Consider the following 57,671-nt stretch of genomic DNA (forward strand, 5'->3'; position numbering starts at 1 on the left):
ATCGCTGCCTCATAATAAGAGCGGTCGATACCCGCGATTGCTGCCAGATAAACTACGCTGCCATAACCTGCACCTTTCCACAGGCCGAGCAGAATGAGAAAATACGGCCAATACCCTGTCTCGCTGTACCAACTGACCGGATCTCCTCCGAAATAGGTAATGATCTGGTTGAACACACCCTTTTCCACACTCAGAAACGAAAAGACGAAATAACTGATAATAACCCAGGACAGGAAATAAGGCATAAACATCGCGGTCTGGTAGATCTTCGCCAGCCGTTTATTCAGCAGTTCGTTCATAATGATCGCAAGCGTCACCGCGAGCACCAACCCGAGAAAGATCAGACCCAGGTTATACAGAATGGTATTACGTGTGATGATATAGGCGTCACTGGTTGAGAACAGAAACTCAAAGTTTTTAAACCCGACCCATTCGCTTTTTAGAACGCTTTCAAGAAATCCGCCCGGATGAATCCGAAAGTCCTTAAAAGCAATAATCGTTCCGAACATTGGCAAATAGGCAAAAATGATAAACCACGCTGCTCCCGGCAGTACCAGCAGAAGAAACGCCTTGTTCTTCATCAGACTTTTGAAGATGCCCAGCACGGCTGTCCCTCCTTATAAAATCGCATTCACTGTCACTTAGCTGCACCCCGTATTAATCCCCTATGACCAACAATGGCAGACCTAAGCCCTTTTGGTGCTTTGGATTCCTCGTTCACTCCTTCCTCCATTATGCAAGCGCTACCAATTTGGGGATAGTTGAAAAACCCAATAAATTGATGGATTAATTAAAGATCGTGCATGTATTCCATGGCAAAAAAAACACACCCGAACGGGGTGTGTCTTCACTCAGCCGGCAAGCCCGGCTTATTTTTTCATGTAGATGGAGCGCAGCTCCGTGGGAGAAACCCCCGCATATTTCTTGAATTGTCTGTAAAAATAAGTGGAGTCCCAGTAGCCCACCTCGCCCGCGATTTCGGCCGTCTTTTTGTCCGAATATAACAGCAAATGAGTGGCGCGCTCAATTCGGTACTGGTTCACATAATCGGAAAAGGTGGTGCCGACTTCTTGCTGAAATAATTGGCCGAGGTAGTTCGGATGGAGCTCCAGCCGCTGACTGAGCGTCTTAAGTGAAAGCTCATCCTGGTAGTGATTCTTCACCACCTCCAGCACAGCCATGATATGCGGACTGTACGTTTTCTCGGCGGTATGATATGTATTCAGCGTACGATGAACAGTTTTCCTCACAAGCTGCTTCAGTTTGCTGAGCGTATGAATTCTGGACAATGGTCCGAAGATTTCCCCATAGTCAGGTGTTTTCTCCAATTCCTTGGCAGCCAGCATCAGCTGGATGGCCGAATTAAAGAACGGTGTTCTTGGAAAACAGCGTTCCTCACCCTCAACCATGAAGAATTCGTCGATGAACCGGTCCACTTCTGTACCTTCCCCATCCCGCAGCAGCTTGTGGAACTGCTCCATCGCTGGCCCTGGCTTCTCCTGATGCAGATTGGCGTCTTCTTCGCTCTCCACATGCATGATGAAGGTATCACCATCCATAAACAAATGGTTCTGAAGCCACAGCTTTACGGATTTGCAGCTCTTCGGAAAACCCAGATAGGTCGACTCGGATTGACCGATGATCCCCCATACACGTGCACCTGTGTCCTCGGCAACCGCTTGCTTCATCCTGCTGAATGCCTGAAGCTGCCATTCATCACGATCTTCCGTACTGGCTGAAACGAACAGCAGGATGATATCTCCTTCCTGATCGGGAAAGCAGATTACCCCGCAGCCATCCGGAAGGCCTTGGTTTCCGAGCAGTTCGCACTTCTCAGCGATTCCTGCAAGGTGTATCTGCGGATCATTCCCTTCGTCATCCCCTACAATCCGCAGAGCGGCTGCACAATAACCGGACTTGTTCATGGGAATCTCCAGCAGTTGCGCACGCTCCCGAAATTCTTTGGCGTCAATGGTCTCGTTCGCCCACCGCTGCAAAATATTGTTGCGCAGAATCCTCCAGCTCTGATCCATCTGAATCTGGCGGATTTCCTCCTGCTCCCAGTCGCGCTGCATATGCTTGATGGTTGCTTCCAATTCGTCCATATTGACTGGCTTGAGCAGGTAGTTCTCTACCCCCAGCGAGATGCCTTCCCGCACATATTTAAATTCTTCGTATCCGCTCAAAATAATGAATTTGGTATACGGACTGCGCTCTTTGATCTCCCGGATCAGCTCAAGTCCGGTCATTTGCGGCATCATGATATCCGTAATAATCAGATCGACAGGTCCCTCGTCCATTATTGCTAGCGCTTCCAACCCATTGCAGGCCGTACCCGCAATCTGCATATTATTCTGATCCCAATCAATGATGGCTTGCATTCCTTTTACAATCAGCGGCTCATCATCGACCAACATTACACTTCTCATCCCGCTTCCTCCCTTGTGACTGGAATATTGAGCGTCACCTCACATCCTTCGCCTTCCACACTGTTCAGATGGAGGCCATAATCGCTGCCATAATTCAGGCGTATGCGGTCGTGGACATTCTTAAGACCCAAAGATTGATCGGATGTCTTCGTAGTTTCATCGCCCGTGTGCAACGCGTTTTGCAGTTCAAGCAACCTCTCCGCGGAAATCCCTTTTCCGTTATCCTTTACACGAATACGGATTACGCCATCTGCTTCTGCGGCTGTGATGGAAATCCGGTTATCATCATCATTCGTGCGAAAACCATGTACAATGTAATTTTCAATGATTGGCTGGATCAACAACTTGACGATCATGCTCCCCGCCGCTGCATTCTCGATATGAGTCTCCACGTCCAATTTGTCCTCATACCTGTACTGAACCAAAGCCAGGTACATGCCGCACAGCTCGATTTCCTCTGCCAAGGTTACATGCGTCTGCTTTTTGATCAAATGCCGGAACATCGTGGCAAGAATATAAATCATCTGTCCAACATCCCTGGCTCCCATGCTGATGGCTTTCATACGGATGCTTTCCAACGTGTTGTACAGAAAATGGGGGTTGATCTGGGCTTGCAAAGCCACGAGCTGCGCATTCTTTTGCTTGATCTCCGACACATATACCGTCTCTATGTAAGACTCCAGCCGATCACACATATGGTTAAATCTCTGCGAAATCTGCTGTAATTCATCTTCACCCTCCATCTCGATCCGCTTACTCAGATCCCCCTCCTGCCAGCGCCGCATGTAAAGGACGAGCCTGTGAATTTTTTTGGAATATCGGCGAATGATGGTGAATGTTACCGCAAAACTAACAATGATGCACAGGATGACTATACCGATAAGACTGAGACGAATCGTCTGGAGGCTCTGTTTGATGTGTGACTCCGGAATAATGGCAGCCACGACCATGCCTGTATTCCCGATATTCAGCAGCTGCACTTTGGAGGGTTCCTCCAGATTGACCCAATCCTCCTGTAAATTCATCTGCCCCCAATAAGGGTAGACGGTGTTATCATACTTGCCCTGCGAATCGAAAATCACCTGACCTTCCCCGGTCATCAGCATGATCCTGTTGTCTTTGCCGTCGAGTCTGTCTCGCAATAACCCTTTGATGCGATCTGTATTTAGCTCAAACATAATTGCACCGTACTGCTTCAATGTCACGGAGTCCTTGAGCACATTGGCGTAGCTGTACGGGGTAGGAACATCATCCATTTTCCCTTCAAAAAGCGGCTCGCTGCCCATGTACTGCCACGGTGCACTCCGCAGCCGTTGGAACCAGTCCTTATGGCCTGCTGACAGCTTGGGTTGATAGTAAAAGTGCTGGGTCTCCCGATTGAGTACATAGAAGAAATCCTGATCCATGCTGTATAACACGACATTTGCAATTGAGGCTTCATCCTTTAGCAGCAGACGCAGTTGATAATCAAAGTTCCCACGCTCCGTACGGTAGCTGTAAGCATATTGATTCAGGCGCCAATTGAGAAAATCCTCATATTCATGCGTCAGAAAATACTTCAAATCGTCGCCGATCATGGCGTCGGTATAAATCTGCTGCACGGCGTTATACAGTCGTTCGTACTGCTGATTCAGATTGATACTGACAATATCCAGTTCCTGCAGACTGGCATCCATCTGTTCCTGTACGACTCGTTGCTCATAGTAACGGTAGGCCAGCACCGAGACACTGATGAACAACAGGACCATGACCATGGAATAAAACAACAGAATTTTGTTGAACATTTTTTTCTTCAGGTAATTTCTATACATGGTTCGTATCCTGGACATTCGTGCCTGAACACCTCCTTCAGACCCATTTCCAACTCAGTGTATCACCGTTTGGTTAAATTCGACAATCACCTGCCCCCAGGATACGTAATCCATATTTTGGTTTGTCAAAAACGAATGGAAGCGCTATAATGGGCGCATTCCCCTATGAATTTATGTAATACATACTCGCTTTGGATGCTCTCTACATATGGATCACTCCCCGATAAAATGACTGGGGGTTCTTAACGATGTTTCTTACTGAAAACAAACTTCAAGCACGTATCCATGAATTATCCGAGCTCCGTTACCGGGATCGTTTACCTTTACATGCTTTTCTTGCCTGCGAAGACCGCAGGGAAGAGATTAACCCTGCCCTGCCAGGGGACGATAGTGATTGGAAGCCTATGCATACAGGAGAGAACTGGTCCGGTCGTGATCTCTATTTGTGGCTGCGTACAAAAGCCGAGTTCCCTTCCTCCTGGGAGGATAAACGGATTGTCGGCCTGTTTGATTTTGGCGATACCGGCGGTGGTAACAATTCCGGCTTTGAGTCGCTGTTCTACTGGGATGGCAAACCTTATCAAGGCGTGGATTCGAACCACAAGGAAGTGTTCTTTCCAGCCTCTGCCGCAGGCAGCACCAACGAGTTGGTCTTCCGCTTATGGTCCGGTCTGGAAGGTGGCGGCCAGCCCCGCAACCAAACGCATACGTTCAGACAAGCAGAACTGTGCTGGCTGGATGAAGCTGTTGATGATCTTGTATTTACAGGGTCAGCAATTCTGGAAACGGTCAACATTCTGGATGCCCATGCACCGGAACGCACAAAGCTGCTTCATGCACTCCAGCAGTCCTTCCGCCTGATTGACTGGTCGCAGCCTAAGTCTGATATTTTCTATTCCTCTGTGCATGACGCAAGGGATGACTTGAGCTCCCGATTGAATGCGATGGACAAAGCCTCTGATGTGACCGTTACTTGTATCGGCCATACTCATATTGACGTTGCCTGGCTGTGGCGGTTGAAGCACACGCGAGAGAAATGCGCCCGCTCCTTCTCTACGGTCATGCGCCTGATGGAGATGTTCCCGGAGTATGTTTTCCTTCAGACACAGCCGCAATTGTACGAATATGTGAAAGAGGACTACCCGGAACTGTACGAGTCCATCAAGGAACGTGTCGCTGAAGGTCGCTGGGAAGCGGGCGGTGGCATGTGGCTGGAGGCTGACTGCAACCTGACCTCGGGTGAATCCCTGGTCCGACAATTGCTGATTGGCACTCGTTTTCTCAAAGAAGAATTCGGGACGGATTGCCGATATCTATGGTTGCCCGATGTTTTCGGCTACAGCTGGTCCTTGCCGCAAATTCTGAAAAAATCCGGCATTCATACGTTCATGACAACCAAAATTAGCTGGAACCAATACAACCGCATGCCATTCGATACATTCCACTGGCGCGGCATTGACGGCTCAGAGGTGCTGACCCACTTCATTACTACACCCGAGCCTTGGTCCGAGCCGGGTTCATGGTTCTATACCTATAACGGGAAAATCATTCCGAAGACGGTCAAGGGCATCTGGGATGCCTACCGTGATAAGGAGATGAACCAGGATCTGCTGCTGTCGTACGGATACGGAGACGGTGGAGGCGGAGTTAACCGCGAAATGCTGGAGATGAGACGACGGCTGGATCAACTGCCCGGATTGCCCAAAGTCAAGACTGGGCGCGCAGATGATTATTTTGAAAAGCTGCAGGAGACGGTGGAGAAAACCGATTCGTACATCCATACATGGGATGGCGAACTTTATCTGGAGTATCACCGCGGAACGTATACCAGTCAGGCGTACAACAAACGGATGAACCGCAAGCTTGAGCTGGCTTACCGTGAAGCGGAATGGCTGAATGCATGGCAAAGTATTGTGCACAATGACTGGAATCTGTATCAAGCGAAGTCCCTGACCGAGGGATGGAAAATCATTTTGCGCAACCAGTTCCATGACATCATTCCCGGTTCCTCCATCACAGAGGTGTATGAGGACAGCAGAATTGAATATGCAGAAGCTGAGCAGATTGGCAGTCACGTAGACTCGCAGGCTCGGATGGCTATCGCTGGCAGCGGAGAATCTCCTTATACGTACACCATCTGGAATGCTTCCCCATGGGTCGTTACAGAGATCGTGAGCATTCCTGCGGCTTCAGGCGAACTGGAATCAGGAACTTGGCTGAGCGATTCTGGCGAGCTCCTGAACGCTCAATACCAGGATGCACGTTGGTCCATCGAGGTGAAGGATATTCCTTCGCTGGGGTATACCACCATTTACTTCCAGAGCAGTACGGTAAACGAAATCCCTGATGATCATTCGCCATTTATCCACACAGCCAATGGGATCGAGACACCGTTCTATCTGCTCGAGTGGAACAAGGATGGACAGTTGACCCGCCTTTACGATAAAGAGTCTCAACGCGAGGTGCTTGCCAAAGGGGCGAGAGGCAATGTGCTTCAGGTGTTCGAGGATAAACCGCTGGCCCATGAGGCCTGGGATATTGATATCTTCTATCAGGAAAATATGCGAGAGATTACGACATGCACCAGCATTGAAGTCGTAGAGACTGGGCCGCTTCAGGCCGTGATCCGCTTCGCTTGGGAATACCTTGGCTCCACCATTACACAGAACATGACTGTATATACCGGGCATCGACGAGTCGATTACGCCACTGAGGTGGATTGGCATGAACAGCAGCAACTGCTGAAGGTTGCCTTCCCAGTCGCCATCCGATCTACTGAAGCCACCTATGACATTCAGTTCGGCAACGTTAAACGGCCGACGCACTGGAATACAAGCTGGGACTGGGCACGTTTCGAATCCGTTGGCCATCAATGGGCCGATCTGTCCGACAGAGGTTATGGCGTCAGCTTTCTGAATGATTCCAAATACGGTTATGACATCAAAGATAACGTGATGAGGTTAACCCTGATCAAGAGCGCGACTCATCCTGATCCACATGCAGATCAAGGGCTGCACCACTTCACCTATGCTCTTCTTCCGCACCAGGGGGATTGGCTGGTGGGTGGAACCGTGCAGCAGGCCTGGCTTCTGAATGCTCCACTTCGATATACACAAGGACAATCAGAGCAGCCAAGTCGCTCCATGTTCACCTTGTCCGGCAGCACAGCCATGATCTCGGCGGTCAAGAAGGCCGAGGACTCCAATTGTGTCATCGTACGCGTTCATGATTATTCCGGCAGCATGAATACGCTGGAACTGACAAGTGATCTGCGGATTCACGCGTGGAGAGAATGCAATCTAATGGAAGTACCGGATGGTGAACTTCTGCATGATACGCCGGTAACTTTTACACTTGAGCCGTATGAGATCAAGACGTTTGAGATTGATCTGAGAGTATAATTGTATAATTGCAACAGATCAACTAAAGAAACCAGCAAGTCCCCAGATGATGGGCGAATTGCTGGTTTCTTCGTGTTGTGGTTAATCGATCAATATGCTAGAGGCTCTATGGATTGCCTTTAAAGCATTCTGAACTGGAAGCAAGTTCGATGAGCCATGATTGATTTATTTTGCCGTCTCCAATGAATAACGATTGCGTGGAATCTCAAGACCCAGATTACCCCGCAGTGTCTCATGCTCATACTCGGTACGGAACAGCCCGCGATCTTGTAAGACAGGTACGACTAGATCCACGAAGTCCGCCAGTCCGTTCGGTACGACCGTGCGAATGTTGAAACCATCCGCAGCTTCGCCTTCGAACCACTCCTCAATCTGATCTGCGATCTGATCCGGTGTACCGATAAAGGATGTGCGAGGCGTCGATGCAAGCAATGCCACTTGGCGGAGGGTCAGTCCCTGTTCTCGTGCCTGCTGCTTGATCTTGTCCGTTGTACTGCGGAAGCTGTTGCTGCCCAAATCACCGATCTCGGGGAAAGGCTCATCCAATGGGAACTGGGCGAAGTCATAGTGATCGAAGTAACGTCCCAAATAATTCAATGCATGGTCAATATCGACCAACTCCGCGATTTCCTGATACTTGCGCTCCGCTTCTTCCTCCGTTCTGCCCACGATGGGACCGATGCCAGGGAAAATCAAGATATCTTCTGGCTTACGCCCATAGGCCACCGCTCTTGCTTTCACGTCCAAATAGAACTCCCGAGCCTCCTCCAGCGTCTCATGCCCCGTGTACACAGCATCCGCCGACCGGGCCGCCAGATCCTTACCGGATGCAGAAGAACCTGCCTGGAAAACGACCGGATGTCCCTGCTTCGAGCGCGCTACATTGAGTGGACCTTGGACGGAAAAGTGATCTCCCTTGTGGTTCAGCGTATGTAACTTGGATGGGTCGAAGAAAACGCCGTTCTCTTTATCTCCAATAAACGCGTCATCCTCCCAGGAGTCCCACAGCCCTTTGACCACATTCAAATGTTCTTCTGCAATTTCGTAACGCAGCGCGTGGTTCGGATGTTCGCCTTTGCCAAAATTCAGTGCCGAGCCTTCCAGTGGTGAAGTCACTACATTCCATCCGGCTCGTCCTCCACTAATCTGATCCAGAGAGGCAAATTGTCTTGCCACCGTGAACGGTTCACTATATGAGGTGGACAACGTCGCAACCAACCCGATGTGTGAGGTTGCCCCCGCGAGAACGGAGAGCAGGGTTAAGGGCTCAAAACGATTCAGGAAATGCGGATTGGATTTCTCATTAATAAAGAGACCGTCCGCAATAAAGAGCAGATCGAACTTCCCTTCCTCCGCCTTCATCGCCTGCTTCTTGTAGAAATCCAGATTTACGCTGGCATTGATCGGAATATCCGGGTGTCGCCAAAAAGAGATGCTATTGCCCACGCCATTCAGGTTTGCTCCCAATCTCAAACGCCGTTGTGTCATATTAATTCCTCCCTGTGTTGTGGTGATGACCCTTTCAGCCGAGTATCCTTTTTTCTCTCTTAAAGCCGCTTCATCATTTCTTTATGCTGTTTCCACTCACTTCTGCTGCTGTCATCCCCAATCCCGGTTTATTCGCCTGGTTCCTTTCGCTTACCCGGACTGTCCAGGCTGCTCCCAGAAGGACAATGCCTGTTAGGAGAAAAACAAAAGGAATCCCCGTCCATCCGCCCAGAAAACCGCCGAGTAACGGGCCGAGTACAATACCGAATTGATTCGCGGTCTGACTCAGACTGACAGCCCTCCCCCGGAAATCACGGTCCGCATATTTGATGATCAACGCATTTAAGGCCGGATACACTGCAGCGAAGAACAGGCCATAGACAAATCGCAGACTTCCAAAATAAATGAGGTTATGCGCCGTCAGTTGCAGCAAACTGCCAATGCCGCCGCCCAGCAGACCGATAAACAGCGTTTTCTCGTATCCGATCTTCCCGCCAATCCGTCCCCAACGAGGCCCCATAATGACCGTTGCCACGCCGATGGCCGAGAAGACGATTCCTGCACTAAGTGTTGCACTACTGACGTCTCCACCAATCTGGACCACATAAAGCGTCAGCACAGGTTCAATGATGAGCACGGAAGTCGAAACGAGTAAAATCAAACCATAGATCCCCATTAATCCCGGAGTAGCGGCAGCTTTTTTCAAATCACCCAGAATGCTTGTGCGAACCACAGTGCGGGGACCACGGGCTTCTTTGACCCATATCACCATCACAGCCGAGAGCAGCGTAATGATCCCCGAGGCGATAAAGCATCCGCGCAGCCCGATCCAATGGCTTAGCACGCCACCGACAAGCGGCCCCAGAATTCCCCCGGTAGCTGTGGATGTGGAGATGACACCAAGCGCATAACCTACATGCTTCTCCGGAGTATTGGTGCCGACCAATGTAATCGATGCAGGATTGAAGCCGGCCATGAGTCCCTGAAATATCCGCACAGCAATAAACGAGTAAGGATCATAAACGAAATAGTTAGCCAGATGAGCAATGGCGAGCCCAACGCCCGAACGAATCAGCATCAGTTTGCTGCCGTATCTGTCAGCCAGCGATCCCCAGAAGGGAGCACATAGTCCACTGATCAGAAAGCTGATTGAGATCGAGACGCCGGACCAGACTTCCAGTCCACTCTGGATACCAAGATCCTTTTGCAAAAACAGCGGAAAGAATGGAACGGACAAGGTGTATGCCATATGATTGAAAAACAGACCAAACCACAGAATATACAGATTTCGCTTCCAATGCGGCATCTTGGCATTCTCCATACTATATAATTCCTATATAAAAAGTAGGTTATTAACCATATTAGGGTACCGTTACTGGAAAGTATAATAGAAAAGTTCAATAGACCCATTCAACAATTAAATGAATGGATCTGTTATATAATTTGAACTAAAAATTTTACACTGAACACGCCTATGACAGAATAACCTTCCAATCGCTGTTATCCCCAGATTTTTTTGATTCCCTTTTCTCAAGGGAAAAATCCGCTGATAAAGGCGAAGCATATGCTTCCGATGCAGCTTTCTTTCAGAAAGCTTTTAGCTTCGCTTTTCCAGGTTTTTTCTGTCCTCTCCGTTTCTGTGTAAAAGAATAGTTCAACTTATATAGATGTACAGTAAAAATTACTGCACTTGAACGGACATAAACACATCCACCTCGTCTTCACTGTCCAAGACAAACCCAAAGCGTTCATACAAACGCCGAGCCGGGCTGCCCTGCAATACATTTAAAATGACACGCCTTCCCTGAACTTCATCCCTTTGCAGCAGTGTGTTTAACACCTGAGTTCCTATTTTCTGTCCCTGAACATCGGGATGGATATAGAAATGTTCCAATAGCATCTCTTCCAACTTGGGCTTCAACGCTACACACCCCACCGCTGCACCTTCGACCTCAATTATCCATGTATACTCCGGGTCAAATGTATTACGGAAACGTTCACGAACCTTCACCTCATCGTACCTTCCCAGCCTGTTTAAATCATCATACAGAGCCAAGGCCCGCAAATCAGCAAGTTGCTCTTGGTCTGCCTGTATAGCTTGACGCATTGTTATCTGGATCATTGGATGAACTCCTTTCCCGGATTTAATACTCTGGATATGAGCCGCCTACGTTTCATCGTCCTCATCCTCTTCTTCCATACACTTCTGAATAAATTCAAATAATCCCGCAGCCTCAACCGACCGATGTCCCCAATCATGCCAAAAGTACAACACCTGTCCCACAGTTCCCGTACTTGATGGGTCTGTGTCCAGACACAGATAATCTCCGCCACCATTGGCAGCAATCGGAATCCATTTGCAATTCCACAGTACCGGCTTAACGGCATCATCTTCAATCTCGGGCTCCATCTCGTCGGGGTCGAATTCTTCCTGCAAAAACGCCCAGTTCTCCTTCACCTGATCCAGTGGTGACAATGTCAGATTACGAATAAAGGATGGTACGCCAATACTCCAGACTTGTCCGTTATGCACTCGATACAGAGCCTTCATCTCTTCAGGCAATATTACCCCGAGTTCATTTTCCACGGATCGAAAATCTTCGTTTGTCGCACCTTGCTGAAGATTGAGCGAAGCCTCAAAATCCGCATTTGCCCTCGCGCCTTTTGCAATAATACGTTGCCATAACAGTTCTGCTTGCTTGATCATTCTAAATCCTCCTCCTTGTGTGCTTTATTGGTTATTTCAACTGGTACGGAAAGTCTACACTTCTCGCTTCTCCTCAGGAGTATAGATGATGCGCTGATAATCCATATCCTTGGTATCCATATCGCCCAGGTACATTCGTTGATGTTCAGGCACCTGCTCATATTTTCCCTTCAGTTGGGTTCGATTGTACTCACTGGGGTCCTCCAAATACATATGGTAGGCGTGGCGACATTCTTCCAACGTCGTTTGTTCTCCACTCAGTTTCTTATACATATCCAGCAACTCCAGATACTTGTCACCGACATTTTCCGCATAACTTTCTTCCGAGAACGTCACTTCCCCCAGATCCAATATCGTGATCACTACCGGGCGTTCGATGGTTGTAAAAAAGGTTCCGTCTCTGAACCAGACCGCCAGGTCATCGATTGAAACCTTTACGGGATGTGGCAAGTTATAGATGGCCACCTGACCATCCTCATACACAACCAGATGGACCAGGTAGTGCTGACCTTCGTACCTCATGAAAATGGAGAATCCATCACCTTGTATCGTTTCATAGAACAATTCGCTTACAACGGCAAAATCAATCGCTGTAGGCGAATGTGAAATTCTTCTTGCCTCCATCAGCTTCTGCTGACGCGGTGTGATTTCAGTTATATTTTGGAATTCGGGATTGAGCGTTCTGACCTTACGCTGAATATGTTCGTAGTAACTGCTGTCGTTATACACCCAGTTCGCTTGGTCGACTTGGTAGGCACCCAACCCATGGATGGAAAGCACCTCTCCACTCGGTACATGAGAACCTATCCAATCATCGTTGATCTTCTGCTTCAATCCCTTCAAATCAACCAGTTCCCAGCAATTGATCATCCCATCTTCATAGATCTGCACCGGAATGAGAAAATGTTGGCCGCCATTATGTATGATTCCAGGGGTTGTTGTGCCCTCAATCTGTTTCGTTCTTCTAATCTTTTGCATCCATGGCACCTCTCTTTCACGTAATCCACACTTCCATATCTTTCAACAGTACGATAACAGACCTGAAAAATACAAGGGAGCTTGTGCCCATCTTCCTATACAGCTTGTTCTACAAAGCAAAAAGCACTGCCCCACGGAAATGTTCCGTCAGAGGCAATGCTTCATACACAAGTACTTTGAAAGGCGAGGAGAGATCCCTCTCCGAATACAGATTACATCTCTTTCAGAATACCTTTGACCAGTCCGATGAAGGTTGTTTTCACTTTCGCCGCAACTTCAATCACTTCATCATGACTTAACGGCTGGTCCAGAATGCCGCAGGCCATATTAGTCAGACAAGAAATGCCCAGCACTTTCATGCCGCCATGAATGGCTACAATCGCTTCAGGTACCGTGGACATGCCCACAGCATCCGCTCCCATCGTACGAATCATGCGAATCTCCGCTGGAGTTTCATACGCCGGACCGCTCCACCATGCATATACCCCTTGCTGCAAACTAACCTTCTGCTCCTCCGCTACCTGCATGGCAATACTGCGCAGTTCACGGTTGTACACCTGTGACACATCCGGGAAACGCACACCCAGTTCGGGATTATTCGGCCCCATCAGCGGATTATTGCCTACCAGATTGATATGATCGGTAATCAACATAAGCTGTCCCGGTTCGAAGCTGGTATTGATCGCTCCACATGCATTGGTGATAATCAACTGCTCGACGCCCAGTGCTTTCATTATCCGAACCGGGAAAGTGACTTCACCCAGCGTAAACCCTTCATAATAATGAAGGCGTCCTTTCATCGCAACGACGGTCTTGCCCATCAGCTCTCCGATGACCAATTCATTCGCATGCCCGATAGCTTCGGATTGAGCAAAATATGGAATGTCCGTATAGGGAATGACTGTAGCATTCTCGATCTCGTCCGCGAGCGCCCCCAGCCCTGATCCCAGAATCATGCCCACGACAGGCTTGGCGTTAATCCGGTTTAATATGTAATCTCTGGCTTCCTGAATATGTGCGGAATGATGCATGAATATATTCCCCCTGATAATCCGAGTTTGGATTTAAGTAGTTGCTATAAACCAAGTGTAATGAACAATAGACATGATGTAAACGGGAGCCGGATAAAGGAGGACTCTGGCTCACCACCACAAGCCGATTAAGCTTTGAGTCCGGACTGTAACACCTCGAAATATTCGCTCAACATTTCATTAAAATCAGGTTCGTCACTCTCAATCCTTTCAACATATTTCCATAAAATCTCAGACTTGACCATCCTTTAAGTCATCCATGCTTCAACTGTACACAAAAAACCGATCCTCTGTCGAGAATCGGTTCCATTCATTAAATGGACAAGGTATTTCGCACCAAGATGCAGTGACAAGCTGGCTCACTGCCGCTCCAGCGAATGCTGATTTTTGCTTTTCACCAGATCCATCCCCATGCTCAGCAACAGCATCAGTACAGCGAACATCATGGATTTGGCAATCGTTTTTTCAGGAAAAATCATATAGGCAGCTGCAAAATTGCCTGCGAAAACAAACAGGTTATTGCGGATGTGACCCATTTTCTCATCTCATTTCGGAATCCAATTTAGAACTCACTGTAACCTACTGCTCTACATTATCATATTTTTCCATATTAATCCATAATGCAAGTTATCTCTTTCGCCCAATCCCCTCATAGACAGCCTCGCACAGTTCAGTCGTAAACCTGCCTGACATGCCCTCAAGAGCTGTATTCGTGAACGCAACAACGCTCAGCTCTTCTGCTGGATCAACAAACCACGAGTGACCATAGGTTCCTCCCATACGCCACGTTCCAGCAGACTCCGAGGTGCCCGCCTTTACCGGATCTTTCAGCAAGGTGAATCCCAGACCAAATCCCCTGCCCGGCCAATAAGGCATGACAAGATCGCCAATCTGATTGGTCGTCATCTCGCTAACCAGCGCCTCTGGAAGAAGGGAGCCCCCACCTTGACGCAGTGTTTCAAGTAAAAGAAGAAAGTCTCCTGCACTTCCCACCATCCCCGCGCCACCTGAGAGATAGGCCGATGGATCAAGGTATCTTTCGGGTGCGAGTTGGAAGCCTGCCGTTCCGTCAATAAAAGGAACATGCTCCTCTGCACCCAAGCGACGAGGATGCCCAGAACTGTTGGAACTGTCCGCATAGGCAGCAGTCATTCTCTCCGGATCCACAACAACAAAATCCGTGTCCTTCATGCCCAGTGGATGAGTCACGAGCCGTTGTACTGCCTCTCGCAGTGTCATCCCGGTCACTTTCTCAATGACTGCACCAAGCACATCTGTTGCAATCGAATATCTCCACATCTTCCCGGGCTCATACAGCAGTGGAGCAGAAGCAATCCTGAGCAAATTTTCTTCCAGCGTAATGCCAGCAATATCCATCCCATCCGATACTCCGGCAAGTTCGTACGTTCCCCCGTTTTCCTGAAAAAAGCGGTACGTTAAACCCGCCGTATGTGTCATCAGATGATGAACCTTCATGGAGGCCATTTCCCCATTTGGCTGTTTGGGACGGAATTCAGGAAGCCATTTCACAACCAGGTCATCCAACTTCAATTTACCCTGGGATATCAATACCATGGCGGCGGTGGATACAATTGGCTTGGTTACAGAAGCATACCTGAACAGTGCGTTTTCTTGCATCCGTCTGTCCTGCTCCCGATCGGCGAATCCAGCAGCGCTTTTATAAACGAGCTCCCCTTTCCAGGCAATCTGCACAACGGAACCCACGATTCTTTTTTCTGCCAACGTACGGTTAATTACTTCTTCTACAGATGCAAGATTAAACTTCATATCTCTGTCTCCCATTTCGCTCTTCCTCTCCATGTGTACCTTGATTATTTAAAGTAAGTGTGCTTATTATATAAATGATCTCATCTGCATTACATAAGACAACAAAGTTATCCATATTGATCCGCCATAAATATAAAGGTATTTACAAAGTATTTCCTATAATTTAAAAGGGGGCCATCTCATGGACCAAATCGATACCAATATCCTCTTTCATTTGCAAAACCAAGCGAGGCTATCCATGACCGAGTTGGGCAAGCTGGTAGGTTTATCTCAACCCGCCGTAACGGAACGTGTGAAGCGATTGGAAGAAAGCGGTGTAATCGAGGAGTACCGCACCATCATTTCTCCACAGAAAATAGGGAAGTCGAGCACATCCTATCTTCTTTTTCGCACACGGGATTGTCATGCCTTTCTTGATTTCTGCTGCTCGTCACCGGAAGTGGTCGAATGTCATCGTGTGAGCGGAGAGCATAACTACCTGTTAAAGATCATGACGGATTCCATTGCTGATCTCGAAGCATTTGGGGACCGATGTGATCAATACGGTACCTACACCACCCTCATCGCGATATCTTCACCTATTGCAACCAAAAATCTCATCGAAGGAACGAATGTAGTGTAAATGATTCATTTCGTTTTTATCCTGTCTTGGGAAAACCATGTTTTCTGGCGGACCAGGTGACAATCAAAGCCATAACGATCAACAGGATCAGAGAAATCGGCAGGAAACGTGCCCCCATCTGTTCCAGAAGGATGGCTCCGACGATCCCCCCTCCCCCGATTCCCAGATTCCATGCTGTCACCAGCATGGATTGGGCGATATCGGCACTCTTGCCCCCGGCTTGCGCAATTGCAGTCTGCAACAACGTTGCTGCTCCTCCAAATGTAAGTCCCCAGGCGCCTACTCCCATAATGATCATCATCGGTTGATGGATAAAGACCCCCATGGCCAGCGAAGCTAGCGCAAATATCACTAGACTGATCAGAATTAACAGCCTCATGTAGCGATCAATCAATAACCCAATAATCCATATACCGATCACCGAAGTCACTCCAAAGATCAGCAGAACCAGATCAACCCGTCTGGACAGCACGGTCTCGCCGAGATAAGGTGATATATACGTGTACAGAATGTTATGGGCGAGTACCCAGGCCAGAACAACAAACAATATGGGACGTACCCCGGGAATAACAAAAATCCGATAAAGCGCAAGCTGATGACGAGCAGGCTCCCCCTTATAATCAGGTACTTTCCATAGCACCCAAAATACAAGCGCAACCGTCAATAATGAGATTGTTCCAAAAATAAGGCGCCATCCTGCGAAATTGCCCAAAAAGGTACCCAACGGAACGCCCAGTGCAAGCGCCAAAGGTGTGCCCACCATGGCCACTGCCATCGCTTTTCCCTTTAACGAGCTTGAAACCATCCGGCGTGCGTAACCCGCAGTCATACCCCACAATACACCAGCAGATACACCCGCCATAAAACGGGCAGCAAGGGTCACTCCGTACACCGAAGATACAGCCGTAATGGTGTTAAATACCAGAAAACCAAGGATGCAGAGTAATAACAGCGGCCTGCGTCTCCATCCACGTGTAGCCGTTGTTAAGGGGATCGCTGCCAGAAGAGATCCCACCGCATATAATGTGACGAGTTGTCCCGCCATACCTTCCCCGATCTCCAGATCCTGTGCTATTTGCGGCAGCAGTCCCGCCGGCAGGCTTTCGGTAAGAATGCATATAAATCCAGCCATAGCCAAAGCAAGCAAACCTGACCATGGAAGACGTTCTCTTGCCACTTTGTTCGCGTTCACGAAGCCTCTCCTTTATCCTTTATTTTTTTAGGTCCAATAGCCTTTGGCCTACAAGAATAAGCTTATAAAATCGGGTCCATATTGGGCATACTTAATTAACGGAAAACCGATCGTTTTAGGAGGATAATCCGGTTTATTTCGGTGTTTCACTTCGGATTTCAATGTAAACGCTAATAAGCGGCATCCACGGATGCCGCCTTCATGTTTACTATCCTTATATGACCGCATTCGAACTCGGCTTCACAAAGGGGCATCAAGGGGAAAGCGACCTCCAAGGTGAAGGCTTGCCTGTTTTCGTTTAATTTTTTTCATTTTAATGTACAACAAAAAATCGGCCACCTTGTGACCGATTTTCTTCTTATCTGATTTATACTCCACACTCTGCACTTCCTTGTGGATTACTCCTTCACACTACCCAGTTGCAAACCGTGGACGAAGTATTTTTGCAGAAACGGATAGACAATCAGTATTGGCAGAGCCGCCACAATCGTAATAGCTGCCCGAATGGACACTGGCGTAACCATGTTACGCGCCGCCCCAATATCTGCACCGTTGGCGACTGCCGCGCTGCTGTTGGAATTCATGGACGAAGACAACAGCTTCATCAATTCGTATTGCAACGTGCTCAAATTTTGCTTGGAGGAAGCGTACAAGAACGTATCAAACCATGAATTCCACTGCCCCACAGCGACGAACAGCGCCACGGTTGCCAGCACAGGCTGACACAGCGGCAGAATGATGGATATGAACGTTCTGAAATCGCCTGCCCCGTCAATTTTGGCCGATTCAATCAGACCCTCGGGGAGCGTCTGGATATACGTACGGATAACAATCATGTTAAACGCACTAATCAGGCCAGGAATAATGTAGACGAGGAAGTTGTTAAGCAAATGCAGATCCTTCATCAAGAAATAGGTCGGAATCAGACCTGCACTGAAATACATCGTGAGCACAACGACAATCGTAATCGGCTTACGAAGGATATAGTCCTTACGGCTTAGCGTATAGGCCAGCATCGAAGTCAGGAACAGGCTAAGGATTGTACCCAGCACCGTTCTCGCCACAGAGATTCCAAAGGCCTGGAAAATGGTTCCTCCGGCAAATACGGCTCTGTAGTTCTGGTCCGTCCATTCCCGCGGCCATAGATAGATGCCTCCTCGAATGGTGTCATTGCCCGCATTAAAAGATATGGCAAGAGTATTCAGAAACGGATACAGGGTCACGACCGCAATAAAGATCATCAGTGCGCCGTTTAATGTATGGAAGACAATCGGCTCAAGCCGAGACTTGTTCATTCCCATCGATGTGTCCTCCTCATATTAATCGGTCCTCACCGAAACGTTTGGAAATCGAGTTGGCTGCAAATATTAGCGTAATACTAACGACCGTTTTGAAAATACCTGCAGCAGTAGCAAGAGAATAGTTACCAATCTGCAATCCGTATTTCAAGACAAAGATGTCAATGGTCTGAGACCAGTCAACGACAACCCCGTTACCCAGCAGGTACTGAACTTCAAATCCTGCCTCCAGAATCCATCCCATGTTCATGATCAACAGGATAATGACAATGGACTTGATTCCAGGCAGTGTCACATACAGCATTTTCTTATACCTGTTGGCTCCATCAATCTCAGCTGCTTCATAGAGCGAGGGGTCGATAGAAGTAATGGCGGCCAGATAAATAATGGCATTCCAGCCTACCTCTTTCCACACATGCGATGCACCAACAATTCCCCAGAAGTATTCCGGGACACTAAGCCACATGATGGGTTCCTGAATCAGTCCCAGCTTCATCAAGACCACGTTGACAATCCCGCCGTCTACGGATAACGAACTAGCCACTATCCCCGTTACGATGATCCATGACAAGAAGTGGGGTAAATACGAAATCGTTTGAACCGTCCGTTTATAGAACTTGTTTTTGATCTCATTAAGGAGAATCGCAAAAACAATAGCCGTTACAAATCCAAGCACCATGTTAATGACACTCATGGCAATCGTGTTGCGAAGCACGTTCAGAAACGCGTCGTCCGTAAGCAGAAACTTGAAGTGCTTAAGTCCGACCCATTCCTGCTGCGCGAAACTCTTCGCCGGACTGTAATTCTGAAAGGCCATAACCCAGCCCCAGATTGGATAATACGAAAATACCAAAATGTACGCAACAATGGGCAGAGACATGAACATCAATTGCTTCTGACTGCGTAAACGCTTTAATAAAGGCGTCTTGGCAACGATGGTTGGAGCGGATTGATCTTGTATGGCTCCTGGCGTGTTTGCCATCCTTCACTCCTCCTATTAACATACAGCGGCCGTTTGCATGGAAGCCTCGGAAGGCTACGAATGGCATTCATTCCATTCGTGCCTCCCAGGGGAATATCCACTGCCACTTTTTTTATTTTTCTACAGTCCAGTTCTGAATCCGCCATTGCAGTTGCTCGTTAATCCGTTCTTCATAAGCCTTCACGTTAATTTTCTTGTAAGCGTCCACATATTCGTTCCAGATCGAATCGAACTCATTCGCTTTTGACATGATTGCTCTAGGCAAGAACTTCAGGGAAGTATCTGTCATTTGTTTGTTCGCTACCGAAGCATCCGAACCTTCCTTCAGGTCCACCTGCCATGCTGGATAGTACACTGGATTCTCTGGAGCAGGAGAGAAGAAGTCACTCCATGTTTTGTATCCATAAGCATCCAGCAATTCTTTATCCTCCGGCTTCAAGCTGTCATAGAATTCTTCAGGCTGATTCGTTGCTCCGATCGCATTGCCATCTTCGAAAGTTCCTTCCATTTTCGGTGCTGCACCGTAGAAGCCTTCTGCCTTGTTAGCCAGCTTCCATGCCGGATCTTCCTGCTGTGTACGCTGCTCTGGTGTACGATAAAATCTTCCTTCATCATTTACCATGTAATCCACGCCTTCTTCACCCCAGGACAGAAGCTTCTGATACTTCTCATCCATAAGCTTATCCAGGAACTTGATGATTGCTACCGGGTCTTCGGCATCTTTACTGATACCAAAGCCGTTATTCAGGTTGATGACCGGTCGGTCAAGGTAGTGATCTTTGATACTTGTATCATAAACAAGCGGGAATCCTACATAGGTTTGACTGATTTTACCTTGGGCTACGAGCGGGTCCTCACCTTGCTGGAAATTCCAGTGCTGGTCGAACATGCCGACGACGCGCCCCGAGGAGATTTTAGCCAGATACTGATCATAGTTTTGAACAAAAGCTTCCTTATCCAGCAAACCTTCATTATAGAGATTATTCAGTTCCTTATAGTACTGTTTGGAGATATCCTTATCGGCAAATACGGTTGCTACGCCTTTGTCATCTACCACGACGCCGCCATCATTCGGATGACCTGTCAGATGCTCCGGTGGATTAAGCAATGGGAACGTTCTCCAGTCGGAAGCAAGTGTAGTGAATCCAATGGTTGGTTGACCATCTTCCGTGGTTGGATGCTTCGCGGCATAATCACGAATCAGCTTCATATAGTCATCCAGAGTCTTAGGTGTTGGATAGCCTGCTTCTTTCAGAACTGACTTCTGAATCCAGAACGCAGGACCAGAGTAATAGTTGCTGATAAACTCTCCAGTGTATACGCCGTAGTTCGGCAACCAGTAGATATGTCCATCACTGGAATCTTTCATCCGTTCCCAGTCTTTTGCAAAATGCTTCTTCAGGTTAGGTGCATGCTGCTCGATCAGATCTTCCAGCGGAATAACCGCTCCGGCCGAGACAAGCTTCGTATCGGCTGTGATCAGATCCGGAAAATCTCCACCAGCGATCATAACACCCAGCTTCTGTTGCAGGTCTCCTACCAGGAACTCCATGTTCAACTTGACACCCAGTTCCTCCTCAATCTTTTTGTAAATCCGGTTGTCTTGAGTAGGTGCCTGATTCGGTGTACCAATAAAAGCTGAGATGTTTAATACTTCTTTGCCGTCGGGTGTAGTCGTTTTGGCGCTGTCTCCGCTACATCCGGCCAATGCTAAACTAAAGGCCAGAACGAGTGAAACGGAACCCCAAAGTTTCTTTTTCTTCAATCCCCCCATGTATTGCCCCTCCTTGGAAGTGGTTTGCCTTACTGCTCTTATTATGAAGAAATGTATGCGGTTACAAAATAAACAGATTTAAGCTCCTCCCCCCCTTTTTTTCAGAATATGGAAACGTAAAAATCGAACAACGAAGTCATTGTTCCTTTACCTGACAGACTGTTGTCGGTATTCTGCCGGTTTCATGCCCAACCTCTTCTCAAATTGTTTCAGGAAATACTGATAACTTCTGTAACCCACTTCTTCTGCAATGGCGCAGGAAGTCTGCTCTGTCTCCCGGAGGAGCTGCTTCGCTTCTTCCATTCGCAGATCGTGTACAACATCCAATACACCCTTGCCATATTTGCGCGTGAAAGACTGCCCCAGATGCACTGGATTGATATAAAATTGCTCGGCAAGCTCCCTGATCGTAAACGTCTCTTTATAATGACTGCGCAGATATTCGGCCACCATCGCCTGGGTTCCTCCAACCTGCTTTTGCCGAAGTGTCATCACTTCCGATTGACATGTCAGACAGAATTCCTCCAGCATACTGGCCGATTCTTCAATATTTCGATGATGCCGTCGACTCATCTGAAGTGCGGATTCCTGAATCAGAGTATTGGGCTCGCCCCCTAGCTCCTTGCAAAGAGCGAGACCCCGAAACAGAATTTGGGTCGAAAAAATATGGATTAGTTCCGGTGCAGCCATGTCCTGCTTGAACCTGTCGAACGCTCTCCGAACAGATACCAAGAGCTCTTCAGTCGAACCATTCTCCAACTGCTCCATAATATCGTCGGCCTCAATCAGTGTTCCAGGATCAAACAGCAATGGCTGCTCCCGTATATCTTCAGCGAACATGACACTACTCTCACTAAAAAACAGGAAACGACCAGCCTCTAAAGAGGAACTGTAGGATACGGGCAATTCCTCCAGTTCATGGACGGGCAGACCTACAGCCATCTTCACCTCAGCAGAGCCCTCATTCTGCACACTCGCCAGAGCCCTCTCAGCGAAAGCTCGAAGTGAACTTGTCACCCCGGTTGCTTTGGAATGAGCCTCACCCCATACGATGCCACAGGTCATCTGTCCACTATCGATCAGATAACAGCAGCTTTCTTTCTCTGCTATTTGCTGCAGGACAGAACGGGCATGACTTGTAACTTCCCCTTCAAACATGACCTGCGCATATGTCCACTGATTCGCTCTTTCTGACATCTCGGATATGAGCCATGTTTCCTCCTGACCATCAGCCAGTTCCGCCCCCGTAACCAGCTCCGTTAAAACCCGCCTGATTCGCTGTTCTTTCGCCTGTTCACGAATCCGTTCGAGCGTTTCCCGTTCCTGTAGTTCTTGTCTTAATCGCTCCAGCATGTCATCAGCTTCCGGTCCAACAACCGGTTTGGTCAAATAATTGGATACGCCCAAACGGATCGCCTGTCTGGCATAATTAAAGTCGCTGTACCCACTTGTAATGACAAATAACGTGGAATCATGTCCCCGACGACGTGCTTCTTCAATCAATTCCAGCCCACTCATGGCTGGCATCCGAATGTCCGTAACGACCAGATCAGGTTGCGCTGTGCAAATGGCATCCATGGCTTCTTCACCATTGGCACATATGCCTCCGATCTCGAACCCGTGCTTTTCCCAATCAATCAATAATTGGAGCCCTTCGATGGCAAATGGCTCATCGTCAACCAGCAATACTTTGTACATGTCTGCACCTCCTATTCTTTCAATGCAAGTCTGGCGTAAGGAATATGGTACCCTGCATCTGTGCCAGTCCCGGCTTCACTATTAATCGTAAAGTTCACATCCCCTGCATAAAAAAGCTCCAATCGCCGATAAACATTACGTAGTCCCACATGCCCTCCATCCAATGGTCGGTCGGAACGCATGTCTCTTAGCAGCTGACTCAGCTTGCCTTCATCCATGCCAATGCCATTGTCAATCACACGAACATCCAACCCAGACTCGCTTAGTTTGGCAGTCACTTTAATCAGTCGCCCGGCTTTACGGGCCTGCAATCCATGCTTGCATGCATTTTCGACCAGAGGCTGAATGCTCATCCGCGGTATACGCAAAGTCGTTGCTTCTGGATCAATATCGAAGGTATAGTCAAACAGCTCTCCGAAGCGAAATTTCTCAATTTGCAAATAAAGGGTAGTAAACTGGAGCTCTTCCTGAAGGGGAATCAGATTATCTGAACGACTGAGCAGCTGTCTCATCAGCAAGGACAGGCTTTTAATAATCTCGATGACTTCCGTATATCCATTCTTCGTACTTACGACGAGCAGGGCATTGAGTGTATTAAATAAAAAGTGCGGATTCATCTGACTTTGAAGCATGGACAATTCAGTTCTTACCCGATCCAGTTCCAGATCCTTTTGCCGGATTTCTAATTTGTACACGTCGTTGATCAACGAATGAATCATGCCAATCATCATGTTGAATGTACGAATCAGCCCTCCAATCTCATCCCTTCCCTCATGAATGTCTATGAGATCAAACCGTTCGTTGCGCACCTTATCCATATGTCTTGCCAGTTTTCGAACCCGATAATGATAGGACCGCAAAATGATGTAAATAAGCACGGAAGGCACAACGATACTGATAGCGAGCAGACCCAAAATGGAATTAAGAGCTTCCTCCAACAGCTGATCCAAATGTCTTGTATCTGCAATTCCAATCAGTTTCCAGCCTTTTAGATAGGCCAGATTGCCGAGTGATTTCTCCATCATGTATTCAGACTTTGCGTTACTTCCAGTCGTTGGCATATCGACCCATGCCCCCAAGTTCCCTTCGGTTACGTCACCGCTGGAGACTACGGTACGATTCGTGCCGTCGACCAGACGAAGCTGGAGACTATCCGTCTCACGATTCAGAATGCTGTACACTCGACTGACTTCGAGATCGACCTTGGAATATTTCGCGTAGTTGTCATACGAATCGTAGGTATCCATTTTGCCAATGACACTGATTCGTGTGCCCGGATTAAATCCGGAAGTTTCGTTATAATCGACAACCATAATGCCGCCGCTGGTTTTCTCCAACTGTTTTAGACCGGGAAGAGAATCTGCCCCCTTATCCATTACGATGTAATGACTGCCAGTCTGAATCGTCTGGTTATCCGTATAGATTCGTACTTCCAATATGTTGGCAGACATATAACGAGTTAATTTGTCGCGCAAAAATCCATGGTACTCATTGTAATAATCCACAGGAGAACGGTAGGTCCGATCCAATGCTTCATACAACGAATCATCTGCTGCAATCATTCGGCTGAGCGCAACACTTTCATCGATCATGCCCATCAGTTCGCCCGCTGCCCGCTCCATGGACTTGCGTAAATTTTCCTGCTCCCGAACCTTAATGTCGGCAGAGGTACGTTGATAAAAAAAGAGATTAATCGTAATGACCGGAAGAAGGATGCTCAGCACATAAATCAGCAAAAATTTGGATCGCAGAGGAATGTCATTTACTTTATGGAACATCCAGATTTTTTTACGCACATGATCACCCTTAAATTTTGTTTTTGTACACGGATGGAAGTTCGCCTGTAAACGCTTTAAATTTATGGGTGAAATACTCGGCATCATGATACCCCAGTTCGCATGCAATGTCCGAAATTTTCATATTGGTCCGTCGCAGCAGCCTGCGTGCCTCTTCGATACGTATCCGGTGCACATATTCACTGAAACTAACCCCTGTTTCCCGCTTGAATTGTTGGCCCAGATAGGCCGAGTTCACGTGAATATACTGTGCTACTTCCTGCAATGTGACTTTATTCCGATAATGCCGCTTCAAGTAATCAATGGCCTCGGAAACCAAGCCTCTTGAACCGGAGTCTGAAGATGGAGACAAAACCTGGGCTATACGAATGAAGAGTTGCTTCAACGTACCTGTTGACCATCCATCGATTTCATGCCACCCTTTCTCGCGAAGCAGTACCATCCCCTCATCATTTCCACTATACTTTCCGAGCAGTTCACCGTGAATGTACCGCACTACATTTGGAACCCATCCGACGTCAGACTTACTCTTCTTATACAACATGTCATCCACTGCTGCGGCGATTTCGGTTATATCACCTGCTTCAATCCAGGCCAGGATTTGATTGGAAAGGGTCGTCATTTGCTCAAGATCGTACTCTTCTATCTTCCCTAGATCCGCAGAACCAAAGGGAGTGTCTTTCGGCGCAACCAGGCCATCAACCTGTTTTTTCTCTTCTTTGCGTTTGTCCAGCGGTCCGATCAGTTCCAATAACACCTGATGTATTTCCTCGGTAACCAGGGGTTTCAACACGTACTCATCCACCCGGTAGCGTATTGCCTCTTGGGCGTAAGCAAATTCCGAATATCCGCTGACAATAATGACTTTGGCGGTATGTCCAAGCTCTTCCCGCATGGTGCGAATCAGTCCCAATCCATCCAGAACAGGCATTTGGATATCGGTTACCACAAGATCCGGTTCCACAGTACCAATCAGGGCGAGCGCTTCTTCACCATCCGTTGCCGTTCCGCAAAGTTCATAACCGCAGGCTTGCCAGTCAATCATCGTCCTCCAGCCTTCCAGCATAAACGGTTCATCGTCTGCCACAATAACCTTGTACATAGATTCACCCGCCATTCCCCTGTTTTTGTCTCAGTATGGCATCAAGCAGCAAAACCGACAATAAATTTATATTTTTTTAGTGATGTGAATGACTCCGATCGATTCGACATGTCCCCCGCAAAATCCCGGCCCCTAGAGAGCATATAAGACTCTCCAGCTTCACATCATGAACGATTCCAAAAAGCCCTACTTGCAACCGCCTCTAATGGGTAGCTGCAAGTAAGGCGTATGATTTCCGATGGAGCTACAGATGCTGCCCCTTAATGATTCTCCAGAACGATTCCTTCGGCTGTAAGTGCTGATCAAACACAAACGGCCAGTTTTTACGTCCACGCACCGGGAAATTGTCCAGCCAGGTATAATTGTCTGCCGCACCCCAGAACGTCACGGACGTAATCGAGGATTCATATTCACGGAATAGTTGGAAAATCTCTTCGTACCGACGCTCTTGCAGTTCTGCCATCTCCGCAGTTGGGGCTGTCAGATCCGTTCGACGGTCTTCAAACTGGAATACGGACAAATCCAGCTCCGTAATATGCAGCTGCACATCCAATGAAGCATAACGTTCAATGGCGAGCCGGATTTCTTCGACCGAGGGACCATGGATATTCCAATGACCCTGCATGCCTATGCCGTGCACGGGTGCCCCCTTCTCCCGTAATGACCGGACCAGATTGTATATCTTCTCACGTTTGATCGGATCGGTCTCGTTGTAATCATTATAGAAAAGCAGAGCCCCGGAATCTGCCTCATGAGCCATTTTGAACGCCTGAAGCAGGTAATCTTCACCCAATAGCTGAAGCCATGGAGTATCACGCATTACAAGATCCGACTTGTCTTCAATCGCTTCGTTTACAACATCCCAGGCATAAATATGTCCTTTATAACGACCCACTACGGTGTCGATGTGCTGTTTCAGCCTGGACAAAAGCAGCTCTCTGGAAGCTGGAGCACCTGAAGCATTTCGGAATACCCATGCCGGCGTCTGATTATGCCAGACCAGTGTATGTCCGCGAACAGCCAATCCTTTTCCTACTGCAAAATCAACGATTTCATCCGCAGCCTCGAAGGTATAACGTCCCTCTTCCGGTTGAAGCTCCTCGAACTTCATCTGGTTCTCTGCCGTAATGCTGTTATAATGTTTGGCGATAAACGCCCCTTCAGAATGCAGAGTTTTCGTATTTACGGCTGCGCCTATTTTGAATTGACTATCAAAAGCAGTATGTAGAGACGGAATTTCTATTGGCATATTGCTTCCCCCTCACAGGTTTTTCCTTATGATATCGTTTTATGAATGCGCTTACTATGAACAAATTAAACCTTTTACCCCCTGATATTTTACTATTTCCATCCAGTTCCGTCCAAAGCAATACAAAAACACCTCCGCATTCCCTCTCTGATGACAACAGCGCAACATACCACGGGAGGTGTCTTGTATTGACCATGTACTGACCATGAAAAAGTTGATGATAATGATATCGTGGAAGGATTACAGTTTGTCCACCTGCAATAAGGTCACTGGCTTCACCGTACAAGCTGGACTAATCTGCTCCTCCGTCAGTATGTTCAGCTTGATCAGGCTTTTCAGCTTATGACTGTCCACCTTGGACAACAGCCGCCAGATGTCAGGATCGGGAAGGGAAGCGTACAGCTTCTGGTCATCATATTCCTTCCGGTGCTGAAGCACCGTTTTCACGGCATATCCGCCAACTTGCGTCTCATAGACACCCTGCTGCTCACAATACCCGACAATCTCATCCCGTAACACAGATAGACGCTGTTCAATTTCTTTTTGCTGCTGCTTTAATTCAAAATAGGTTTGCACCTTCTGTTCCATACCTATCACGCTCCTCTATACCATAGGTATGCAGTGAAGGATAGTTTAGGACAATACTACAGCAGTTCATCATGTAAATATGAATTATGGCCAATAATCTTTTTAATCCGCTGCATCACACCTGGACCCATAGGAACATTAGCCACTCGCTTTAATAGAATCCAGCGCAAACAAGCCATCGCTTCAAAAATCTCCGCATCATCCGGTGTGTATTCCGTTAGACTCTTGAATAGAGCACTGTACACCTTTCCGTTTCGTTCCCCTGCATATATCGTCATCAAAAAAATGGACCAGGCCATATCGTACCTCGGGTCACCAAGCTGCCCATTCGTCCAATCGATAATGGTGTACTGGTCATCTGCCTCCAGAATATTTCCCAGGTTATAATCACCGTGGATCAAATAATCCTGCCTAAACTCCGTCCGTTGAAGAAGGCTCGTCAGGATCTGATGCATATCCTCATGCAGTTCAATGGAGGGAAAGAAATATCCAACGAAGTCATATTGTGATATAAAATTTGCTTCCGCGTTATTCGTATCATGTAGATCATAACCATGGACTTGAATTAACATTTGAGCCAATTGCTCCAGCTTGGCTTTGTTTAGCTTTGAGATAGGCTCCCCGTCAAAACTTGTTAACAGAACCTGATTCTGGTCCGCGTCCATGCCCCAGCCGTAAGGTTGGGAGACATGCATTCCCCTCTGGTACAGTTCAGATAAAAGCTCATACTGGTTCCGAATATCGGGTTTGGAGTCCTTGTTCCATATTTTTAACACATAAGAGTGACTAGCGCATTCTATCTTCACAACGTCTGCTTCCAGCCCCGGTGACAGGGGGAGCATCTTATATGGGTTTTCTAGCAGGGAGCGAATATCTTCATTCAAATCAACCCAACGGATATTTTCCAGAGTTACACTCATTTTGCCCGACCCTTCTTTGTGAATTTAGAATTTGAATCTTACTGTATCCTCTTCACTACTAGTTGTCAGGCGTAATAAGACCTTTACCAATGAAGTTGGCAGACACAGGCTTCTTGTCCAGTTCTCTGGACCATACCGATAATTGCCCCATATGGTGAATCTCATGAGCAATCACGTGACGCATCACTTCTCCCCACGATTCCTTGACTGTGGTACGATCCAATTCAGGATCGATGTAGGGTCTCTTTTCCATGCCAGGGTCCCAGGATAGAACAAACGCCTCCACATCGGGTCGCAGCTTGCGCTCGAATTGTCGCACAGCTTCCAGTGTCTTATAGTTTTCAAAATTCTCCATACCATCCGGTTTGCCCTGCAATACTTGGAGCCAGCTCCACTCCACATCAATGATATGAAAAAACGTTTGCAATATATTGCCTACCCCGCCTGTTCGTGGCCGAAGCAGCTCTTCCAGCGGTACGTCCTCACACCACTGAAACCATTGCTCACGCACGATCCAGTTATAACGAAAGAAAGATTCCATTTAGTCATTCTCCTTTACTATTTATGCGTTTTAAGTGTTTTGATCAGTAAGTACGAATGGTCTGAATTCGGTAGTTTTCCAACCTTCCCCCAGGAGGCAGATTTCCTTTCTCAAAGCACGTTCTCACATAATTCGGCTCATGATCTCGTCCGTCCCATTCCTGCACATAGCTACTCGTATCAACAATGGATTGAATATCAAAAATCTCAGATTCTTTCAAATCGGACATGCAGAGTCGGTCTGAATTCCATGCTGCTGGGATCTGTTTCATATCATCACTCCACTCTATTCGTGCCTTCTATCATAACCCATGATATGGTAAAAACAAAAGAGCCCGATCGTTGCAGCTCCTTACTCTTTTTCTGTGACTTACCCCATAAAGAGATCAGTTATTTACCCATAAGTGTAGCGTATAGAACGGGGCGCGGCGGTCATTCACAGACCAATCGCACCCCGTTTTTACTATGGATGTGTCACGCAGCAGAACGATGATTTTGAGAGAGAAGGTATAAAACCCTGCTCCTCTTAAATATACGCCCCTATTGCGTAACATCCCGCTGTTTCTGCTTGCACTCGACGGTCGTTGATACTGAATTTAGTTCAAAATATCTCTCGTTGAACACAAAATTTTCAGCATACTATTGTTAGTTGAGGTACTGTGTTGTACGATGTATATGCAGGAAGTAAGTACGAAAGGCGGAAGATATATTACGAATATATGAAAAACAAACCAGTTAACAAAGTATTTTAAGGAAATGAATTAACTTCTGGGATGCGAAAAAAGAGGAATTACCACTTGTTAGGACAGAATGGCGTTGGTAAAACAATTATGATGATGATTACAAACTTACAATATTACTAGAGAAGAGGAATGCCTTATGAAAATACGTTATCAAATTACATTTGCAAGTCTGGCCTTTTTAATAACCGGAAGTTTCCTGGTATGCACATCGCCAACCTCAATTGTTAAAGCAGAGCCTACTCAAAATGTATCTAGTTCGTTACACACAAATACTCAACAAGCTCATAATTCCGTCAAGCAAGCAATGCGGGATACATTACAACTTGGATTCCCAGGGATACTCGCTAAAACTTCTGAGGGTGGAAAAACGTGGGGTTACGCCGCTGGGGTAGGGAATCTGAGCACCAATAAACCAATGGAAACCAATTTTCGATTTCGCATTGGCAGCGTGACGAAGACGTTCACCGCAACGGTTGTACTTCAATTAGCTGGAGAGAATCGCTTGAATCTGGACGACTCCATCGAAAAATGGTTGCCTGTTGTCATTCAAGGAAATGGATATAACGGTAAACAGATTACCATCAGGCAGATATTGAACCATACAAGTGGTATCGCTGAATACTCAAGGTTTAAAGACGCTGATTTTATGGATACAAAAAAATTGTATACGGCTGATGAATTAGTGAAGATGGGGATCTCTCTGCCCCCAGACTTTGTCCCAGGAAAGGGTTGGTCTTATTCAAACACGGGATACGTATTACTGGGTATTCTTATTGAAAGAGTAACCGGAAACAGCTATGCGGAAGAGATTGAAAATCGGATTATTGAACCGCTTGAATTGTCGGATACATTCCTACCTGGCAATTCAAGCGTTATTCCAGGCACCAAGCATGCTCGGGGATATTCCCAACCAAACGAGGCAAGTGAGATAAAAGACGTCACTTATTATAATCCAAGCGCAGGTAGCTCGGCTGGAGATATGATTTCTACTGCTGACGACTTAAATAAGTTCTTCTCTTCCTTGCTCGGTGGCAAATTACTGAAGGAACCGCAACTAAAACAAATGCTTACTACAGTTCCTGTAGGGAGAGCAGGAATCGATGGATATGGTCTTGGAATCTCTGAATTTAAGCTTCCAAACGGTGTCTCGGTATGGGGGCACATAGGTGGCATTCTAGGGTATTCTACTTTTGCAGGAGGCACACTTGGAGGCAAGCATACGTTGGTTGTCAGTTTGAACAGTTTGGGTAGAGATAACAGTCCTAATCCTTTTAAAAATATTCTACTTGCTGAATTTAGCAAGTAGGAGAAACGGAAAATATGGATTGTCATAGTTTTTAGGCTTAATCGATGTTCTCGCTTTGCTGCAGCCAGCGTTTGAATCCCAAGCGAGCTACTTTGATTATACGTATGTCCTTTTTTGATCGGAGTTTTAGCTCAGGTAATCCCCCCTATTGCGTAATATTGCCCGCTGTTTCCGCTTGCGTACGGCTGTTGTTGGTAGTGAATTTACTATTGATAAATGTAGTACTGTGTTGTACGATGTATATGCAGGAGGCACAATATATGAATGTAGAAGATTGGAAATCACAAATTAAGCGAGGAACACTCGATTTTTGTATTCTATTGCTAATAAAGCAACGACCATATTACGGGTATGAAATCATAGGTGTATTAGAGCAATATCCTATTGTTGCTGCAAAAGAAAACACCATTTATCCACTGCTTAGAAGATTACTGAAAGAAGAATATATTTCTTCATCTTGGCAAGAAAGTACAGAAGGCTTGCCACCAAGAAAATATTATACCCTTACAGAAAAAGGAGACGAATACTTAAAAGCGATGTCCTTAGAATGGGATAATTTATTAAAGGTTATATCAGAAATTAAAGGAGAGTTAGATTATGGATAAAATTATGAATGATTATCTTGAAAAAATTGAAAAGTATTTGAAATCTATGCCCGATTCCGAGCGTATTGACATTGTAAAAGAAATCAAAAGTTTAATACTTGAATTGCAAAATAATGGAGTAGCTTCTGAGCAAATCATCGGACGGTTAGGAAACCCAAAAGAATTAGCGAAAGCATACTTAGGTGAAGCCATTTCAAAGAACAGTAAATTTAGTTGGCGTAAATTCGGCGCAATATTTGCATTTTGTAGCAGCTTTGCAGGCGTCAGCGGTATGTTACTTTTGCCATTCATCAGTACGCTTTCCATTGCTTTCATGATTGGTGGAATTATTACGCCGATAGGCGGAATTGTTAAATTTGTCGGATATCTTATGGGATATGATATTGCCGGAATAACAATCGAAATGGGAGCATTTATACCAACCCCAATGCAGTTCTTGCCAATTACTATTGTGATTGGTGTGTTGATGTATTGGCTCGGGAAAGTGTTATGGAAACTTACAATTAAATATATACACGCAATTAGTCCGAAAAAGAAAACAGTGTAATAATATCAAGAACTTTACTTGGATGGAACCTCAAAGAGCAAAAGAATACATAAATGTACCAAGTGAGTTAAAGGGATTAATAATTAGTGAATCATCAGCACCATATGTACTCAGAGGAACTATTCATTACAATTCTTAATACAGTTTGTAAAACTACTATGAAAATTCATAGCGCCGAAGTACGGAAAAACTGAATGAACGATTGATGGAATCTGGAAAGTCAGCGGAATGTGCCAATCAAAATTGCCAGATCGATCGACGATTTCATCGGTTGTGATGTTCGTGCATTGTATGAACTAATTCCGAACGATAATGAAGTACAGGAATTCTAACGGAGAACGTTAGTTCAACAAGGGGCAGTCTATTTTAGGGCTGCTCCTTGTTCGTTTGTCGGGCAGATAAGTAAGCTTAATAAATTTGTCCGTTAGGGAACCAAAGATCAGCGTGGTGTTGACGTATTAGAAGCATAAGTTTGCCATTTGGCAAACTTATGGGTTAAGTCGCATTCTCTGTCGTCATTCTCTCGTCATTCTCTTCTTTACATCGAGTAAAACATGAATTCCAGCGTATATTAACAGGACATTAAACAGATAAAGAAGAGCATTCACATGTACAGTGAAAAGGAACCAGATCGTATCCTCAGGTTTCTTATCGTGATAATCAGTAAAGAACCGCAATGGAAAACCATACTCTGTTCGTAAAAGCCCTCCGTATATATCATCCATTCATTACATTTTCGGTATCCACCACATTCGCAAACATGCTCAGAACCAAATTGTGATGTTCTATAATCTGATCGGCTTGAAGAATGTTGGAATTCCATGTGCTGTGAGCATCACGAACCAAGGTTACTGCATAGCCAAGGCTGCTTGCTCTGCGACAAGTTGTATCTACGCATATTTCCGTCTGCATGCCTGTCAGAATAAGATCCTTCACTTCGTTTTCTTGCAATTTCAGATTCAGATCTGTTTCGTGAAACGAATCCGGGGTCTGCTTTTCAATAATAAGGTCACCCGTGATTGGCGCAATGGACGGATGAATCGCCCAACCTGCCGTTCCACGCTCAAGGGGACTGCCTGCTCCTTCACTGTGCTGAATGTAGATAACGGAGTGACCTTTTTGCCGAGCCTTGGCAATGACATGTTGTATTCTCTGAAGCAATAAGTCCCCTTGAAATACGGGATCTGATTCATCGAACATGGCTACCTGAACATCGATTACAAGTAGTGCACAGTGGGTTGGCATCTTAAATTCCTCCTGAAAAATGATATTACTCCAGCACTTCATATAACTACGTCTTCCGTTTTCGTACCCTTAACAAACCTTCCAATCCCATATCGACCAGTACAAACAGTATAGCAGCCATGACGCCAAATAAAGTCAAAATTAACGTCTCTTTGAAATCCAAAATTGCTGCTCCAGCACCCATGAGCAAATAATAGATATACATTCCTAGTACTCCTGCACATGCGTAGCCAAGTATCCTCGTAATTAGATACAAGACATGATTGTCGAATTTGATTCGGCTCAACACATAATCCAACAACAGGGATAACGGTAAACCGATCAATACAATCAGGGGAGTCGCATATACAAGATAAGCAATAATATAAAAATCAAAGCTGTAGGATTCATTCATGGATATGATACTTGCAATTAAAGTAAAACTAATGATGGTTAGAACGGTCGTCAGCAGCTTTCTTCCTAGGTTCATCTCACCACTCCCTAAGGTTATCCACATTCATTAAATGTTCTTAAGCGTCAGATTTTTCCGGTAGCCATCCGATTTCTTGGGACCATAAATGAGCTTTTTCTAATATGCTCCACACCATCGGTCCTTTGCCTTCCACGTATTTTGGCCGTTGGTCCTTGTATAATGCCATAAGTCTGTGCTTCTCTTCCGCATATTTCAATCGATCCTCTGGATGTTCCCTCAAATAATCTCTAAAAAGCAAATTCATCTGCTCAGAGAAACTCCCTGCTTGTCTTACGTGTACGTGTGTTCTTCTGCTTCCGGGTACTTCGCGAAAATATCGCTTGGTTCTATCCGGATTATCTTCTCTGAATATGAAGCCGACCGCTTCGATTTCCTGCTTGTAGTTAAGCAAATTTTCGTAATTGGATACGGAAATTTGGATATCTATGATCGGCTTGGCATCCATTCCGACGATGGAAGTTGATCCGACATGATCGATCCTCACGGCCTTTTCTCCCATTGCTTCTCTTAATTGCATCCCTATTTCGAAAAACATATGCCTCCATGCGGGATCATACGCTGCAATTCTCCATTGATCTTCCATGAAGTCCTCCCTTCCAAACTCAGCAAATATAGTTTCTATCATTTCTCTGCACTCTCTGTATAGATCAAGTGAGATGATTCCTCTCCTGAAAGAAAACCTAATTTGGTATCCTTAGTGGTTTACCCGAATTTGATGTACTATGTATTCGATTCTCAGCATACAACTCATTCTTTGTCACGGCTATATAATATATAAACAAGTGCTACTACATTTTTGTTTGAGAAATCACGAGAATTCACAAAAAAGAGAAGGAACAAAAGTCCCTCCCCTTACCTTTTTAAAGATAATCACACTTAAATTTAGAAAACTCAGCCACAGAACCTTCGCCTATAGCGTATAGACCAATGAGAACCCCGGTAAATCCCCCGGCAACTTCCGAGGAAAGATATCTCGTCTGTGCTGTACCTAAGAGGATGTCCTTGCCATCTGCCTGAATGAAGAAGCTATAGCGCTCATGACTTGACCGTATAACCAATGTGGCATGATGCTCATTTCCCCGTTCCACTTCATTTTCGACGGATTTGATATCCCCAATATTCAGACGCTCAATCACCTTATACCCGCTCTGCTCTTTCCGAATGGCCAGGTCATAATGATGCTGTTCATCCATGTAGATGGTGATGCCTGCCTCGCCATTCGTAAGACTTACATCAACAGAGATGGTCGCGTCAAAGTCTTTTTGACGTAGGCCAATGAATGTCGGGGATGCCGGAACATCCAGTGTCACTTCGGTTCCTTTTAACTTTATTTTGCCTTGCTCTAACAAGTAATTTTCTGTATGGGGATGACGAAGATAACACCAGTCCAGATTCCAATCCGTGTTCTCAAACGTATAGCTTTTTTTCTCTTGTTGAATAACTGTGTCGGAAATACGATCGGTTTCAAAACTCATAAGCGTGGTACCTTTATGCCCTGCCGTAAACCAGCCTTCCTCATCGAAGGTAACCGGCGTAAGGAATACTTCTCGGCCAAGATGATGATAGGTAAGCCATTGTCCTATCTGACGGAATCCCAAATGGAAGATCCACCAATTCCCTTCCTGATCCTGAACCAGGTCGCCATGACCAACCCCCTGCAGTTCATAACCACCCAAGTTACGATTGGTCAGAACAGGATTCTTGGCATAGGGTTCGAAAGGACCTGAAGGTGAATCTCCCCGGGCGTACGTGACCATATGACCGTATTCGGTTCCACCTTCTGATGCCATGAGGTAATAGTAACCATTCATTTTATACAAATGCGGGCTTTCCAGATAACGGCCGCCTGAACCTTGCCATATTGAACGGCTCGGGGTCTTTTTGTCACCCGTTTCAATGTCAATCTCACACTGAATGATTCCGCCAATGCCTTCATCGTCGGTCCCATTGCTCATAAAGAAGGCCTTACCGTCCTCAAAATACAAATCCGGGTCGATTCCTCCTTGATTCACAATAATCGGTTCTGACCACTCTCCGTGTATATCGTCAGTCCATATATAGAAATTCTGACGGGTAGTATCGTTGGTCGTGGTCATATAGAATCGCCCGTTATTGTATCGTATCGTAGGGGCAAAGACGCCACCTGAGCTACTCACCGTCTCCAGTTGAATCTGGCTTTTTCGGGTTAAACAATGACCGATTTGGGTCCAATTCAATAAATCTTTGCTTTCAAAAAGCGGGACACCCGGAAAATACTGAAATGAACTGCACACCAGATAATAAGTGTCCTCCACCTTGCAAATGCTTGGATCTGGATAGAACCCTTTAATGACCGGATTATTGAATTTCATTTGATCCACCTCTTTTTCTATAATTCATATATTTGAGAATCCAACTTCATACGCAGATAAAAAAATTAAACACTATCGCAAACATACTTTCAATGCGTTAGAGTTGAAGGGTGAAGTTAATTTCATTAAATGAATATATATGTGATTTCAATAGATCAGGTTAGGAGATTGTTAAAAATGATTAAAGCGAACGGAGAAGCAAGATTCATACCGTTATACGAGGCACTGGCAAGCGAGGTTCGATGGAGAATTATGGATTTGATTGCAGATCGCGAAATGAATGTGAAGGATATTGCGGCTGCGTTAGAACTCAGCCCTTCCATCGTCACGATGCACATCCGAAAGCTTGAGCAAGCCGGACTGATTGAAAGCCGCAGGATACGTCTGAATGGAGGCACGCATAAGTTGTGTTTTCTCAAACCAAATAACATCGAGATCGAACTGCCATCCGCCAGCCGGACAGCAAGGATCAGAGAGCAGACCATTTCAGTGGGTCACTATACTGCATTTGAAGTCCATCCTACTTGCGGCCTTGGGACCCATGAGAAAGAAATCGGTGTTTGGGACGACCCACGCTACTTTCTCGATCCTGAGCGGGTTCACGCTGCCATCCTCTGGTTTGGAAGAGGGTATGTCGAATACAAAACACCTAACTATATGCTTCCTGATCAGACTGCCAGAAGCATTGAAATTTCAGTGGAAATGGCTTCTGAGGCCCCGGGTTTACGAGATCATTGGCCATCAGATATCCGTTTTACGTTTAATGGTATTTCACTTGGTACCTGGACAAGCCCTGCTGATTTCGGAAGAGCTGCTCGAGGCAAATATACACCGGCATGGTGGCATCGAAATGTGAATCAATATGGATTATTAAAGACGATTCGTGTTGATGACTCGGGTACGTATATGGATGGGGAGTGGATGTCAGACGTGACGATCGAGGATATCCAACTGGAGGAACCATTCTGGACACTTCGATTCACGGTTGACGAGGAGGGGGCTAACGTCGGAGGATTAACACTCTATGGTTCAGGGTTCGGCAACCATGACCAGGATATTGTCATACGCGTACATCGTTAATCTTTCTTTATGTAGTAACGAATAATCCCGTTCTTCTCTTCAAACGCATCCCTTATTTGAAAGAACGGGATACTGCTTTACGCCGTTAAAGAAGCTTTCTATATTCAACTCCATGAACATGAATCAGCACGTTCTGGGCTGCCAACCTTTCGAAAAAATCCAACATGTCCCCAAAGGGATTCTCAAAATAGGCGATCAGGTGTTCATAATTTGCAGTGGATTTCAAAAAGTTATAGAAAAAATAGGGGTCCATGTTACCCACATCATCTTTACTGCCGAGAGAAACCTCCAAGGTTTGGCCTGTTTCTGCATTCTCGAACAAACAATGCTCTCCATGAACATCAAAATGCCATTTTCCACTCAAATATTCTTCACCATTTACTACTTCTTCATTAGAAAGCAAGTAATAGGCTCCATCGATGATCTCTTCCTTTTCAGCCTGGCTGGTTTCCGAGATCAATTTGTCGATCAGTTCTTGTGCAATTCTTTTGTACGTGTCCATCGCTTCCAGTAATTCATCTGTTGTTTCTTTGGTTAAAGCGTGCATCTCTAGCCTCCTGCTTGTAGCGGACGTTTTGAAATCCCTTCAATATAGCCCTATGTTTGTTTCTATTCTCCTTACTTCTAAGTATTGTTAGTTAAACGATAGATCTATTGACGGCTCGAACGCATCGCCTTTACATGTTTTAAACTGCTATCGTTTATAAAGTTTTTATATTCTTCGGATTCAACAGCATAGATCGCCACTTTCCCTTGTGAATTATGATGAATGCCCCATCCATAACGTTTACCCAAGGAAGAAGTACGAAGACAGGGTTGTCCCTTAGAGAAAAACTTGGTTCTCTCTGTGGATCTTTGTTCATCGGGAATATCATTGCGCTGCGCGAACACTTCAAACATGACATCCTCTTGCGTATATTGATAAGGGTGGTTTGTTATCATTTCATACTGTATAACTGAAACGGTTTTGCCGCCGTTTTTGGCTTTGGGGATCTCTGCCACTTGAACAGGACAATCTTCTGCTACTGCAATAAAAGTTTCGTAATAGTTCATGTCTTTCATCTATATATCCTCCCATCATTTCATAAAATTAAAGGATACGAATATACAATCCAGCTTGAGCTGTTTTATACATATTTCTTAAAAGCCTTGCTGGATTCCCCATCGTACCCTAACTTCGTATAAAAGCCATGTGCCTCGTATCTGGATGAACCGCTGGTGAGAAACACCTTTACACAATTTTTCTGTATGCATACATCCTCTATATACTTCATAAGTTCAGAACCATATCCCTTGCTCTGCACATGCTCCGTAATAATAACCCGCTCAACCACGCCAAACGGTCTATTTTCCACCAAAGCATCCAGACAAAGATGTAAATGCGCTGTCCCAATAACCTGATCACCGACTTCGTAAACAAATAAGAAACTGTTGGGATTATTCCTTACTTCTTCAATTCGCTCCGCCAGTACCTTCGTATTCAAGTTGTTCGGTAATAATTCGTTGTACAATCTTTCAATAACCTCGACATCCCTTGCTTCGGCCTCTCTGATCATCTTGTTCCACTCCTCAACTTATATAATAACTTAATATGATGTCACCATTGTCCTCGAATTCACCCGTCTCCTGAAACCCGGATTTCTTATATAAAGCGTTTGCCACTATGTTGTGCGGCACATGGGATACCCTGATTTGCTTGCAATCGGTTCTCTCTTTTAACTTGTGAATCACTTCCTTGATTGCCAGTTTGGCGTAACCCTTCCCTTGGTATTTCTCATCGATCATAAAACGAAGTATCCAATAATATCCATCATTATATATCTCATTATCAAATAAAATAAAGCCTACCATGCGGTCCTCTGCAAAAATTCCGTATGGCCTCGAGGTGATTTCCTTCGTCGCATGAATTAATGAATCTGCATTGCTTGCTACCAAATTCAATTGGTCTTCGCGCGGTTTAAGCTGAATGCACGCTAATTCGTTTTCCTTGGTTATACGTTGCAGTGTTACTTTCTCTGCTGACACATCCATCTCTCCTTGAATGAAATGACTAGATTTTTTTGATCAAAATAATCTCCAAAGGCTGCGTTTCCAGCAATAGAGAGCCCGCATCAACATACCCCAATTTTCTATAAAAGTGTTGCGCGTGTTCATCTGACTGTGTAGAAGTCATTACCGTATCAAACCCTTTTTGCTTCATCAGATGCTCCCAGTTCTCTTTGATCTTTGTCTCCACAAGCGAGGGATGGATATGTCGATCTCGTTCAAAAATATAACTGTAATCGGTTTCATCAGCATATTGAATCTTCATTGTCATTACTCCTCCCATTAAACTACGTCCATCATAACCCAATATGTGGAATACGCAATAAGTTCCTCCTCTTTTTTACCAACTCGATAAAACCGAATTTTCACTTGAAACATGTGGTCTATGCACAATTTTATAAGTTGTAACCTTTCTTAAACAACACAAAAAACCACGAATATTCGTGGTTATATATGTCGGTACCATTTCCCTATGACCTACAAAGATCCGCTCACCAATTGTCCCTTGTACCATACCGCCTGTCGTTCAGATCTTCTGGCAACTGCTTCCGCAGAACAACTTGCGTGAACGAGTATAAAACTCGCCGTGTCCCCTACCTTCGGCCATACCTGTTGTCCCTCTGAATCCAGTGGAGTGATGCCATTTGTTACAAATGCAATCGATTGAGACAAGGACCGTTCATCGCTATATCCGTACAGTTCGGCGAAACGGCCCGCTTTTTCCAGTTGATCTCCATTACCAAAAGGAGACCAATGATCCGTCAAACTGTCTGTCGCCAGCTTCACGTTCACCCCATGTTGATGGAGCATCGGAAGCGGCATCATCATCTTACCGATAGGCATGGTCGAAGCCACGCTCATACCAAGGGAGCCCATTCGCTTGGCCATATCTTCCGTTTCTTGCTGCTCCGCACGGGCGAACCAGAACGCATGGCTTACGGTAACTTTACCCTGAAGTCCTGCTTCTTCGGTCAGATCAGCCAACTGCAGCAACGTTTGTTTACCCGGTTCTCCGGAATCGTGCAAATGAATATCGATGCCTGCCCGATGCTGAACAGCCAGTTCAACCATCGCGTCTAGGGACTTCTCCATATTCCCGTCTACGGTGTTAGGGTCAAGTCCGCCTACATGAGTAGCCCCTTCAGACATAGCTTGACGCATCAGCTCTATTGAATTTGAGCGGAGCAGCCCATGCTGCGGGAAAGCCACGATTTCAGAGGAGATTTTCTCCGAAAATGTCCCCAATGCCTGCCGTGTTGCTTCCAATCGCTTCAACCCGCTGACCGGTTCAATATTGCAATGACTGCGTACATGGGTGGAACCATATCCCTGAATCAAGGTCAGAATGCTCTCCGCCTGACGCTTCGCATCGGGTAATAGCTTGGGCAGCAACACCTTCTCTTCTTCGATACGTTCGAAAATGCTGGAGATGCGTCGCACCGCTTTCCATGGTGCATCATAATACGTTTTATCCAAATGAATATGCGCTTCCTCGAACGAAGGCAACAGCAGCAATCCTTTACCATCAACCTTTGGCAACTCGCTTGTTAATTCCGCATCCCCATCCACAATGGCTGCAATGACTCCATTTTCAATCCGCAGATGACCAAGGCTTGTCCGGGTGCCAGTTACCTGACCGTCTTCCATTATATAACTTTGCTCCAATGATACGTTGGTTAACCAGTATTCCTGCTTGAGCATGGTCACTCCCTCTTTCCACTCGGTCGATCTTACATCGAGTACCGATTCATCTGTGGTCAATGCTACCATAAGACTTCATTTAGCAAAAATAGTTAAAATGTTGGTGTTCCATACGATTTTCGTTTAGATATTATTGGACTTCCCCATAAGTATACGAAGTGTAATATATGCAAAAATTTGAATCACAAATATCATGGCCACAAATTCAACCAGAATGCTGTTGCCTGCACTTAAATCAGTCATGATATCCTTCAATATGAGGCCAGGCTGCTTCAGGACATCCCAACTATTCCAGCGATTAAATCGCCCAATGTATACCCCGAGGCTGCTCAGGAGTAAAACAACGCCTACAACGACCATTCTGCCAAATTGATTTAGTCGTTTATTTAACAATTCGTGGATTTGATGTATCGAGCAGATGGACAGAAGTAAACCCAGTATGGCTACGACAAACGTTAGGGTGAGGCTATACCAAAAATCAATATGAACCCAGAATTTAGTTTCCCCTTGACGATCAAAGTATCTAAATGCATGCAGGATTTCTGTGAAAAGATATGCCGAATTCGGCAGAAAGAACAGCCAGCATGCACACATCACCATGACTAGTGCGATGCTCGTTTTTGTAAGTTTCTTATTGCTGACATAACTAATGATTGAGGAAATAATGAAAGGCACCCATGCTAAAAAAATATCCCACATTAAAAATGGATACATGTTCGTGTTTGTTTTGGAACGCAAGTAGACAGCAACAAGCAGACAACCTATGGTAGCAACGATTAATACCATGCTTATTTTGAAATATGTAACTGATGTTCTGTTATTGTTCATTTCTTTTCCTCTATTCTGGATGATCCCTGTGTCCAGATCCATCTTCATTGTTGTTGCTTTGCACACGCTCTGATTTAACCGCTCAACTACGCCAAAGGGTTTCACTTCTTCGATCCGCTTAGCCCGTTTCTTCGTATTCCAGTTGGTAGAAGCAACTTCCATCATAACCCAAAATGTGGAATATGCGAACAACTTATAATCATCAGAGCCAGCGCGAGCGCCAGTGGCTGGGCTGTTCTCTGCCAATCGTTATTATATTTAATGAATCATACACACTCTATTCTATTTGGCCTAATTCCACGGATCAGGCATCGTTACGAATCGTAGACACCTTATTCCCTTGCTTTGTGAGTCTTTGCGCATCAATCTACAGGTCTTTACTGGAATAAGACGACTTCTAACATCGGAAAACACAAAAACAGGCACTAGGGAGTACCCAGTGTCTGTACGTATTCAGAAGTCTCAGCAAGTGAACACTTAGCTATTATCCTGCTGCTTCTTTTTTTATATGAGCATTATATAAACATATTATGATCAGAAATTAAACCGCGCATGTCCGCCATCGGTTACGCCTTCGATCTGCTCGATATCCAGTAGTCTGCGCTTCATCTCCAGCCCTCCGCGAAATCCGGTCAGCTTGCGGTTTGCCCCGATAATGCGGTGACATGGCAGCAGTACCGGAATGGGGTTGGCTCCATTGGCGGCCCCAACAGCTCGTACCGCTGAGGGTCTTCCCACCGCAGCTGCAATGTCGCCATAGGTTCTTGTCTCCCCATATGGAACACGCCCCAGTTCGGTCCAGACCTGCTGTTGGAACAGTGTTCCGATCAGATCAAGCGGGATTTCATTGGTAAAGGCTATTTTTTCTCCAGCAAAATAGGATTGTAACCAATCTATCATCCCTGTCTGCTTCAACGCCGCTTCGTTCTCTTCAAGCTCCACTCCAGGCGCAATGCGGCCAATCCAGCTGCTCCAGTCTTCCAGCGATTCATTGGGCATAATGACTCGGCATAACCCTTTTTCGGTGGCAAGCAATACCCACGGACGACCGTCCAGTTCCATTTTGGTCCACAAGATGCTCTTTCTCATACGTCTATCGTCCTTTCCCCTCGTAGGTTCTATATTTGGTTTCTTTTCTCGTTTTGCACACATACTATACCCGAGTCGGTTTCTTCGCTTTTCGTTTCATGCTGCGGATAATCTGCTTTGTCTCCGGGTCAACACGATAGGACTCCGTTATTTTCTGAAGAGCCTTATTATACGTAAAGTCATCCAATGTATTGTCCTGCAGCAGATAACGCATAGTGACTTCTGGCTGTTTCACATAAGCGATGGAAATCGCCCAGGCCACAGCCATTTTCACATAATACGCCTCGTGCCTGATGTTATCTAATGAAGCAAGAACTTCATCAATATATTTTTCTTCCATATAAAAGTTCAACAACATCACAACCCCGAAGCGAATGTCATACTCCTGGTTGGATACCAGATAGGGTTGCAAGAAATGCCACACCTGATCTAGATGGTTCTTCGTGTATTTCAGGCCGCCGCAGAAGCTGTCGCATACCGACCAGTTATCTATTTTGGGAACAAACCAGGCAATATGCTGCAGAAGTTCCTCCATATCTGCTTGGGCATGACCGATGACCATCGCTTGCAGCATCACTTCTTCAAAATAATCATCGTCAGCGGTTTTCAGATAGGCACGCCAGTCCTCTTTGACGATTAGTTTCGCCATCTTGCGTATTTCAGGCAGTCTCACACCTAGCAGATTCGTGATATTCGGAATGAGCGCAGCCGCGAATTTCTGATATTCCGGTTCGACCAAAGATAACAATTGTGTTCTTACAACCGATTCCACATGACTCCTCCTCATCGGGTTTTCTACATCAAGTATATCCCGACAGCATTCATTTGTAAGCCCATATCGAATGTTTTAGCAAGATTACAATATCCATTTCCAGTGGTTGCTGTTTAACTTCCGTCCCATTTCGTTTAAGAATACGGAGTTGAATTCCATTCAGAAAGGAGACTTCATATGAACCGATCCCCTTCCATAAAAGATTTTTCGGTTGAAGAGATCACGGAACTCCTTGTTCAATCTGTGCAAACCCAGAATCTGCCCGAATTTTACAAATGGGCCAAGGAGCTACATCCGTACGATCTTTCACTCGTATATAAAAAATTCCCTGAAGAAGAGACGAAACGCTTCTTGCTCTTATTCAAACCAGACGTTCTCGCCGATATGGCAGAAGCGCTCACGCTTCACGAACAGGTGCATCTATTCGAACAGTTAGGCCCGGAGCGCACTCTTGAAGTCATGCAGCAAATGGACAAAAGTGATCTGATTCGCTTCATGCATGATCTGCCACTCAAACGCAGGGAAGAATTGTTGTCCAATATGAACCTGGATCACTCTTCGATCATCCGCTCCGTGCTGAACTATCCACCGGAGACGGCGGGACGAATCATGACCGATCGATACCGTACCCTGTTATCGCATGAAACCGCAAAGGAGGCGTTGAGAGAATCACAGGCTACGCTGCACATTCCTGCGGCCAGTTATCTGTATGTCACCGATGATGAAGGCAAGCTGGTTGGGGTCGTGAGCTATCAGTCCCTCGCTCAGGCAGATGACAAAACCAAAGTGGACGAGCTGATGACCCGGCGTGTCATCCATGCAACAGTCGATATGGACCAGGAAGAAGCTGCACAGCTGTTGCAGCGTTATGAGTTTATGGCGTTGCCTGTCGTGGATGAGAACCGGAGATTATGCGGTGTTATCCAAATGGATGATGTCATTGATATTATTATGGACGAAGCCAGTGAAGACATCGCCAAGATGGGTGGCGGCAGTAAAGATATCGATTTTGATACTAAACCACTGGTTGCCGTCAGACGTCGCCTCCCTTGGCTGATTTTATTGTTATTTATCGGACTGATCTCGGGCAGCATCGTGGATTTTTTCGAGGACACGCTGAATCAGGTTGTGGCACTGGCGTTCTTCATGCCCATGATCGCCGGTATGACCGGGAATACGGGTACACAGTCTCTTGCTGTCGTTGTGCGCGGACTGATTGGACGCAAGCTTGACAAAGCTACAGTGCTCGCCTTAATTGGACGTGAGATTAAGGTAGGTACGATGATTGGATTCGTATGCGGCATGCTCATTACAGTTATCGCCTATTTTTGGCAAGGTGACTGGCTGCTCGGCGCCATTATTGGTGTATCCCTGTTCTTCACCCTCGTCATCGGCACACTTACAGGTACCTGTATTCCGCTCTTGTTAAGCCGCTTCAACGTCGATCCGGCTGTCGCTTCCGGTCCATTAATTACAACGCTCAATGATATTCTGTCGCTGTTTATCTATTTTGGCATCGCAACCCGTTTCCTGGGAGCATTGATGTAAATAACTGCTTTTCTCTACCAGGAAAACCATAAAAATAGCATAAAACAAACAGACCAGATCCACCGGATCGGTCTGTTTGTTTTATGGTTTATACAAGACGTTTGCTTGCAGCAGAATTCTTTCTGCCAAACACCTATGTCATTCTTTTGTTTTTATTATAGATATCGAAAGCTACTGCCAGCAACAGCACCAGACCCTTGATGCCCTGCTGCCAGTCTATCCCCAAACCAATCAGGGACATGCCGTTGTTCAGAACCCCCATAACCAAACCACCGATGATCGCTCCAAATACAGTCCCGATTCCTCCCGAAGCGGAAGCTCCGCCGATAAAGCAGGCTGCAATGGCATCCAGCTCAAAGTTGGTACCGGCTCTGGGTGTAGCCGCATTCAGTCGTGCTGCGAAGATCAAGCCGGATATGGCCGCCATCACGCCCATGTTTACAAATACCCAGAACGTCACTTTTTTCGTTTTCACACCGGACAGACCGGCAGCCTTCTCATTGCCTCCAAGTGCATATACATGGCGCCCCATTACGGTGCGGTTCATGATGAAGGAGTAGACGATAATCAATACAAACAGCAGAATCAGAATATTCGGAATCCCTGCATAGCTCGCAAGCATAAAGGTGAACAGATTCGTTACTGCAGCCACGACCAGCAGCTTGAGCAGGAAGAGCCCCTGAGACACAACTTCGAATCCGTATTTACGCTGGGAACGGCGCTCCCGCAGTTCGTTTACGATATACCAGACCGTGAGAACAACACCAACGATGATGGACACCAGACCCAGACCTGAAAACTGAATATCAGGCAGGAAGCCTGAACTTATTTTCTGGAACCCGCCTGGAAAAGGAGAAATCGATTGCCCCTCCAGCACGATCATCGTCAAGCCTCGGAAGAGCAGCATGCCTGCCAGGGTTACGATGAATGCCGGAATCCGCACATACGCAATCCAAAAGCCCTGCCACGCCCCAATCAGCGCACCAACCACCAAAGCAGCAATGACCGCCAGCCAGGCCGGAAGCTGCCAATCAACCATCATAATCGCTGCAACCGCGCCTACAAAAGCAGCGATCGAACCTACCGACAAATCGATATGTCCGGTAATAATGACCAGCACCATTCCGATCGCCAGCACCAGAATGTAACTGTTTTGCAGGATCAGATTTGTTATGTTAATCGGCTTGAGCAGCAATCCGCCAGTCAGCACCTCGAACAACAACATAATTACAACCAGTGCGATAATCATGCCATATTGCCGTATATTGTTTTTGAACAGTCTAGTTAACATTTCCATGCTTCCCGCCTCCTGACTTTGTCATATATCTCATCAACGTTTCCTGCGATGCTTCTTCCCGGCTGACTTGCCCCGTAATGCGTCCGGCATTCATCACGTAGATCCGGTCACATAGGCCCAGCACCTCTGGAAGCTCGGAAGAAATCACCAGCACGCCTTTGCCTTCGGCGGCGAGCCGATGGATTATGGTATAGATTTCGAATTTGGCCCCAACATCGATCCCTCGTGTTGGTTCATCCAGAATGAGAATATCCGGACCGGCAAAAATCCATTTGCTCAGCACCACCTTCTGCTGGTTCCCGCCGCTCAAATTTCCGGTTTTCTGCAAAATGCTCGGTGCTTTGATATTCATGCTTTTTTTCATATCCTCGGCTACCAGCACTTCCTCTCGTTCGTTCACGACCGCATTTCTGGTCAGCTTGCCAAGACCTGTAAGCGAAATGTTCCGCTTGATATCGTCCATGAGAATCAGACCGTATTCCTTGCGGTCCTCTGTCACATAAGCGAAACCGTTCTGAATCGCCTCAGTTACGCTGTTGTTCTGAATGGGTTTGCCATCCTTGATGAGTTGGCCCGTAATGCCGCGTCCATACGATTTGCCAAATATGCTCATGGCAAGCTCCGTACGTCCGGCCCCCATCAGACCGGCAATGCCCACAATCTCCCCGCGCCTGATGTTCATGTTGACCTGATCCAGCACCTTCCGTTCAGCATGATGCTCGTGATACACGGTCCAGTCTTTCACTTCGAGGATCACTTCACCGATTTGCGCATGGCGCTCCGGATAGCGGCTCGTCAAATCGCGGCCAACCATTCCGCTAATAATCCGATCTTCCGTCACCTTATCCTTTTTCATATCCAGCGTCTCAATGGTCTTGCCATCCCGCAAGATTGTCACCGAATCGGACACTTTGGACACCTCGTTCAACTTGTGGGATATCAGAATACAAGCGATGCCCTGCTTCTTGAATTCCAGCATCAACTGAAGCAAATTCTCACTGTCATGCTCATTCAGTGCAGCAGTGGGCTCATCCAGAATGAGCAGTCGCACCTTTTTGGAGAGCGCCTTTGCAATCTCAACCAGCTGCTGCTTGCCCACACCGATGCTGGATACAAGACTATTCGGATTTTCGCTCAGTCCCACTTTGGCGAGCAATTCCCGTGTGCCGACAAACGTTTCTTTCCAGTCGATGATCCCTTTGCTCGCACGCTCGTTACCCAGATATATATTTTCCGCAATTGAAAGGTAGGGAATCAGTGCCAGCTCCTGGTGGATGATGACAATACCCAGATCCTCACTTTGTTTAATATCCTTGAACTCACACGGTTTGCCCTGAAATAAAATCTCTCCTTCATATGTTCCATGTGGATATACACCGCTAAGCACCTTCATCAACGTGGATTTCCCTGCACCATTCTCACCGCATAGTGCATGAATCTCGCCTTCTCTGACCTTGAGATTGACGTTTTCCAGCGCTTTTACGCCGGGAAAGGTTTTGGTGATGCCCTTCATTTCCAGAATAATTCCGGCCATGAGATCTACTCCTTTCAATCGCTAGTTCAATCCGATTTCTTCCTTGGTATAATATTGACTGCCTACAATATCCTTCTCTACATTGGTCCGATCCACGGAAATCGGGTCAAGCAAATAGGCCGGGACGATCTTTATGCCGTTGTTATAAGACTTATTGTCGTTCACTTCCGCCGATTTCCCTTGTAATATGCTATTGGCCATCTCTACCGTCTTCTCCGCCAGCTTGCGGGTATCCTTGAATACGGTCTGTGTCTGTTCTCCGGCCACAATGGATTTAATCGAAGCCAGTTCGGCATCCTGACCTGTAATCACTGGCAACGGCTTGTTTGCTGTGCCATAACCGATCCCTTTCAACGATGAAATGATCCCGATACTGATCCCATCATAAGGGGATAACACCGCATCCAGGTTGTCTCCCGAGTAATAGGCACTGAGCAGATTATCCATACGGGATTGTGCCAGAGCGCCGTCCCAGCGCAGCGTTGCAATCTGGGCCATCGTTGTCTGCTTGCTTCGCACAACCAGCTTGCCGGAATCGATATATGGCTTGAGGATTGACATTGCACCGTCAAAGAAGAAATAGGCGTTGTTGTCATCGGGGGAGCCGCCAAACAACTCTATGTTATAGGGGCCTTTCCCTTCCTTAAGCCCGAGCTTTTGCTCGATGTAGGACGCCTGCAGCACACCCACCTTGAAGTTATCAAACGTCGCATAATAGGTTAAATACGGCGTATTTCGGATAAGCCGATCGTATGAAATGACCTGTATGCCCTCGTCATGCGCTTTCTTGATTACATCTGTCAGCGTATTGCCATCCACAGAAGCAATCACCATCACGTCTACACCCTTGGTGATCATGTTCTCAATCTGAGAAATCTGATTCTCCACCACGTCCTCCGCATACTGCAGATCCGTTTTGTACCCCTGCTCCTGAAAAAGGCGAACCATGTTCTCCCCATCCCCAACCCAGCGTTCGGAGGATTTGGTAGGCATCGAAATGCCGACATACCCTTTTTCCTTACTGCCCGTTCCACTCTCGGCCAGATTGCAGGCAGATAGCATTGAGGTCATCACCAGAAGCCAGATGAGCAGTGCTCCTTTTTTCATAAGAACTTCCCCTTTCCTCAAATCATGTGAACTTCAACGACTCATTAGGATAACGCTTACAATGTATCGCATTTATGTAAGCGGTTATTTCTTTCTGAATCCATCGTAGCATGCCGAAACAAGAGAGGTCTTTGCTGCATTTGAACCTTTTTTATAAAATTTCAACTTTTGTAAAGAGCGGAATATGGGACTACGGATGAGCAGACTTGCCCTGCAGAAGAAATCATGCGGACAGCAGCTAACAACAAAAAAAGGGAGCTGATCCGCTTGATACAAGCAGAACAAATCCCTTGATGAATATCCCTTGTTCAACCAGCCTATCCTCTCTTGGATGAGGTCACAATCCTCGTACCGCCGCTTTTGCGGTACTGTGCAGGTGAAATGCCCATCGTTTTTTTGAATGCGGTACTAAAATAATGCTGTGTATCGTAACCCACATGCTCAGCAATTTGGTACACAGGCAGTACCGTAGAATCCAGCAGCTGTACTGCCTTCCGGATGCGAGCATGCGTAACAAGGGTCACGAAGGAATCATCCAACTCTTTTTTGAGCACCCGACTCAAATATACCGGAGACACTTGCAGACGGGAAGCAAGCGTGTCCAGTGTCAGATTCCGATTCGCATATTCCGCTTGAATAAGCTGTCTTGCCCGGCGCACCAGCGGTGACAGCCGAACCTCGCCACATACCAATTCACGACACTCGCGATACGTATTCGGCGCTTCCTCCACGGTACCGGTATGCATCTCCATATGGGCGTGGACAGCGATGTTCAGGCATGAAATGACGGTCTGCTCAATGGAAGACTCCAGATCTTCCGATGCCGCCTGCCATAAACAAATGCCAATCAGTCCATTCGGGTCCCGGAACAGCACATACGGCAGGTCCCCCAGTAATTCGGCAACGATATTTTCCGTGGCAAAAAGGAATAATTGACGATCATTCTCCCGCATAAGGGTCTGGCGTGCTTCTGCCGCGGGCCAGCGTACGATTCCAATCTGCACAGGCGGTTCCGATGGCAGACGCAAAAAGGTGAGTTGCTCGATCAGCCCTTTTCCCTCGATTTGTCCCTCCAGCCAATCCAGGCAAAAACGTTGACGAAGCAGTGGAATATTGCGTTCAATCTGATCTGCAGCCTGTTTTACATATGCTGTTCGCTTATGCTCTTCATCCATACGCTGACGCAGACGTGCAAGTGCAGCATACAGCTGCTCCGATTGTACAGGCTTCAAGATATAATCCTCCACCCCTAGCCGAACAGCCTCCTGTGCATAAGCAAATTCATCATGTCCAGACACGATCAGACAGCGGCAATTGGGACAATGATCCTGAAGGCCGCGTATCAAGTCAATCCCGTTCAGAAAGGGCATGTTCATATCGACCAATACGATATCCACGCACAGATCTACAGCCAGTTCCAGCGCTTCCTCCCCGTCCTCGGCTTCTCCGGCAACCTCCATGCCCAGTGCAGTCCAGTTGATCGAATCCCGGATGCCTTCCCGAATAATGGGCTCATCATCAGCAATCAGAACCCGGTAAGATCTCCCCAAAGCCTCTGTTTCTGTTGCAGCCGATGCTGTCATCCCTTCCGCAGAAGTCCATGTTGTTGACGCTGTAAAATGTTTCATTCGCTCCCCTCCCTCTCTTTACTGTCCAATAACTGCACCGCTGGAAGTTCTTGCAGTAACGGGTGAATGATCGTCACGCATGTACCATTTCCTTCCTTGCTGCCCAGTACAATACCGTATTCTTCGCCGAACGTCAGGCGAAGACGGGCCTGTACATTCAACATTCCGTAGCTTTTCCCCGCTTTTCCGGACAGCGCTGCCGATTCCAAACTTTCCATAGGGGCTGCCAGAAGTTGTTCCATTTCTGCCAACCGCTCCCTGGACATGCCTGCTCCATCGTCCTGAATCAACAGTAGCAGTTTGCCCTGTTCTATTTTGGCCTCCACCCGAATCTTGCCAGGCCCTCGCCTGCCCTTGATCCCATGATAGATCGCGTTTTCTACAAGAGGCTGCAGCAGCAGTTTGAGCACGAACAACTCCCGTATATCATCGGAAACCATTAATTCATACTGCAAACGATCACGGTACCGGGTCTGTTGGATTTTCAAATAACTGGTAATATGTTCAAGCTCGGCGTGTAGTGTAAGGAAGTCATTCCCTTTGCTGAGACCGATGCGAAAAAGTCGGGACAGGGCGCCAACCATCTCGGATACATCATCCGCGCCTTCCTTGCGAGCCATCCAATGGATCGTATCCAGCGTATTGTATAAAAAATGAGGTTTGATATGCTCCTGCAAACTGCGCATCTCTGCCTCCCGCTTCTGCCGCTCCTTTAATTCATTAAGGGATATGAGTTGCCGGATCTGTGCAAGCATGCGGTTAAAACTCCTGCCCAGCATACCGATCTCATCAGCACGGTCGCTCCAGCGGCCCGACATGAGATTTCCCGTTTCGGCCCTGCGCATGTAAGACATCAGCCGGAAGATCGGCTGCGCAATGGAGCGCGAAAACCACAGGGAAGTGCTCAGACCGAACAAACAAACCACGAATACAAAGCTGACCACATAAAACTGAATTTGGCGTACCTCCGTTATGGATTCCCGCGCGGGAAACACCCCTACGGTTCTCCATCCCGTAAACGTGGAGGATTGATACAGAAATAACAGCTCCTTCCCATCCGCTTCGGCGTTAAATGTCCCGCTGTCACCAGACTTGAACCAGTCTGCAGGAATCTGTTCAACCAGCGGATGCTCCGGCATATAGACGCTCCGTCCTTCTGCATCCGTCACCATCACATAGCCCGATTTTCCCAGGGTTACATTTCTGGCTGCCTGAGAGACAGATCGCAGCTTGAGGTCAATCATAATGACACCCAGTACACGACCTGACGCTTCATCTGTTATGGAGCGCGCAACCGATACGATTTCATTATCCTTATACCGTACATGTGTCGTAATATTTCGCTCCCTTGGCTGACCCAGCACTGTAAAAATGCCAGGATTCGCCGAAGCCCTTTTGTACCAGTCCTCCCGGGTCAGACTTTGCTTCGCGCGGGGGTACATCTCATTGCTGATATAGTCACCGCTTCCATTAGCAAGAACGATTCCGGCAATCTCAGGATACAACGTCGTGAACCCCTGCAAAGTTTGCTTGATTCCATACAGCTGATCCTGATCCGTCACATTTGGTTCCCTTTCCGATGTAATAGTGCTCGTGCCAGTATCGTTATCCGACGCCGTTTTTCCTTTCATAAAAGCGATAATGTCGGGATCAAATGCAATCAGGTACGTCATGTTTTGCAGGTTCTCCATCTTGCTGTCAAGCGCTTCATTTACTTTGCCGATGAGCTGCATCGTATGTCCCTCAACCTGTCGCTCCACAATCCGTTCTACGGTCCAGTTCACCAATAACCCCAGTCCTACAGAAGGCACGATTGCAAATAACAAAAAAAGCAGCATCAGCTGATAACGGAGCGGCATATTACGCAAGCGCAAGCGCTGCAGGCTCTTCTTCATCCTGCTGCGGATCGCTTCCCTGCTCCGGCTGCTCCCCTGCCGATTGTGTTTATTTGGCATAATAATCATCCACATTCGCGCTTGTCACCACAGAGATTCCGGTATCCACCCTTACCGGCAGCGGTGCATTCTCACCGGAAGTGGATGGGGCAGGTACGGTTAGCTGATGATGCAGATGGAATAAATATTGAAGCGACCAATACCCCATATTCCAGGTTCCCTGCGCAATTGTAGCCGAAATCGTGCCGCCCTTGATCATATCCAGCGTGGCCTTGTTTGTATCGAAAGATATAATTTTGAGCGAACGTCCATCCTTGGAATTCTGGACAGCTTCACCCGCGCCTGCCCCTCCGGTCGCCTCGGTCACAAAAATACCCGCCAGCTTCGGGTGTGCCTTCATCAGTCTAAGCGTCTCGTCCCTTGATACCAACGCATCTCCGTGTCCATCCGCAACTTCCACCACCTTCATGGATGGATAGCGCTGCTCCATCGTATCGCGGAAGCCCTTGGCTCGCTCCTCATGATTCTGCTGTCCAGGCAGAGTCAGCACGGCGACTTCCCCTTCGCGGGCCATCAGCTCGGCCATTTTGTCAGCAGCCGTTACACCCGCCTTGTAATTGTCCGTTCCGAGAAAAGAATATGCCCGGCTTTCGGGTGCATCCGCATCAAACAATACGACGGGAATGTCCGCGTCGATGGCCTTGTTAATTGCGGGAATCAATGATTGCGGATCGATCGCAGAGATGGCAATTCCCGCCGGTTTGCGTGCAATAGCCTGTTCGATCACCGTTGTCTGTTCCTTTGCATCGTACCGGGTAGCACCGCGATACTCCACGGTTACGCCAAGCGCATCTCCTGCGTCCTCGAAGCCTTTCAGCGGGCTCTTCCAATATTCCAGCCCGGACTGGAATGTGATCATCATGTACGTTTCGCCAATATCCCCGCGCAGTCCCCTGTCTTCCCAGGAGCCATTCACCTGGCTGGAGTATTCGAACCGAAGCACATACAATGCAAATGCCGAGATTAGCAAAATATAAACCAGCAGCATTTTTTTCATTCCGTTCACTTCCTCCAATAATCTGTCGGCTTGCATTTCGATTAAATTGTAAACGCAATCATAAAAAAAAGAAACCACTCTTCATCTTCCGGTGATATCCTTCTGTCCCTACCCAAGGAGCTACCTGCTGCAATAATGTACTATAAGCCTATGCCTCCCTGGAGTATGATCAGGTAACTACAACTCGGGGAGGCACTATGAATCTTACATCCTTTTTTATCTATTGTATTGTCGTTACCTTTACACCTGGCCCCAGCAACATTGTGATTCTCACTTCCGTCGGGCAGGTTGGTCCCCGGAAAACGATGGAATATGTGTGGGGGGCCACAGTTGCATTTGGCTTGTTACTTGCCGCTTCTGCTCTTCTTAATCACGCTCTAGCTGAGGTATTGCCTGGCATTCTCCATGTGATGCAGATTGTGGGTAGTGTCTATATGTTATATCTGGCTTATCAAGTCTATAAGATGGGTTCCACCGAGACAGCATCTAAACATGTTACGGGCTTTTTGAACGGTCTAGTCATGCAGTTTGTAAACCCAAAAGTAGTTCTGTTCACGTTCACTGTCATTCCAAGCTATGTGCTGCCTTACTACGATAGCACCATTTCCACGTTTCTGTTCGTGGTGATCATTACCATCATTGGATTCCTGGCCTATTCCAGCTGGGTCGTATTTGGCTCCGTCTTCAGAACATTACTTAATCGTCATCAAAAAGCACTTAGTATCCTTATGGCACTTTTTTTGTTATACTCAGCCATTATGGTGTCGGGAATCATCTAACGCTTGGGAGGTGTACAGCGTGGAATTGTTCAATTATAAAAAAACACAAGATGTACTGGCGCTATCTGCCAGCTTTACGGATTTCACCTATAAAAAGCATTGTCATGAAGAATATGCGGTTGGGGTAACCCTGCGCGGCATTCAGCAATACCATCTGGATGGACACTATCAGGCCTCCCATAGAAATGGTGTGATGCTGTTCAACCGCGAACAGTCCCATGATGGAAGTTCCTATGACAAAGCGGGCATAGATTATGTGATGCTGTATCTGAAGCCGGAGCTGGTCGAAGAGATTATGGGAAAGAAGGAATTGCGCTTCTCCACCCCGATCGTCTATGATCCCCAGCTCGCACGAAGCATTCTGCTGCTGAACGATGCTGTTCAGAGCGGTCAAGATGAAGCGAAATGCAGTGAACTGCTCTTCGACTTGATACAATTGCTCTCTCAATCGGAAATGGACACCAAGCTTTGGCGACCTCAGGACAGTCTGGTCCGAAAAGCCAAAGAAATGATGTTTTGCAGCATCGAAGATGTTCTAAAATTGGACGACCTGAGTGCGGAATTCAACATGTCCAAATTTCAATTTATCCGTGAGTTTAAATCACATGCCGGCATATCCCCTTACCAGTTTTTTCTCAATTGCAAAGTGGAGCGTGCCAGACAGTCCATCGAAACGCATAAAGATATATACTCTGCTGTAGCGGAATGTGGTTTTGTCGACCTGACTCATCTGAACAGACACTTTAAACGGGTATTCGGTATCACGGCTTATGAATACATGCTGCAACTAAACGGATTGAATCGGTACGACTGATCCCACCGTATGCAGAAAATCCCCGCATGCAAACGCGAGTATACCTCTACGTTTCATGCGGGGATTTGATTTTTTTACATTTGCCGTAATGATGTATCTCCTCCATTAGACCTTCAATCATGTACGTTCATGTACGTCTCTTTCTTCTCCAGATCCAGCCAATGACCAATACAAGCAATAAAGTAAGTCCGCCATATATCATGAGATTCAATGACCAACTTCGTCCATGAATGGTTTCTCCAAAATCATTCTGACTCACTACTTTTCCTGCGCCCAGCAGCTTTAACGCGTCGTCGGCTTTCTCAACAGGCAGGTTGCCACTGCATAAATTCGTATGCAACCCATTTCCTTTTTCCTCCTGGTAGGCAAAGATCAGATAGGATTGGTTCTTGTCCAATTGAATCCCGCAAGAATCTGAACCGGCATCATTTCCCATGACAGTCATTCGTTTAGAAGAAACGCCCTTCCATGCGGCATCCACCTCAAAGGTATAGGCTCTCAATCGGTCTGGGCTGAATATTTGCGTCCCGCCTCTCTTTACCACTTTTCCTGTAAAAACCGATGTGTACGTCTTCAGTTTCTCTTGGGCGTTCGAATCAACACAACTGCAAGCATAAGCTTTCTCTTCCCAAAATCCCGTGAATCCAGTTGAAATGACTAACAGAACCAACGTTATCAAGACTAAACGTTTCATTTCCGTTCTCCTTCTTCCTGAATTGAACATGATTTGATATGTAATTGCTGAATTCCTCCAAATTCCATAATTATAAATTATTATAACATAATGAAAATCCCCATAATGGGGATTTTTTTTCGAGCTATCACTTGGTTTGTGATTCAGTTTCCTTTTATTATTATTTCAGGAAAGACTGGGAAATTTGTTTCGCCGTATCCATCATGACCGAATTGCTGGACATCACCGTCAAAATACTCGCTCGTGTATTCACATCCATCTTCTTCAGTACATCTATCGTTTTGGCAGAGTCGGCCTGGAACAATTTTTGGATCAGCAGGGCTGCACTTGGGGAAGACATTTTGGAGAAGGTTTGAACCAGTTTCTTGACCGATTGGCTAGCTATGTTGCTATTCTGCTTGTTGATTTTACGCTGAATGAGCGCAAGATCATGATCCGTAACTACAGAGCGAGGCTTCATTTGCATGGAAAGGCCGGCAACCCGGTCCGGGTCCATTTTACTCCAAATCAGCGCCCTTTGTTCTGGGGACATTTCGGTCATGGCATACACGATCTCCAGATCGGTCAATTGTGCGAGTGCAGCAGCAGCCTTGCTTGGAGGCATACCGGCATAAGTCTTGGCAACGTCCTTGGCTGCAGCCATATGATCCGTTGACTGTACAGCCGGAACCACCGAAATTGTGGAAGCTGTGGCCTGTGGCTGAACGGATTTCGGTGCTTTCAACGAAGCCATGGATGATACCTGCGCTTGACTGACTGGATTGGCAGATGCAACAGGCGGTGTTGCACGAACCCCAGCCACGTTCTCCACGGCATGCAGTACGGTTTCCTTGACAGACGGGACCAGAAAAAATGCTGATGCTCCGGCAGCGCCAATGCAGATCAGGGCAACAAGCCACCCCATCCCCGATGATTTCTTTTTAGGCGGTGCTTTTGGCGTGATTTTGACTGGCTCAGATTTGATCTCGTTATTAGGTGTTTTGGCATATGTTGTTGAACTAATGGATTGAACCCGATTCGGCCGGCTCATCATGATCACTTCTCTCTCGTACTGGAGTTAAAGCCCAGTCTAGACCTTCTGCATTAAAATTTGATAAGAAAACCGCATTACATTTTTTAATCTTTTCCAATTTGAATGT

53 protein-coding genes (1 of these 53 only partly in view) are annotated in these 57,671 nt (G+C 46.6%); 9 read left to right on the forward strand and 44 right to left on the reverse strand.

Annotated elements, in window-relative coordinates; translation table 11 throughout:
• From JNUCC31_RS06825 to JNUCC31_RS06835, 3 genes are all read right to left on the reverse strand, one after another.
• On the reverse strand, positions 1-581 hold the 5' portion of the coding sequence (locus JNUCC31_RS06825) for an ABC transporter permease (protein WP_205524889.1). It extends 325 nt beyond the left edge of the window; 581 of the gene's 906 nt are visible here — the first part of the coding sequence; it begins with the start codon at positions 579-581; its stop codon lies off the left edge, out of view.
• Positions 582-869: 288 nt separating this feature from the next.
• Positions 870-2,429 (reverse strand): response regulator transcription factor, encoded by a 1,560-nt coding sequence (locus JNUCC31_RS06830; RefSeq protein WP_192269900.1) that lies wholly within the window; start codon positions 2,427-2,429, stop codon positions 870-872.
• Entirely contained in the window at positions 2,426-4,240 is a 1,815-nt protein-coding gene (locus tag JNUCC31_RS06835; protein ID WP_228469556.1) for a cache domain-containing sensor histidine kinase, read from the reverse strand. Before JNUCC31_RS06835 ends, JNUCC31_RS06830 begins: the two co-directional genes overlap by 4 nt.
• Before the next feature lie 248 nt (positions 4,241-4,488).
• Here JNUCC31_RS06835 and JNUCC31_RS06840 point away from each other — a divergent pair, with 248 nt between their 5' ends.
• Complete coding sequence (locus JNUCC31_RS06840; protein ID WP_192269906.1) at positions 4,489-7,641, forward strand: alpha-mannosidase; 3,153 nt, start codon at positions 4,489-4,491, stop codon at positions 7,639-7,641.
• A 165-nt stretch (positions 7,642-7,806) separates the two neighbouring features.
• Here the strand turns inward: JNUCC31_RS06840 and JNUCC31_RS06845 are convergent, their stop codons facing one another.
• The 8 genes from JNUCC31_RS06845 to JNUCC31_RS06880 form a co-directional block, all read right to left on the reverse strand.
• Positions 7,807-9,129 (reverse strand): LLM class flavin-dependent oxidoreductase, encoded by a 1,323-nt coding sequence (locus tag JNUCC31_RS06845; RefSeq protein ID WP_192269909.1) that lies wholly within the window; start codon positions 9,127-9,129, stop codon positions 7,807-7,809.
• Positions 9,130-9,202: 73 nt separating this feature from the next.
• Entirely contained in the window at positions 9,203-10,450 is a 1,248-nt protein-coding gene (locus JNUCC31_RS06850; protein WP_228469557.1) for an MFS transporter, read from the reverse strand.
• A gap of 360 nt (positions 10,451-10,810) precedes the next feature.
• A complete protein-coding gene (locus JNUCC31_RS06855) occupies positions 10,811-11,251 on the reverse strand; it encodes a GNAT family N-acetyltransferase (protein ID WP_192269912.1) in 441 nt (146 codons plus the stop codon).
• Between the two features lie 45 nt (positions 11,252-11,296).
• On the reverse strand, positions 11,297-11,836 hold the full coding sequence (locus JNUCC31_RS06860) for an SMI1/KNR4 family protein (protein WP_192269915.1): 540 nt from the start codon (positions 11,834-11,836) through the stop codon (positions 11,297-11,299).
• Between the two features lie 54 nt (positions 11,837-11,890).
• The gene (locus tag JNUCC31_RS06865; protein ID WP_192269918.1) at positions 11,891-12,814 is read right to left on the reverse strand and encodes a DUF7638 domain-containing protein; all 924 of its coding nucleotides are present in this window, start codon (positions 12,812-12,814) and stop codon (positions 11,891-11,893) included.
• A gap of 212 nt (positions 12,815-13,026) precedes the next feature.
• A complete protein-coding gene (locus tag JNUCC31_RS06870; protein ID WP_192269921.1) occupies positions 13,027-13,845 on the reverse strand; it encodes a purine-nucleoside phosphorylase in 819 nt (272 codons plus the stop codon).
• Between the two features lie 359 nt (positions 13,846-14,204).
• Positions 14,205-14,381 (reverse strand): hypothetical protein, encoded by a 177-nt coding sequence (locus tag JNUCC31_RS06875; RefSeq protein WP_192269924.1) that lies wholly within the window; start codon positions 14,379-14,381, stop codon positions 14,205-14,207.
• Positions 14,382-14,472: 91 nt separating this feature from the next.
• Positions 14,473-15,633 carry a serine hydrolase domain-containing protein gene (locus JNUCC31_RS06880; RefSeq protein WP_228469558.1) on the reverse strand — a complete coding sequence of 387 codons (1,161 nt, stop codon included), beginning with the start codon at positions 15,631-15,633 and terminating at the stop codon, positions 14,473-14,475.
• Positions 15,634-15,814: 181 nt separating this feature from the next.
• On the opposite strand from JNUCC31_RS06880, the gene JNUCC31_RS06885 reads away from it, so the two are divergent.
• Positions 15,815-16,255, forward strand: coding sequence for an Lrp/AsnC family transcriptional regulator (locus JNUCC31_RS06885; protein WP_192269930.1), 441 nt, complete (start codon positions 15,815-15,817; stop codon positions 16,253-16,255).
• 16 nt (positions 16,256-16,271) lie between these two features.
• On the opposite strand, the gene JNUCC31_RS06890 is transcribed toward JNUCC31_RS06885, so the two are convergent.
• The 12 genes from JNUCC31_RS06890 to JNUCC31_RS06945 all read right to left on the reverse strand — a co-directional run bounded on the left by JNUCC31_RS06890 (position 16,272) and on the right by JNUCC31_RS06945 (position 29,666).
• The gene (locus JNUCC31_RS06890; protein WP_192272833.1) at positions 16,272-17,387 is read right to left on the reverse strand and encodes an MFS transporter; all 1,116 of its coding nucleotides are present in this window, start codon (positions 17,385-17,387) and stop codon (positions 16,272-16,274) included.
• Positions 17,388-17,845: 458 nt separating this feature from the next.
• On the reverse strand, positions 17,846-18,748 hold the full coding sequence (locus JNUCC31_RS06895) for a carbohydrate ABC transporter permease (RefSeq protein WP_062324824.1): 903 nt from the start codon (positions 18,746-18,748) through the stop codon (positions 17,846-17,848).
• Between the two features lie 13 nt (positions 18,749-18,761).
• Complete coding sequence (locus tag JNUCC31_RS06900; RefSeq protein WP_192269933.1) at positions 18,762-19,727, reverse strand: ABC transporter permease; 966 nt, start codon at positions 19,725-19,727, stop codon at positions 18,762-18,764.
• A 112-nt stretch (positions 19,728-19,839) separates the two neighbouring features.
• On the reverse strand, positions 19,840-21,501 hold the full coding sequence (locus JNUCC31_RS06905) for an ABC transporter substrate-binding protein (RefSeq protein ID WP_192269936.1): 1,662 nt from the start codon (positions 21,499-21,501) through the stop codon (positions 19,840-19,842).
• 147 nt (positions 21,502-21,648) lie between these two features.
• Positions 21,649-23,199 carry a response regulator transcription factor gene (locus JNUCC31_RS06910; RefSeq protein WP_192269939.1) on the reverse strand — a complete coding sequence of 517 codons (1,551 nt, stop codon included), beginning with the start codon at positions 23,197-23,199 and terminating at the stop codon, positions 21,649-21,651.
• A gap of 11 nt (positions 23,200-23,210) precedes the next feature.
• Positions 23,211-24,995, reverse strand: a complete 1,785-nt coding sequence (locus tag JNUCC31_RS06915; protein ID WP_228469559.1) for a sensor histidine kinase — start codon at positions 24,993-24,995, stop codon at positions 23,211-23,213.
• Between the two features lie 10 nt (positions 24,996-25,005).
• On the reverse strand, positions 25,006-26,112 hold the full coding sequence (locus JNUCC31_RS06920; RefSeq protein ID WP_228469560.1) for a response regulator transcription factor: 1,107 nt from the start codon (positions 26,110-26,112) through the stop codon (positions 25,006-25,008).
• Positions 26,113-26,341: 229 nt separating this feature from the next.
• Positions 26,342-27,346, reverse strand: coding sequence for an endo-1,4-beta-xylanase (locus JNUCC31_RS06925; protein WP_192269944.1), 1,005 nt, complete (start codon positions 27,344-27,346; stop codon positions 26,342-26,344).
• A gap of 240 nt (positions 27,347-27,586) precedes the next feature.
• Entirely contained in the window at positions 27,587-27,934 is a 348-nt protein-coding gene (locus JNUCC31_RS06930) for a hypothetical protein (RefSeq protein ID WP_192269948.1), read from the reverse strand.
• 56 nt (positions 27,935-27,990) lie between these two features.
• A complete protein-coding gene (locus tag JNUCC31_RS06935; protein WP_192269951.1) occupies positions 27,991-28,854 on the reverse strand; it encodes an aminoglycoside phosphotransferase family protein in 864 nt (287 codons plus the stop codon).
• 58 nt (positions 28,855-28,912) lie between these two features.
• Positions 28,913-29,395 (reverse strand): DinB family protein, encoded by a 483-nt coding sequence (locus JNUCC31_RS06940; protein ID WP_192269954.1) that lies wholly within the window; start codon positions 29,393-29,395, stop codon positions 28,913-28,915.
• Between the two features lie 43 nt (positions 29,396-29,438).
• Positions 29,439-29,666 carry a hypothetical protein gene (locus JNUCC31_RS06945; protein WP_192269957.1) on the reverse strand — a complete coding sequence of 76 codons (228 nt, stop codon included), beginning with the start codon at positions 29,664-29,666 and terminating at the stop codon, positions 29,439-29,441.
• 607 nt (positions 29,667-30,273) lie between these two features.
• Between JNUCC31_RS06945 and JNUCC31_RS06950 the strand changes: the two genes are divergently transcribed.
• From JNUCC31_RS06950 to JNUCC31_RS06960, 3 genes are all read left to right on the forward strand, one after another.
• Positions 30,274-31,443 (forward strand): serine hydrolase domain-containing protein, encoded by a 1,170-nt coding sequence (locus JNUCC31_RS06950; RefSeq protein ID WP_192269960.1) that lies wholly within the window; start codon positions 30,274-30,276, stop codon positions 31,441-31,443.
• Between the two features lie 260 nt (positions 31,444-31,703).
• Positions 31,704-32,048: a PadR family transcriptional regulator gene (locus JNUCC31_RS06955; RefSeq protein ID WP_192269963.1), complete on the forward strand. Its 345-nt coding sequence runs from the start codon at positions 31,704-31,706 to the stop codon at positions 32,046-32,048.
• Complete coding sequence (locus JNUCC31_RS06960) at positions 32,041-32,595, forward strand: DUF1700 domain-containing protein (protein ID WP_192269966.1); 555 nt, start codon at positions 32,041-32,043, stop codon at positions 32,593-32,595. The genes JNUCC31_RS06955 and JNUCC31_RS06960 overlap by 8 nt, the downstream gene beginning before the upstream one ends.
• A gap of 717 nt (positions 32,596-33,312) precedes the next feature.
• Here the strand turns inward: JNUCC31_RS06960 and JNUCC31_RS06965 are convergent.
• The 4 genes from JNUCC31_RS06965 to JNUCC31_RS06980 all read right to left on the reverse strand — a co-directional run bounded on the left by JNUCC31_RS06965 (position 33,313) and on the right by JNUCC31_RS06980 (position 36,663).
• Positions 33,313-33,840, reverse strand: a complete 528-nt coding sequence (locus JNUCC31_RS06965) for a cysteine hydrolase family protein (protein ID WP_192269969.1) — start codon at positions 33,838-33,840, stop codon at positions 33,313-33,315.
• Between the two features lie 46 nt (positions 33,841-33,886).
• Complete coding sequence (locus JNUCC31_RS06970) at positions 33,887-34,309, reverse strand: hypothetical protein (RefSeq protein WP_192269972.1); 423 nt, start codon at positions 34,307-34,309, stop codon at positions 33,887-33,889.
• 40 nt (positions 34,310-34,349) lie between these two features.
• Positions 34,350-34,895 (reverse strand): GrpB family protein, encoded by a 546-nt coding sequence (locus JNUCC31_RS06975; protein WP_192269974.1) that lies wholly within the window; start codon positions 34,893-34,895, stop codon positions 34,350-34,352.
• A 277-nt stretch (positions 34,896-35,172) separates the two neighbouring features.
• On the reverse strand, positions 35,173-36,663 hold the full coding sequence (locus JNUCC31_RS06980; RefSeq protein ID WP_192269976.1) for a glycoside hydrolase family 43 protein: 1,491 nt from the start codon (positions 36,661-36,663) through the stop codon (positions 35,173-35,175).
• Between the two features lie 177 nt (positions 36,664-36,840).
• On the opposite strand from JNUCC31_RS06980, the gene JNUCC31_RS06985 reads away from it, so the two are divergent.
• Positions 36,841-37,743, forward strand: coding sequence for an ArsR/SmtB family transcription factor (locus tag JNUCC31_RS06985; protein ID WP_192269978.1), 903 nt, complete (start codon positions 36,841-36,843; stop codon positions 37,741-37,743).
• A gap of 85 nt (positions 37,744-37,828) precedes the next feature.
• On the opposite strand, the gene JNUCC31_RS06990 is transcribed toward JNUCC31_RS06985, so the two are convergent.
• From JNUCC31_RS06990 to JNUCC31_RS07030, 9 genes are all read right to left on the reverse strand, one after another.
• A complete protein-coding gene (locus JNUCC31_RS06990; RefSeq protein WP_192269980.1) occupies positions 37,829-38,290 on the reverse strand; it encodes a DUF6896 domain-containing protein in 462 nt (153 codons plus the stop codon).
• 104 nt (positions 38,291-38,394) lie between these two features.
• Positions 38,395-38,805: a DUF6157 family protein gene (locus JNUCC31_RS06995; RefSeq protein WP_192269982.1), complete on the reverse strand. Its 411-nt coding sequence runs from the start codon at positions 38,803-38,805 to the stop codon at positions 38,395-38,397.
• 65 nt (positions 38,806-38,870) lie between these two features.
• On the reverse strand, positions 38,871-39,299 hold the full coding sequence (locus tag JNUCC31_RS07000) for a GNAT family N-acetyltransferase (RefSeq protein ID WP_192269984.1): 429 nt from the start codon (positions 39,297-39,299) through the stop codon (positions 38,871-38,873).
• A 13-nt stretch (positions 39,300-39,312) separates the two neighbouring features.
• Entirely contained in the window at positions 39,313-39,768 is a 456-nt protein-coding gene (locus tag JNUCC31_RS07005) for a GNAT family N-acetyltransferase (protein ID WP_192269986.1), read from the reverse strand.
• Between the two features lie 25 nt (positions 39,769-39,793).
• Positions 39,794-40,054 carry an N-acetyltransferase gene (locus JNUCC31_RS07010; RefSeq protein ID WP_192269988.1) on the reverse strand — a complete coding sequence of 87 codons (261 nt, stop codon included), beginning with the start codon at positions 40,052-40,054 and terminating at the stop codon, positions 39,794-39,796.
• Between the two features lie 212 nt (positions 40,055-40,266).
• Entirely contained in the window at positions 40,267-41,490 is a 1,224-nt protein-coding gene (locus tag JNUCC31_RS07015) for an amidohydrolase (RefSeq protein WP_192272835.1), read from the reverse strand.
• Between the two features lie 123 nt (positions 41,491-41,613).
• On the reverse strand, positions 41,614-42,564 hold the full coding sequence (locus JNUCC31_RS07020) for a DUF1361 domain-containing protein (protein WP_228469561.1): 951 nt from the start codon (positions 42,562-42,564) through the stop codon (positions 41,614-41,616).
• 288 nt (positions 42,565-42,852) lie between these two features.
• On the reverse strand, positions 42,853-43,407 hold the full coding sequence (locus JNUCC31_RS07025) for a methylated-DNA--[protein]-cysteine S-methyltransferase (protein ID WP_192269992.1): 555 nt from the start codon (positions 43,405-43,407) through the stop codon (positions 42,853-42,855).
• 64 nt (positions 43,408-43,471) lie between these two features.
• Positions 43,472-44,179, reverse strand: a complete 708-nt coding sequence (locus JNUCC31_RS07030; protein WP_192269994.1) for a DNA alkylation repair protein — start codon at positions 44,177-44,179, stop codon at positions 43,472-43,474.
• A 177-nt stretch (positions 44,180-44,356) separates the two neighbouring features.
• On the opposite strand from JNUCC31_RS07030, the gene mgtE reads away from it, so the two are divergent.
• Positions 44,357-45,727, forward strand: coding sequence for a magnesium transporter (gene mgtE / locus JNUCC31_RS07035; RefSeq protein ID WP_192269997.1), 1,371 nt, complete (start codon positions 44,357-44,359; stop codon positions 45,725-45,727).
• Positions 45,728-45,860: 133 nt separating this feature from the next.
• Here mgtE and mmsB read toward each other — a convergent pair whose 3' ends face one another.
• The 6 genes from mmsB to JNUCC31_RS07065 form a co-directional block, all read right to left on the reverse strand.
• Positions 45,861-47,024, reverse strand: coding sequence for a multiple monosaccharide ABC transporter permease (gene mmsB, locus JNUCC31_RS07040; protein WP_192269999.1), 1,164 nt, complete (start codon positions 47,022-47,024; stop codon positions 45,861-45,863).
• The gene (mmsA, locus tag JNUCC31_RS07045) at positions 47,008-48,558 is read right to left on the reverse strand and encodes a multiple monosaccharide ABC transporter ATP-binding protein (RefSeq protein ID WP_192270001.1); all 1,551 of its coding nucleotides are present in this window, start codon (positions 48,556-48,558) and stop codon (positions 47,008-47,010) included. Before mmsA ends, mmsB begins: the two co-directional genes overlap by 17 nt.
• A 21-nt stretch (positions 48,559-48,579) precedes the next feature.
• Positions 48,580-49,665, reverse strand: a complete 1,086-nt coding sequence (gene chvE / locus JNUCC31_RS07050) for a multiple monosaccharide ABC transporter substrate-binding protein (RefSeq protein WP_192270003.1) — start codon at positions 49,663-49,665, stop codon at positions 48,580-48,582.
• A gap of 317 nt (positions 49,666-49,982) precedes the next feature.
• Positions 49,983-51,248, reverse strand: a complete 1,266-nt coding sequence (locus tag JNUCC31_RS07055) for a response regulator transcription factor (protein ID WP_228469693.1) — start codon at positions 51,246-51,248, stop codon at positions 49,983-49,985.
• A gap of 41 nt (positions 51,249-51,289) precedes the next feature.
• On the reverse strand, positions 51,290-53,257 hold the full coding sequence (locus tag JNUCC31_RS07060; protein ID WP_192272836.1) for a cache domain-containing sensor histidine kinase: 1,968 nt from the start codon (positions 53,255-53,257) through the stop codon (positions 51,290-51,292).
• On the reverse strand, positions 53,238-54,245 hold the full coding sequence (locus JNUCC31_RS07065) for a substrate-binding domain-containing protein (RefSeq protein ID WP_192270007.1): 1,008 nt from the start codon (positions 54,243-54,245) through the stop codon (positions 53,238-53,240). The genes JNUCC31_RS07060 and JNUCC31_RS07065 overlap by 20 nt, the downstream gene beginning before the upstream one ends.
• Positions 54,246-54,442: 197 nt before the next feature.
• Between JNUCC31_RS07065 and JNUCC31_RS07070 the strand changes: the two genes are divergently transcribed.
• The gene (locus JNUCC31_RS07070; protein ID WP_192270009.1) at positions 54,443-55,024 is read left to right on the forward strand and encodes a LysE family translocator; all 582 of its coding nucleotides are present in this window, start codon (positions 54,443-54,445) and stop codon (positions 55,022-55,024) included.
• Positions 55,025-55,043: 19 nt separating this feature from the next.
• Positions 55,044-55,838 (forward strand): AraC family ligand binding domain-containing protein, encoded by a 795-nt coding sequence (locus JNUCC31_RS07075; protein ID WP_192270011.1) that lies wholly within the window; start codon positions 55,044-55,046, stop codon positions 55,836-55,838.
• Positions 55,839-55,965: 127 nt separating this feature from the next.
• Here the strand turns inward: JNUCC31_RS07075 and JNUCC31_RS07080 are convergent, their stop codons facing one another.
• The gene (locus JNUCC31_RS07080) at positions 55,966-56,532 is read right to left on the reverse strand and encodes a hypothetical protein (protein ID WP_192270013.1); all 567 of its coding nucleotides are present in this window, start codon (positions 56,530-56,532) and stop codon (positions 55,966-55,968) included.
• A 160-nt stretch (positions 56,533-56,692) separates the two neighbouring features.
• Positions 56,693-57,565 (reverse strand): hypothetical protein, encoded by an 873-nt coding sequence (locus JNUCC31_RS07085; protein WP_192270015.1) that lies wholly within the window; start codon positions 57,563-57,565, stop codon positions 56,693-56,695.
• Positions 57,566-57,671: the final 106 nt, after the last annotated feature.

Source organism: Paenibacillus sp. JNUCC-31 (assembly GCF_014844075.1).
Classification (GTDB): Bacteria; Bacillota; Bacilli; order Paenibacillales; family Paenibacillaceae; genus Paenibacillus.

Excerpts from the sequence above, each read along its gene's own strand:
- JNUCC31_RS06830 (WP_192269900.1), bottom strand. The coding sequence starts at position 2,429 with ATGAGAAGTGTAATGTTGGTCGATGATGAGCCGCTGATTGTAAAAGGA.
- JNUCC31_RS06835 (WP_228469556.1), bottom strand. The coding sequence starts at position 4,240 with ATGTATAGAAATTACCTGAAGAAAAAAATGTTCAACAAAATTCTGTTG.
- JNUCC31_RS06840 (WP_192269906.1), top strand. The coding sequence starts at position 4,489 with ATGTTTCTTACTGAAAACAAACTTCAAGCACGTATCCATGAATTATCC.
- JNUCC31_RS06845 (WP_192269909.1), bottom strand. The coding sequence starts at position 9,129 with ATGACACAACGGCGTTTGAGATTGGGAGCAAACCTGAATGGCGTGGGC.
- JNUCC31_RS06850 (WP_228469557.1), bottom strand. The coding sequence starts at position 10,450 with ATGGAGAATGCCAAGATGCCGCATTGGAAGCGAAATCTGTATATTCTG.
- JNUCC31_RS06855 (WP_192269912.1), bottom strand. The coding sequence starts at position 11,251 with ATGATCCAGATAACAATGCGTCAAGCTATACAGGCAGACCAAGAGCAA.
- JNUCC31_RS06860 (WP_192269915.1), bottom strand. The coding sequence starts at position 11,836 with ATGATCAAGCAAGCAGAACTGTTATGGCAACGTATTATTGCAAAAGGC.
- JNUCC31_RS06865 (WP_192269918.1), bottom strand. The coding sequence starts at position 12,814 with ATGCAAAAGATTAGAAGAACGAAACAGATTGAGGGCACAACAACCCCT.
- JNUCC31_RS06870 (WP_192269921.1), bottom strand. The coding sequence starts at position 13,845 with ATGCATCATTCCGCACATATTCAGGAAGCCAGAGATTACATATTAAAC.
- JNUCC31_RS06875 (WP_192269924.1), bottom strand. The coding sequence starts at position 14,381 with ATGGGTCACATCCGCAATAACCTGTTTGTTTTCGCAGGCAATTTTGCA.
- JNUCC31_RS06880 (WP_228469558.1), bottom strand. The coding sequence starts at position 15,633 with ATGAAGTTTAATCTTGCATCTGTAGAAGAAGTAATTAACCGTACGTTG.
- JNUCC31_RS06885 (WP_192269930.1), top strand. The coding sequence starts at position 15,815 with ATGGACCAAATCGATACCAATATCCTCTTTCATTTGCAAAACCAAGCG.
- JNUCC31_RS06890 (WP_192272833.1), bottom strand. The coding sequence starts at position 17,387 with ATGGCTGGATTTATATGCATTCTTACCGAAAGCCTGCCGGCGGGACTG.
- JNUCC31_RS06895 (WP_062324824.1), bottom strand. The coding sequence starts at position 18,748 with ATGGGAATGAACAAGTCTCGGCTTGAGCCGATTGTCTTCCATACATTA.
- JNUCC31_RS06900 (WP_192269933.1), bottom strand. The coding sequence starts at position 19,727 with ATGGCAAACACGCCAGGAGCCATACAAGATCAATCCGCTCCAACCATC.
- JNUCC31_RS06905 (WP_192269936.1), bottom strand. The coding sequence starts at position 21,501 with ATGGGGGGATTGAAGAAAAAGAAACTTTGGGGTTCCGTTTCACTCGTT.
- JNUCC31_RS06910 (WP_192269939.1), bottom strand. The coding sequence starts at position 23,199 with ATGTACAAAGTATTGCTGGTTGACGATGAGCCATTTGCCATCGAAGGG.
- JNUCC31_RS06920 (WP_228469560.1), bottom strand. The coding sequence starts at position 26,112 with ATGGCGGGTGAATCTATGTACAAGGTTATTGTGGCAGACGATGAACCG.
- JNUCC31_RS06925 (WP_192269944.1), bottom strand. The coding sequence starts at position 27,346 with ATGCCAATAGAAATTCCGTCTCTACATACTGCTTTTGATAGTCAATTC.
- JNUCC31_RS06930 (WP_192269948.1), bottom strand. The coding sequence starts at position 27,934 with ATGGAACAGAAGGTGCAAACCTATTTTGAATTAAAGCAGCAGCAAAAA.
- JNUCC31_RS06935 (WP_192269951.1), bottom strand. The coding sequence starts at position 28,854 with ATGAGTGTAACTCTGGAAAATATCCGTTGGGTTGATTTGAATGAAGAT.
- JNUCC31_RS06940 (WP_192269954.1), bottom strand. The coding sequence starts at position 29,395 with ATGGAATCTTTCTTTCGTTATAACTGGATCGTGCGTGAGCAATGGTTT.
- JNUCC31_RS06945 (WP_192269957.1), bottom strand. The coding sequence starts at position 29,666 with ATGAAACAGATCCCAGCAGCATGGAATTCAGACCGACTCTGCATGTCC.
- JNUCC31_RS06950 (WP_192269960.1), top strand. The coding sequence starts at position 30,274 with ATGAAAATACGTTATCAAATTACATTTGCAAGTCTGGCCTTTTTAATA.
- JNUCC31_RS06955 (WP_192269963.1), top strand. The coding sequence starts at position 31,704 with ATGAATGTAGAAGATTGGAAATCACAAATTAAGCGAGGAACACTCGAT.
- JNUCC31_RS06960 (WP_192269966.1), top strand. The coding sequence starts at position 32,041 with ATGGATAAAATTATGAATGATTATCTTGAAAAAATTGAAAAGTATTTG.
- JNUCC31_RS06965 (WP_192269969.1), bottom strand. The coding sequence starts at position 33,840 with ATGCCAACCCACTGTGCACTACTTGTAATCGATGTTCAGGTAGCCATG.
- JNUCC31_RS06970 (WP_192269972.1), bottom strand. The coding sequence starts at position 34,309 with ATGAACCTAGGAAGAAAGCTGCTGACGACCGTTCTAACCATCATTAGT.
- JNUCC31_RS06975 (WP_192269974.1), bottom strand. The coding sequence starts at position 34,895 with ATGGAAGATCAATGGAGAATTGCAGCGTATGATCCCGCATGGAGGCAT.
- JNUCC31_RS06980 (WP_192269976.1), bottom strand. The coding sequence starts at position 36,663 with ATGAAATTCAATAATCCGGTCATTAAAGGGTTCTATCCAGATCCAAGC.
- JNUCC31_RS06985 (WP_192269978.1), top strand. The coding sequence starts at position 36,841 with ATGATTAAAGCGAACGGAGAAGCAAGATTCATACCGTTATACGAGGCA.
- JNUCC31_RS06990 (WP_192269980.1), bottom strand. The coding sequence starts at position 38,290 with ATGCACGCTTTAACCAAAGAAACAACAGATGAATTACTGGAAGCGATG.
- JNUCC31_RS06995 (WP_192269982.1), bottom strand. The coding sequence starts at position 38,805 with ATGAAAGACATGAACTATTACGAAACTTTTATTGCAGTAGCAGAAGAT.
- JNUCC31_RS07000 (WP_192269984.1), bottom strand. The coding sequence starts at position 39,299 with ATGATCAGAGAGGCCGAAGCAAGGGATGTCGAGGTTATTGAAAGATTG.
- JNUCC31_RS07010 (WP_192269988.1), bottom strand. The coding sequence starts at position 40,054 with ATGAAGATTCAATATGCTGATGAAACCGATTACAGTTATATTTTTGAA.
- JNUCC31_RS07015 (WP_192272835.1), bottom strand. The coding sequence starts at position 41,490 with ATGCTCAAGCAGGAATACTGGTTAACCAACGTATCATTGGAGCAAAGT.
- JNUCC31_RS07025 (WP_192269992.1), bottom strand. The coding sequence starts at position 43,407 with ATGAGAAAGAGCATCTTGTGGACCAAAATGGAACTGGACGGTCGTCCG.
- mgtE (WP_192269997.1), top strand. The coding sequence starts at position 44,357 with ATGAACCGATCCCCTTCCATAAAAGATTTTTCGGTTGAAGAGATCACG.
- mmsB (WP_192269999.1), bottom strand. The coding sequence starts at position 47,024 with ATGGAAATGTTAACTAGACTGTTCAAAAACAATATACGGCAATATGGC.
- mmsA (WP_192270001.1), bottom strand. The coding sequence starts at position 48,558 with ATGGCCGGAATTATTCTGGAAATGAAGGGCATCACCAAAACCTTTCCC.
- chvE (WP_192270003.1), bottom strand. The coding sequence starts at position 49,665 with ATGAAAAAAGGAGCACTGCTCATCTGGCTTCTGGTGATGACCTCAATG.
- JNUCC31_RS07055 (WP_228469693.1), bottom strand. The coding sequence starts at position 51,248 with ATGACAGCATCGGCTGCAACAGAAACAGAGGCTTTGGGGAGATCTTAC.
- JNUCC31_RS07060 (WP_192272836.1), bottom strand. The coding sequence starts at position 53,257 with ATGATTATTATGCCAAATAAACACAATCGGCAGGGGAGCAGCCGGAGC.
- JNUCC31_RS07065 (WP_192270007.1), bottom strand. The coding sequence starts at position 54,245 with ATGAAAAAAATGCTGCTGGTTTATATTTTGCTAATCTCGGCATTTGCA.
- JNUCC31_RS07070 (WP_192270009.1), top strand. The coding sequence starts at position 54,443 with ATGAATCTTACATCCTTTTTTATCTATTGTATTGTCGTTACCTTTACA.
- JNUCC31_RS07080 (WP_192270013.1), bottom strand. The coding sequence starts at position 56,532 with ATGAAACGTTTAGTCTTGATAACGTTGGTTCTGTTAGTCATTTCAACT.
- JNUCC31_RS07085 (WP_192270015.1), bottom strand. The coding sequence starts at position 57,565 with ATGATGAGCCGGCCGAATCGGGTTCAATCCATTAGTTCAACAACATAT.